The organism is Pasteurella dagmatis (assembly GCF_900186835.1).
Taxonomy (GTDB): Bacteria; Pseudomonadota; Gammaproteobacteria; order Enterobacterales; family Pasteurellaceae; genus Pasteurella; species Pasteurella dagmatis.
Map to the genome: position 1 here is coordinate 1,267,714 of NZ_LT906448.1, position 57,671 is coordinate 1,325,384.

Below are 57,671 nucleotides of genomic sequence, written 5' to 3' on the forward strand. Positions count from 1 at the left end.
TAAAACACACTCGTATTGGTCGCTATATTTATGCATTGGGAGGCAATGAATCTGCAACTCAATTATCCGGTATTAATGTTAATAAAATTAAAATCTTCGTTTTTGCAGTCAGTGGTTTCTTATCTGCATTAGCGGGATTAATTGTGACCTCTCGTCTTTCTTCTGCGCAACCAACAGCAGGTGTTTCTTATGAATTGGATGCAATTGCAGCCGTTGTGGTTGGCGGAACTAGTTTAATGGGGGGAAAAGGTCGTGTGATGGGTACATTAATTGGTGCATTAATTATTGGCTTCTTAAATAATGCACTAAATTTATTAGATATCTCATCCTATTATCAAATGATAGCAAAAGCATTAGTTATTTTGGTTGCTGTTTTAGCCGATAACTACCTTGGAACAAAAAAAGTTTAACCACTACTCTGTAAGGAGAATCTGAAATGAAAAAATTGCAAAAATTAACCACCTTAGCCTCAGCCTTAATGTTGAGTTTAAGTGTCAGTGTGGCAGCAATAGCAAAAGATACTATTGCATTAGCAGTATCAACCTTAGATAACCCATTCTTCGTGACCCTAAAAGATGGTGCTCAAAAAAAAGCTGATGAGTTAGGTTATAAATTAGTGGTACTCGACTCACAAAATGACCCTGCAAAAGAATTGGCTAACGTTGAGGATTTAACTGTACGTGGAGTGAAAGTATTATTAATCAATCCAACAGACTCTGAAGCTGTTGGTAATGCTGTCAAAATGGCTAATCGTAACAAAATTCCCGTAATTACATTAGACCGAGGTGCCGCAAGTGGAGATGTTATTGCACATATTGCGTCAGACAACGTGGCTGGTGGTAAAATGGCTGGTGACTTCATCGCTGAAAAATTAGGTGCTGGTGCAAAAGTAATTCAATTAGAAGGCATTGCAGGTACATCAGCAGCACGTGAACGTGGTGAAGGCTTCAAACAAGCAATCGAAGCACATAAATTTGATGTATTAGCAAGTCAACCTGCTGATTTTGACCGTACTAAAGGCTTAAACGTAATGGAAAACTTACTTGCAAGTAAAGGTGACGTTCAAGCGGTATTCGCACAAAATGATGAAATGGCATTAGGTGCATTACGTGCAATTAAAGCTGCAAATAAAAATGTATTAGTGGTAGGCTTTGACGGTACTGAAGATGGCGTGAAAGCAGTTCAAACAGGGAAAATGGCTGCAACCATTGCTCAGCAACCAGAACTTATCGGTGCATTAGGTGTTGAAGCTGCTGATAAATTATTAAAAGGCGGTATTGTTCCAACGAAAATACCAGTAGATCTCAAGGTAATTAGCAAATAATATTGATATCTTAGGGCAGGCAATTCGTCTGCCCTCTTACAACTAAAGAAGAGAAGTGAGAGAAATATGAAAAAACTTACCGTTCTTGGCAGTGTGAATGCCGATCATGTGATTTCTGTACCGCACTTTGTGCAACCGGGTGAAACACTAATGGGGAGCAATTACCATATTGCTTATGGCGGTAAAGGAGCCAATCAAGCTGTGGCCGCTGCAAGATTAGGTGCAAATATCGATTTTATTGCTTGTATTGGCGGTGATGACATTGGTCAAGCAATGAAAAAAGAATTTGAAAAAGACGGTATGAATACCGATGCTGTTGTGGCAATCCCAGACCAAATGACTGGCATTGCAATGATTCAAGTCGCTGCTAGTGGAGAAAATAGCATAGTGATTTCAGCTGGAGCTAACGCCTATTTAAAAGAAGATATTGTTGAAAAATTCGCTGATAAAATCACGCAAGCAGATGCATTATTAATGCAATTAGAAACGCCATTAAGTGCGGTCATTGCAGCTGCTAAATTAGCTAAATTAGCAAGCACGAAAGTGGTATTAAATCCAGCACCAGCACAAACACTTCCAGATGAATTGTTAACACAATTAGACATGATTACCCCAAATGAAACTGAAACTGAAATTCTCACTGGAGTAAAAGTAGTTGATGAACAAAGTGCAGCACAAGCTGCTGATGTTTTCCACAGCAAAGGTATCGAGACGGTATTGATAACGCTTGGCTCAAAAGGCGTTTACGTGAGTCAACAAAGCAAATACAGCGAAGTCATACCGGGTTTTCGCGTACAAGCTAAAGACACCACTGCGGCAGGAGATACGTTTAATGGTGCATTAATGACCGCACTTTTAGAAAATCAATCACTATTAGAGGCAATTCGCTTTGCACACGCAGCAGCAGCGATTAGCGTGACTCGTGAAGGTGCACAGCCTTCAATTCCAAGTCGGGAAGAAACGCTGACATTTTTACAAGAGCAATAATAGAAAGATGCCTACTTAACCATAGAAACTTTATCCCAACAGAAAGAGTGTAAATGAGACGTTCAAAATGCCAACAATGAAAGACATTGCAAGGATTGCACAAGTATCCACTTCCACCGTTTCACACGTAATCAATAATTCTCGTTTTGTGAGCGATGAAATTCGTGAAAAAGTTATGGCTGTAGTAAAAGAACTCAATTACACCCCTTCTGCACTTGCCCGTAGCCTGAAAGTGAAAGAAACCAAAACGATTGGTTTGTTAGTAACCGCCACAGATAACCCATTTTTTGCCGAAGTAGTGAGTGGCGTGGAGCGCTATTGCCATCAACATCATTACAACTTAATCCTCTCTACTACTGAAGGAAGTAAGGACCGTTTGTTAAACAATCTCAATACGTTAGTACAAAAGCAAGTAGACGGTTTGTTATTGATGTGTGCAGATGCACGTTTTCATATTGGTAAAGATCTTAATCTCAATTTACCTTTTGTAATTATGGACTGGTGGCCAACGGAAGAGAGTGCAGATAAAATTTATGAAAATTCAGAATATGGAGGCTATCTCGCAACCAAAGCCCTCATTGATAAAGGTCATAGAGTGATAGCAATCATTACTGGCAACTTAAAAAAATCCTTGGCACAGAATCGTTTGAAGGGATATCAAAAAGCACTTAAAGAAGCCCAAATTAAACCTAATCCAAATTGGGTTATCGAAAGTCATTTCGACTTTGAAGGCGGAATGCGAGGAATGGAAAAAGTGCTTGAGCTCAATCCTCGCCCGACGGCTGTATTTGCGTGTAGCGATAGTATTGCTTTTGGTGCATATCAAACCATTTGGCGACAAGGGCTAGCGATTCCACAAGATATTTCAATTATTGGCTACGATAATATTCAGCTTGCACAATATATGTCCCCCCCCCTTAGTACGATAAGCCAGCCCACGGCAGAATTAGGCAAACTTGCCGTCGAAACTCTGTTACAGCGCATTAAAAACCCAAAAGAAAATTACCGCACTTTGTTGCTCAAACCAGAGCTTATTCTCAGGGAATCAATTCAATCACGCTAGCACGCAATCTTATAAATTAGAAGTTAGAAAAAAGATGTTTAGATTTTTTAATGGATTATTTATTTCTGTTGACTTATTCACCTTATTTATCATTGCTGTGATCGCCATTGTTTTAGGATTTCACTTATTTCCGATTACCTCTTATATAATTGCAGGCGCTTTTCTTGCCGCCATATTGGCAATTTCATTCGAAGAATATATACAACCTAAACTCGCTCTTGCGACCAAACTGAATATTATCCAAGCTTTTAAAGCAGGCTTAAAAAAAGGTTTAGAACACAGCAAAAAATAGAGCCTATTGGTTAGCTTTTTCGATTTATACTTTCATTACAATAAAAAACGTGGGGAATCCCACGTTTTCTTTCATACATCAACTTCAACAGGCTTAATAATCTCGCTTGGATAGCAACCTAATACTTTCAAGTAATTGCTATATTGTTTTAATTCGTCCAAGGCTTGTTGCGTTTCTGGATTATGAATATTGGCTTCGATCTCCAAATAAAACATCTCTTCCCAAGACCTTCCATAAATTGGACGCGACTCTAATTTTGTCATATTAATTTGATGTTTCTTGAATACTAAAAGCGCATCAACTAACGCCCCTGCCTTTTGCGCAGTACTCATTAACAACAATGTTTTGGTATGAATTTGTGGTGACACTTTCAATGGATTTTTCGCCACTACAATAAAGCGCGTAATGTTGTTCGATTGATTTGCGATATTAGATTTTAATACGCTCAATCCATATAAATGCCCACCATCTTCATTACCTAATGCTGCAATATTTGGTTTATTTAAGCTAGACACTAATTGCATTGCATGTGAGCTACTTTCACAATATTCAATATGCACTCGCTCTAAACTCTTGATAAATTGACTACATTGTTGAATCACTTGTGGATGACTATAAAGCGTATCAATTTTGCTTAAATCAGTCTGACCATTCACTAGCACACAATGCTTAATTGGATAAGCTAATTCACCGACCAAAGACAAATCAGTATGCTGTAATAAATCATACACTTCATTAATTGCACCGGAGGTAGTATTCTCCAAAGGCAACACACCATAATCTGCCTCACCTTTGTTGACTCTATCAAAGATCTCATCAAAAGAGCTACAACTCAATTCAACTAAATTTTCTTGATAACGTGTCGCATAATTACGCGCAGCCAAATTAGAATACGAACCACGTTTGCCTAGAAAAGCAATGTGAATATTTTGTTCGCGTTTCTCATTCAGTTTTTTCTGCAAATAAACCTGCTGAGTCACTACGGAGTCCTCAATAATACGTTGAAAAATCTCCATAATATATTGAGGTTCAAGTTGATAATTTTGGCTTTCTGAAAATTGAACAAGTTCTTGCAATAGCTGTTGTTCACGCACTAAATCACGTAGAGGCTTCTGTGTTACCTCTTTGCTACGAGCTACATCAAATGCTAATCGATGGCGCTCAGACAGCAATTTTAATAAAGCACGATCAATACGCGTAATTTGCTGACGGATTTCACTTAAATCAAGAGACATATTTTTTCCCGCTAAAATAAAAATCTGGTGAAAGCTGACCGCACTTTTTACAGTGCGGCATATAAAATTTCTTTCACTGCTTGGCGATCTAAATTTTTGTGTTCACCTAAGTTATAACCTTGATGTTGTTCTAATTTATCTAAAATAACAGAAAATTGGCTATCATCAATAGAATAATCACGGAAACGTGTTTTTACGCCCATTTGTTCGAAAAATTCTCTAGTACGTTGAATGGCATAGTCCACAGCCTCATCTGCGTTTTCACCATTAAATTGCCAAACTCGCTGTGCAAATTGAATAATTTTTGCTCGTTTATGTATTTTTTGGTGCATCATTAATGAAGGTACAACAATCGCAAGAGTTTGGGCATGATCTAAACCATACAATGCTGTTAATTCATGACCAATTGCATGTGAAGCCCAATCCTGAGGTACTCCTACGGATAGAATATTATTAAGCGCCATTGTCGCAGACCACATAATGTTAGCTCGAACATCATAATCTGCTGGATTTTGTAGTGCTTTTGGACCTTCTTCAATCAACGTTTGGAATACTCCTTCAGCAAAACGATCCTGAATCTTTGCATTCACTGGGTAAGTCATATATTGCTCAAAAGTATGCACAAATGCGTCTACAACACCATTTGCTGTTTGTCTTTCTGGTAAAGAATAAGTAGTTGTTGGATCTAACACCGCAAATACAGGACGAACGAGCTCCGAAGCAAAAGATAGTTTATCTCCAGTCTCTTTACGGCTAATCACTGCATAGCCATTCATTTCTGAACCTGTCGCTGGCAATGTCATCACTGTGGCAACAGGAATAGTTTCCGTAATAGGAGCATGTTTTGCCAAAATATCCCAAGGTGCTCCGTTAAAAAGCGCAGCGCTTGCAATGAATTTACTGCCATCTAAAACAGAGCCCCCACCTACAGCTAAAATAAAATCAATATTTTCTTTTTTTACTAACTCAACGGCGTTCATCAAGGTTTCATAAGTTGGATTAGGCTCGATACCTGAAAATTCGATCCATTCGAAATCAGCTAAAGCAGCCTCTACTTGTGAAAAAACACCATTCTTTTTCACACTTCCGCCACCCGTAGTTACTAAAATACGGGCATTTTTAGGAATATGCTGGCTGATTTTTTTGATTTGTCCTTGACCGAAAATAGCTAAGGTAGGTAATTGGAAAGTAAAATTAAACATTGTTATTGCTCCTTAAATTGGGCCATTGTGAATAAAGTTCAGTCTATATCCAAAGCAGTGAGTGCATAAATCTACTAGGTTGATAGCATGAAGATTATTAGATGCATAAATATAACGTTAGAAAAGATTGATAACTTTTTAAATATCCTACTTCATTATACCATGATGCCATTTGTCCTCTATCATTGATCTAATTTCCCTAAAAGATTTTCCAATAAAAAAGGCGAATCTTGTTCGCCTTTATTTAATAAATTAATTTTATTTTAATCCAGATGCTGCTCTTAATTCTTCAGCCCTATCCACTTTTTCCCAAGGAAATTGTTCGCGACCGAAGTGACCATAAGCAGATGTTTCACGGTAAATTGGTTGAATCAGGTTAAGCATTTTAATTAAACCGTATGGACGTAAATCAAAGAATTCACGCACTAACGACACTAACAATTCATTTGCCACTTTACCTGTACCAAAGGTTTCCACCATAATTGATGTTGGAGCTGCAACACCAATTGCATAAGAAAGTTGAATTTCACAGCGTTCTGCAAGTCCTGCAGCAACAATATTTTTGGCTACATAACGAGCAGCATAAGCTGCCGAGCGATCAACTTTTGATGGATCTTTACCTGAGAAGGCACCACCACCATGACGTGCAGCTCCACCGTAAGTATCAACAATAATTTTACGACCGGTTAAACCACAATCCCCCATAGGTCCACCAATTACAAAACGACCAGTTGGGTTAATAAAATATTTCGTGTCTTTTGATAACCATTCAGCCGGTAATACTGGCTTAATAATTTCTTCCATTACCGCTTCATGTAAATCTTTTTGGCTGATACTATCACAATGCTGAGTTGAAAGCACAACCGCATCTACACCAACAATTTTGTTATCTTCATATTTTAATGTCACTTGGCTTTTCGCATCTGGTCGCAACCAAGGTAGAGTATCATCCTTACGCACTTTCGCTTGACGTTCCATCAAACGGTGTGCATACGTAATTGCCGCAGGCATTAATACATCAGTCTCATTAGTTGCGTAACCAAACATAATGCCTTGATCTCCCGCACCTTGATCTAATGGGTTCTCACGATCTACGCCTTGGTTAATATCAGAAGATTGTTTACCAATTGCATTTAATACTGCACAAGAGTGACCATCGAAGCCCATATCTGAATGTTTATAACCAATATCACAAATGACTTGACGTGTTAAATTTTCAATATCAACCCAGGCTGATGTAGTAATTTCACCACCTACTAATGCCATACCTGTTTTTACATAAGTTTCACAGGCAACTCGTGCTTTAGGATCTTGTTTTAAAATTTCATCTAGTACCGCATCTGAAATTTGATCGGCAATTTTATCTGGATGCCCTTCTGACACCGATTCTGATGTGAACAAATAACTAGACATAATATCCTTCTTTTTAATTAATTTAGATGTTTCTGCGTCTGGACGGCTATAATACGCCTTTAAATGAAAAATTCAATCTTTAAATCAGAAAAATTTCCCCTTTCTTAAACAAAAAAGGGGGAAATTTGGTAGGGAAAACGAGAAATGTGCAAATTTAGAAAATTTCGCTTTCGACAAAGAAATAAGCAATTTCTCGCTTTGCGCTTTCCAGACTATCAGAACCATGTACAGAATTTTGGCGTTGATTAATCGCAAATTCTTTACGCAATGTGCCCTCTTCCGCTTGTTCTGGATTCGTTGCGCCAATCAAAGTGCGGTAATCTTTAACTGCATTTTCTTTTTCCAATACCAAAACAACAATAGGTGCTGTCAGCATATAAGCGACTAAATCGTGGAAAAATTCTCGACCTTGATGCTCTACATAAAACCCTTCGGCTTGAGCTTGGTTTAAATGCAACATTTTCGCCGCTGCAATGCGGAATCCTGCCTGTTCAAAACGAGCTAAAATAGCACCAATTAAATTACGTTTAACCGCATCTGGTTTGATAATTGCTAACGTTTTTTCCATTACGATATGAAATCCTTAAGAGTTCGATTGAGTTAATAAAAGATTCGCTAAAGTTTGTACACCAATGCCTGTTGCACCTACTGCCCATAAGTCACTTGCTGTTTTACGATAGGTCGCCGAACAGTCAATGTGTAACCAATTTTGTTGATAATTTTTCACGAAATAAGATAAAAATGCTGTTGCAGTACTTGCCCCAGCCCCCACTGGTACAGTGCCTGTATTCGCAATATCTGCAAAGGCAGTACTAATTTGTGAACGGTGTAATTCAGCAAATGGTAAACGCCAGAAAGGTTCTTGCTCAATTTCTGCGGCTTTAAATAAGGCATCGACTAATTTATCATCCATTGAAAGCACACAATGGTAGTCATTACCCACAGCCACTTTTGCTGCTCCCGTTAAGGTTGCACAATCAATAATAAATTGTGGATGTTGTTTATCCGCTTCAAGTAGACCATCGGCAAGCACCAAGCGTCCTTCGGCATCAGTATTTAAAATTTCAGCTGTTACACCATTACTATAAGTGATAATATCGCCAAGTTTGAAAGCATTGCTACTCACTAGGTTTTCGGCACAACATAAATATAGTTTCACACGTTTTTTTAAACCACGCGCAATGGCTAAACCTAATGTGCCTGTCAATAAGGCTGCACCGCCCATATCAGTGCGCATTGTACTCATACCATCACTTGGTTTGATACTATAACCACCACTATCAAAAGTAATGCCTTTTCCGACCAAACAGGCTAAAACAGGCTCATCTGGGTTGCCCGTTGGGTTAAAATCCAGTTGTAACATCGCTGGCGGGTTTGCAGAACCACGACCAACATTCCAAATACCTTGATAATTTTTTTCTTTTAATTCATCACCTGAAATAATGGAAAAACTTACCGCACTTTTATCGCCATACTCTTCTGCTTGTTCTTCAATAAATTCTGCTGCTCGCTTAGCTAGCTCAACAGGAGTAATTACTTCCGCAGGTAAATTAATAATGTCACGCACAAAATCACCACATTGAATACGAGCCAAAAGCTCTGCTTGTGGTTCATCATCTAGCACTGGAAATTCCAAGGCATAATCTTGTTTTGCACTATAAAAACCTTGATAAAATGCCCAACAATTTTCTAAATCCCAATTATCACCAATCAGTTCTACATCTTTGATATTTTGAGCACGTAATTTACGTGCTACTTTTTGCACCGCCAAACAATCTGAAAGCGATTTAATATGGATAACAGCTTGATCATTTTGAAAACTTAATATCGCATTTTGCCCCCAAACCTCGCTTGCGGCTTGAGTTGATAAGATAACTTGCATTGACATAAGAAATCCCTTTTAAAATAAGTGGTAAGAAAAAGTGTTCTCAATATATCAGCTTTTCACTCATTTGTATCTGATTGTGAGTTTATCTTTTACTTTGGGTGGTAAAATATTGTACATACCACTTCACTGTATTTCGTAAGCCTTGTGTAAAATCTGTTTTGGCTTGCCACCCCAATTCAGTATGAATTTTATTTAGATTCAAGGCATATCGTCTATCGTGACCGGGGCGATCTTGCACAAAGCAAATCAACTGATTGAAATCCTGAATATTGGTCAATTGTGGTTCAAATATTTGTAAGTCTCCTACTTGACGTAATTCGTTTAAAAAGCCACAAATCTGGCTCACCACGTCGAAATTAGTAAGTTCATTGTTTCCACCAATATTATAATGCTCCCCCTCTTTGCCATTGACTAACACCTGATATAAAGCTTCAACATGATCATTGACAAATAACCAATCTCGTCGTTGTTGACCATCACCATAGATCGGCAAACTTAGCCCTTGCAAAGCACGACATATCATTAATGGAACTAATTTTTCGGGATATTGATAAGGTCCATAATTATTCGCACTGTGTGTCACTAATATTGGCAATCCATAAGTGCGATGCCAGGCTTGTACTAAATGATCGCTAGACGCCTTGGAAGCTGAATAGGGGCTACTTGGCTGATACTGGTTATTTTCAGTAAATGCTTGCTCATCAAGAGCTAAATCACCATACACTTCGTCAGTAGAAATATGTAAAAAACGGAATTCTGTTTTTTTCTTGATAGGTAAATATTGCCAATATTGGCGAGTAGCTTCTAACAGCTGATAAGTGCCTACAATATTAGTTTGAATAAAATCTGCCGCACCTAGAATGGAGCGATCTACATGACTTTCTGCTGCTAAATGCATAATTGCATCAGGTTGATATTGCTCAATGAGCTTTGCTATCGTCAAATAATCACAAATATCTACTTGTTCAAAAATATAACGGGGATTTTCTACCACGCTTTGTAAGCCTTCAAGATTGGCTGCATAGGTTAGTTTGTCCACATTTAATACAGAATGTGGTGTTTCCGCCAAAAGATAGCGGATTAACGCAGAGCCAATAAAACCTGCTCCACCAGTAATCAAAATTTTTTTCATTGTTTTTCTCTTATCGCAATATCCTTACTTAATACGCTAGCAAAATACGACCTATCTTACCCTCTTCTTGAAACATACATAATAAAAACTTTCCTGTTCAAAACAAAAACTGTATAATCCGCAAAGATTTTTTAACGAGATTCCGCCAACAAACAAAGTGCGGTAATAATTTAAGTTTATTTAGAGGAAGCAATGGCAAAAGAAGATTGCATTGAAATGCAAGGCACTATTTTAGAAACCTTGCCAAACACGATGTTTCGTGTTGAATTAGAAAACGGCCACGTCGTTACCGCTCATATTTCAGGTAAAATGCGCAAAAATTATATCCGTATTTTAACTGGCGACAAAGTGACTATCGAAATGACACCTTATGACTTAAATAAAGGTCGCATTATTTTCCGTAGTCGTTAATTTGTTCCAAGAAAAAGCACTGAATTTTCAGTGCTTTTTCTTTTATGTCGTTTTATTTTTACGACTGTGTTTTGAATAAACGGCGTCTGACTAACAGACCAATACCGCGTAGCACCACGAGCAATAAAGCAAGTGCGTATAATGGCATATTACCTAATACCGAATAAGGTGTTTTACCTGTTGTCGGTGCAATTTGGTGCGTTAAAGACGTTTCAATAAACTGTGGTGCTTGTGCCACTAACGCTCCTTTTTCATCAATAAATGCCGTCACGCCAGTATTTGTCGCACGAATAACAGGTTTACCTAACTCAAGTGCACGCATTCTTGCCATTTGTAAATGCTGCCAAGGGCCAATCGAATCCCCAAACCACGCATCATTTGAAATTGTCACAATGAAATTACTCTCTTTATGTAAATTTTGGCGGAGTTGCTCACCTAAAATAATTTCATAGCAAATTGCCGCACTAAATTTCTGCCCTTTTACTGCTAATGGTGATTGTAATTCTTCACCCGATTGAAACGCTGACATTGGCAAATTAAATACCGTTCCCAACGGACGTAACACAGCCTCTAACGGCACATATTCACCAAAAGGCACTAGATGATGTTTGTTGTAACGATTTTTACTATTCAAACTATAAGGCTTTTCTTGACTACCTAAAGCAATAATAGAGTTAAACAGTTTGCCTAAATTTGCATCGTGATAAATTGTCCCGATCATCAATTCAGTACCATTTTGACTCGCCACTTGCTGCAAACTGTGGAAAAACGGCTGAATGTCATTTTCCAATACTGGCAATGCCGATTCTGGCAATATGATCACATCACTTTTGCCTAAATGTTGCATAATCAATTTCTGATAAATATCTAAAGTGCGGTAAAGATATTCAGGATCCCATTTTAGATTCTGTTCAATATTGCCTTGTAGTAAGCTCACCGTAAGGCGTTTATCTTCTTCTTTTTGCACATAATTCACTTGCGATGCGTAGACACTTAACCCCGCGACAATCGCTAACACCATTGTTTGAGAAACAACTAAATGCCATTTTTTCTCTGATTGGAAAAACACAGAAATAACGCTAAAAATGACCGCACTTGCCCACATCACAAAGAATGTGACACCCTCAACACCAAAAATCGGTGCAAGCCCCGCAAAAGGACTATCAATTTGACTATAACCAAACTGTAACCACGGGAAACCGGTGAAAAGCCAGCCTCTTAAAAATTCTGTAAACGTCCAAATAACAGGAAAGATTGCCAAGCCAGTGACTTTAAAACGCTGAACCAGATAGGCAAATAATACGGGGTAAAGTGAAAGATAAGCCGACAATAACACGACAAGCAAATAGCTCACCGCAAGAGACGCGCCTCCAAACTGGTGAATACTGACGTGTAACCAATTGACACCAAAAGTAAAAAAGCCCATTCCCCATAGAAATGCGCCCCAAAGTGCGGTCTTTTTCTGTGGATTTTTCACTATGAAAAGCAAACCAATCAATGAAAGATACGCACAAGCCCAATAATCGAAAGGGGAAAATGCAAATACGCCAATCACACCTGAAATCAGCGCAATAAGATAAGTTAATAGAGAATTTTTCATAGTCTTCCCAGAATAATTAAGCACGAGTGAAAACTCGTGCTATTTGAATATTTATAACAAAGTTATTCTTCTTTATATTCTTCTGCTTTTTCAATTTCTGCTAACTGTTCATCCGTCACAGTAACGCGTAATTGAATAATACGACGGCTGTCAGCAGAAGTGACTTTGAAATTAATATTATCAACGGTGATCTCTTCACCCCGTTTCGGTAAATAACCAAAGGCTTGCATCACAACGCCACCAATAGTATCTACTTCTTCATCTTCAAAATCAGTATTAAATTGTTGGTTGAAATCATCAATATCCGTTAATGCACGCACAGCATAAGTGTGGCGAGAAAGTTGGCGAATATTCACTACTTCTTCTTCGTCAAACTCATCTTCGATATCACCTACAATTTGCTCTAAAATATCTTCAATTGTGACTAAACCTGATACCGCACCAAATTCATCGACCACAATCGCCATATGGAAACGCTCTGAACGGAAATCTTTAAGCATACGATCAACACGTTTACTTTCTGGTACAATCACTGCCGGTCTTAACAAAGGCAGTAAATCAAACTCTTCTGCATTAGAGCGTAAAAAACGTAATAGATCTTTGGCGTGTAAAATGCCTGCGATGTTATCTCTTTCATCAGTAATCACTGGAAAACGAGAGTGTGCAGATTCAATAATAGTATCAAGGCAGGAATCCAAATTTTGCTCGGTTTGAATAAACACGATTTGTGAACGAGGAATCATAATATCGCGAACACGCAGTTCTGCAATTTCCATTACCCCTTCGATCATTTCTCGAGTATTTTGATCAATAAGGTCATTTTGTTCAGAATCTCGAATTACTTCAACGAGTTCTTCACGATTTTTTAGCTCTCCTTGGAAAAAACGTCCAAAAAGCGATTGAAAAAAACTTTTTTTATTAGAGTGTTCAGAATGAGATAAATTTGATTGTTCTTCGTTTGCCATAAATTTTTGAATAAGTATCTGTCAATATTGACTGTTGAAAATTAACATATTTTGGATGAGATAGCAAAAAAAGCCCCTAGACAGAGGGGCAAAGGAACTAACATTCGCATTTATCGTTATTATAAGAATTGAAATCTTGTCCAATGATGATATTTTTCATTGGCTTTAGTCATACCTCCATACTTCCACCATTCTGGATGATTTGGTGTATCTGGTAAGGCTTGGCTTTCTAACGCCACACCTGAATAATCCTGATACGTACCACTATTTCTGGCAGGGTTTCCCCCTAAAAAATTCCCAGTATAAAGTTGCAAAGCCGGTTGAGAAGTCCACACTTGCATAGTTAGAGAATTATCCGATGCACGTAAAACTGCACTCGGCTCTTGATTATTCGTTTTATTCAATAAAAACGCATGATCATAACCTTTTACAATGACTTGATCATCTTGTAAAAAATCCTGTGCTATTGGCTTCAAATGCCGGAAATCAAAACTCGTCTCTTGTAAAGCTGTTAGAGGGGAATTTGGAATCCCTTCCATATCCACCGGTAAATAATAATTTGCATTTAAGCTTAAAAAATGTGAACGAATATCAACTCCATGTATAGCGTCCACTAAATTAAAATAGGCGTGATTAGTTAAATTTAATGGCGTATCCTTATCACTGATTGCGTCAAATACAATTTCAACGCAATTCTCTTCCGTAAGATAATAAGTGACTGTAACCTCAAGATTTCCTTGAAAACCCTGATCACCATCTGGTGAAAATAATTTAAAACTTACCGCACTTTCACCACATTTTTTTATCAGCCAACGTTGTTTATCAAAACCAATTACACCACCGTGTAAATGATGCAGATTTTGATTTGTAGTTAAACTAAACTCTTTTCCTTTCAAACTAAATTGACCGTTTGCAATACGGTTTGCATAACGCCCTACCGTTGCACCAAAATAAGCATTTTGTACTTGATAATGTTCAATCTCACAGCCAATCAATACTTCTCGCAATTCATTTTGTACAGGCACCTTGCAAGACATCCAAGTTGCTCCCCAATCCATTACTTGGATAGACATTCCCTTACGATTAGAGAGCGTAACAACTTGATAAGGTAAACCATCCGGCGCTATTCCCTGTGCCGTTTGTACTAGCATACACTCACTCCCTGTGATGCTGTACAAACATAGAAGTCTTCTTTTAATCCCGTCTGTTTTTCATAATTGTCTGCAATAATTTGGCGTACCGCATCCACTTTATCAATTGGGGCAACAGCAACAATACAGCCGCCAAAACCACCACCTGTCATTCGAGCACCACCCTCTCGGCCAATCGCTACCTGAGCTAACTCAACTAAATAATCAATTTGTGGCACAGTAATCTCAAAATCATCACGCATTGAATCATGGGATTGCGCCATTAACTCACCTAACAATGCTAAGTTACCACTTTTTAATGCTTCTACCGCATCCAATACACGCTGATTTTCAGTCACCACATGACGTGCACGTTTTGCGACATCCACATCAAGTGCGGTCAGTTCTGCCTCTTTTTCTTTAAACTGCGCAAGAGAAACATCACGTAATGCTTTTACACCAAAAAATTTCGCTGCAGTTTCACACTGCTGACGACGAGTATTATATTCTCCTGCCACTAAATCGTGTTTTACATGTGAATTGACAATCATCACAGCCACATCCTGTGGAATTGGCGTAGGAGTTGTTTCCAATGTACGACAATCAATCATCAAAAGATGATCTTGTTGTCCCAAAGCAGAAATTAACTGATCCATGTTACCGCATTGACAACCAACAAATTGGTTCTCTGCTTTTTGGCCAATTAACGCAATATCCGTATTCGTTAATGACAAGTTGCCGAGTTGCTGACAGAATTTTCCAACTCCTACTTCCAATGAAGCTGAAGAACTCAACCCCGCAGATAAAGGTACATTGCCTGAAATCACTACATCTGCACCATTGCAAAACTCAGGACAACGCTCTTTAATAAATTTCACAATTCCACGTACATAGCCAGCCCATTTTTTTTCTGGATTCGGCGTAATAGGTTGATTAACATCAAATTCATCCCACTCTTTTAAGTCGCTGGCATAAACCTTGAAAATTCCGTCATCACGTTTTCTACCACAAACCGCCGTTCCATAATTAATGGCACAAGGCATAACAAAACCATCATTGTAATCAGTATGCTCACCGATGATATTTACTCGTCCCGGTGCATAAACGCATAATACTGCTTGTTCTTTAAAATGCTCTTCAAACAATGATTTTGCTACGACTAATGGTGTCATAAGTACGCTCCTTTACTTTTTATTATTTAAAACTTCAAATGATAAAAGGTGTAATACCTAATGGTGTTGTTATTTTTCTTTATAATGTATTTCGCTTAATGCTTGTAAACGTTGTGCGGCTTGTTCGGCCGTTAAATCACGTTGTGACTCACCTAACATTTCATAACCCACCATAAATTTTCTCACTGTTGCAGAACGCAACAATGGCGGATAAAAGTGCGCGTGTAACTGCCAATGCTCATTCTCTTCACCGTTAAACGGTGCTGCGTGAAAACCCATTGAATAAGGGAATGAGGTTTCAAACAAGTTATCGTATTTTGTTGTTAATTTTTTCAATGCTAACGCAAGATCTTTTGCTTGTTCTTCCGTTAAATCAGTTAAACGTTTTACATGTGCTTTTGGTAACAACAATGTTTCAAACGGCCAAATTGCCCAATAAGGTACAACGGCTAACCAATGTTCAGTTTCCACCACAATGCGCTCTTTTAATTCCATTTCACGTTTCGCATAATCCATTAGCATTACAGAACCGTATTTTGCTAAATAAGCACGTTGTGTTTGGTCTGCGCGAGCAACTTCATTTGGTAAAAAACTATTCGCCCAAATTTGACCATGGGGGTGAGGATTTGAACATCCCATTGCAGCCCCTTTATTTTCAAAAATCTGCACCCATTGGTATTTTTGACCAAGCTCACGTAATTGCTCTTGCCAAACTTTTACTACTTCAGTAATTTCATCAACACTTAATAAAGGAAGCGTTTTACTATGGTCAGGTGAGAAGCAAATGACTCGACTTTCGCCTTGTGCCTTTGAAATCTGAAACAAAGGATCATCTGATTTTTCTGGATTTGGTGTGTCTTCTAACAATGCAGAAAAATCGTTTTTAAAGACATAAGGCTTATGATAATTTGGGTTTTCTTCACCAGTAATACGTTTATTACCAGGACAAAGATAGCAACTCGGATCATAGTTTGGTTTTTCATCCTCGCTTACTTTCTCCTGCTGTCCTTGCCAAGGGCGTTTTGCCCGATGAGGAGAAACTAATACCCATTGATCCGTCAATGGATTGTAACGACGATGAGGATGCTCCGTTGGCTCAAATTGCTGATGAGTCATCTACTACTCCTTTTTTGAAACCGCTTACATTTATATTGTGGCATAAGATAACAAATTCTGCAAAATAAACTGTTAAGCGGATCACAAAATTTAGAATTTATTAGTGGCTTTGATTATTTTTTGTGACTTAGTAAACAAATTTACCAGTAACCGTTTTCAAATTATCCCTATTTTTTATATGATATTGGCAATATTATTTGATTATTTAGAAGGTAGAAAGATATGGTTACGATTCACGATGTTGCGAAAGAAGCAGGTGTTTCTGTCGCGACTGTTTCACGAGTATTAAATAATCACCCTTCTGCAAGTGCAAAAGCCCGTTTAGCTGTCGAAAGTGCGGTACAAAAACTAGGTTATCAACCAAATGCCAACGCACAGGCATTAGCAATGAAGAATACTGATACTATTGGAGTCGTAGTTACTGATGTAACAGATCCTTTCTTCGCAATTTTAGTTAAAGCAGTCGATAAAGTTGCTGAAGAATATAAAAAAACGATTTTGATTGGAATTGGTTACCACAATGCTGAAAAAGAAATGGAGGCAATTGACACTTTATTACGTAAGCGTTGTAGTTGCCTTGTTGTACATTCTAAAGCATTAACTGATGAGACATTAAAAAATTATTTTGCCAAAGTGCCTGGAATGGTTCTCATCAATCGCATTGTAGAAGGTTATGAAAACCGTTGTGTGAATTTAGATAATCAAAAAGGCACTTACCTAGCAACAGAAATGCTCATCCGCCTTGGCCACAAAAATATCGGTTACATTGGCTCAAATCACTACATTAGTGATGAAATGGAACGAAAAATGGGCTATCTAAAAGCCCTCGAAAACAACAATATTACATTTAATGAGCACGCTGTAACTCACAGCTCACCTGATTTTGAAGGGGGAGAAGAGGCAATGATCAACTTACTTAGTTACAACTCAGATCTCACTGCAGTTGTTGCTTATAACGACTCAATGGCAGCTGGTGCAATTTCCGTATTAAATGAAAACAACATTAATGTTCCAAAACAATTTTCAATCATTGGTTTTGATGATATGCCAATCGCACGCTATCTCATACCCAAACTTACAACTGTAAGGTATCCTATTGATTTAATGGCTAATTATGCTGCAAAACTGGCGCTAAGTTTAGCGCACCAAGAAATTAGCGCACCAACAAATATCCAATTTAACCCAACGCTCGTACGGCGTTTCTCAACAGAGCAACCCGATAAAATGTGATCTCAATAACATTTTCACCATTAACTTGTAATCGTTTTCACAAATGTGAGTAAGATCACAGTCTTCAACCCATTTTTACAGTATTATGCGAACCAGTTATCTAGGCAAAGTGGGTTAAAAGCAAAAAGATAATGCCATCTAATGAATATAACACAGGAGAGTTATTATGAAAAAAACCGTTTTTAGTGCAGTTGCTTTAGCAATAAGTTTAGGTATTGCCTCTTCAGCAGCTCAAGCGGCAGATCGTATTGGTGTAACCATTTACAAATATGACGATAACTTTATGTCGCTAATGCGCAAAGAAATTAATAAAGAAGCGGAGCAATTCAAAAATATTGAGTTATTAATGAATGACTCACAAAATGCACAAGCGGTGCAAAATGACCAAGTTGATGGTTTAATTTCTAAAGGTGTGAAAGTGTTAGCAATCAACTTAGTTGACCCAGCAGCAGCTCCAACAATTATCGGTAAAGCAAAACCAGATGACATTCCTGTTATTTTTTTCAATAAAGACCCTGGCGCAAAAGCAATTGGTAGCTATGAACACGCTTACTATGTGGGTACAGATCCAAAAGAGTCTGGATTAATCCAAGGCTCATTAATTGCTAAACACTGGAAAGCAAACACAGCATACGATTTAAACAAAGACGGTAAAATCCAATATGTATTATTAAAAGGTGAACCAGGTCATCCAGATGCAGAAGCACGTACTAAATTTGTTATCGAAGAATTAAATAACCAAGGTATCCAAACTGAACAATTATTCATCGATACTGGTATGTGGGATGCCGCATTAGCGAAAGACAAAATGGATGCGTGGTTATCAAGCTCTAAAGCAGGTCAAATCGAAGTAATCATTGCAAACAACGACGGTATGGCTATGGGTGCATTAGAAGCAACTAAAGCCCACGGTAAAAAATTACCAATCTTCGGTGTTGATGCATTACCAGAAGTATTGCAATTAATCAAAAAAGGCGAAATCGCAGGTACGGTATTAAATGACGGTGTGAATCAAGGTAAAGCCGTTGTTCAATTAAGTAACAACCTTGCAAAAGGTAAACCAGCAACTGAAGGTACAAAATGGGAATTAAAAGACCGTGTAGTACGTATCCCTTACGTGGGCGTTGATGCTGACAATTTAGCTGATTTCTTAAAATAACAAATAAGTTGTAACTTTCGGGGAGGTTCATCCTCCCCTCTTTTTTATGTGAGGTTGGATATGACCACTCAAACTCCAAATCAAGACAGTGAAATACTGCTCACAATGACCAATGTCTGTAAATCCTTTCCTGGTGTAAAAGCATTAGATAACGCTAACCTTACTGTTCGTTCTCATTCTGTTCACGCATTGATGGGTGAAAATGGCGCTGGAAAATCAACATTATTAAAATGCTTATTTGGAATTTATAGCAAAGACGAAGGTGATATTCTTTTCTTAGGCAAGCCTGTTGATTTTAAAACATCAAAAGAGGCTTTAGAAAACGGAATTTCAATGGTACACCAAGAGCTAAACTTGGTAAAACAAACCACTGTAATGGATAACCTTTGGTTAGGTCGCTATCCATTAAAAGCAGGCTTTGTTGATCACGGAAAAATGTATCGTGACACCAAAGCAATTTTTGAAGAGTTAGATATTGATATCGAGCCAAAAGAAAAAGTGTCCAGACTTTCTGTGTCACAAATGCAAATGATCGAAATTGCAAAAGCCTTCTCTTATAATGCCAAAATCGTGATTATGGATGAGCCAACTTCTTCTCTCTCAGAAAAAGAAGTTGAACATCTTTTCAAAATCATTGCAAAGCTCAAAGAGCGAGGCTGTGGCATCATTTATATTTCACATAAAATGGACGAGATTTTCAAAATTTGTGATGAAATTACGATTTTACGTGATGGAAAATGGATCAACACCGTTGAAGTGAAAAACACAACAATGGATGAAATTGTGTCAATGATGGTAGGTCGTGAACTTACACAACGTTTCCCTCCAAAAACAAACACACCAAAAGAAACTATCTTAACCGTAGAAAATTTAACCGCACTTAATCAACCATCAATTCAAGATATCAGTTTTGAATTACGCAAAGGTGAAGTATTAGGTATTGCAGGACTTGTTGGCGCAAAACGCACAGATATTGTAGAAACTATTTTCGGTGTACGTGAACGCAAATCAGGTTTGATTAAGCTACACGGTAAAGAAATGAAAAACCGTAATGCATTTGAAGCAATTAATAACGGTTTTGCCCTTGTTACCGAAGAACGCCGTTCTACTGGTATTTATGCAAACTTAAGCATTGAGTTTAACTCTTTGATTTCAAATATGAAATCTTACATCTGTAAGTTAGGGTTATTAAGCAATGCAAAAATGAAAAGCGATACTCAATGGGTAATCGATTCGATGAATGTGAAAACTCCATCACATAAAACGAATATTGGTTCATTGTCTGGCGGCAACCAACAAAAAGTCATTATCGGTCGTTGGTTATTAACGCAACCAGAAATCTTAATGTTAGACGAACCAACACGTGGTATCGACATTGGTGCGAAATACGAAATTTACCAGCTCATTATGGAATTGGCGAAAAAAGATAAAGGCATCATTATGATTTCTTCTGAAATGCCAGAATTGTTAGGGGTAACTGACCGTATTCTGGTGATGAGTAACGGTAAAGTCGCTGGCATTGTGAATACCGCAGAAACCTCACAAGAAGAAATTCTACAACTCGCTGCAAAATATTTATAAAACACAGAATTAAGGAAATAAATTATGGCTGCGTTACAACAAAACAAATCCCTTGATTTCTTTAAACAAAATGCAATCTACTTTGTATTATTAATTTTACTCGGGATCATCATTGTTCAAGATCCAACCTTCTTGAACCTAAGAAACTTCAGCAACATCTTAACTCAATCATCTGTACGCTTAATTATCGCATTAGGTGTGGCAGGCTTACTTGTTACACAAGGTACTGACTTATCAGCCGGTCGCCAAGTAGGTCTTGCTGCGGTGGTTTCAGCAACCTTGCTTCAAGCAATGGATAACTTTAACCGTGTATTCCCTGACTTACCTGAATTATCTATTCCATTAGTAATCTTAGTTGTTTGCGCTATTGGTGCAGTAATTGGTTTAGTCAACGGCTTAGTGATCGCTTACTTAAACGTAACTCCATTCATCGCTACAATGGGAACAATGATCATTGTTTACGGTATCAACTCGCTTTATTACGATGCGGTAGGTGGTTCACCAATTGCAGGCTTTAATGAAACTTTCTCGACTTTTGCACAAGGTTTCTTTAAATTTGGTTCATTCAAACTCTCTTACATCACTATTTATGCAGCTGTTGCAACCTTTTTAGTATGGGTACTTTGGAATAAAACACGTTTCGGTAAGAATATCTTTGCTATCGGTGGTAATCCTGAAGCTGCGCGCGTATCAGGTGTAAATGTAGCTCGTAACTTAGTGGTTATTTATATGATCGCAGGGATGTTTTACGGCTTCGGCGGTATGCTAGAAGCTGGTCGTATCGGATCAGCGACAAATAACTTAGGCTTTATGTACGAGTTAGATGCTATCGCAGCTTGTGTAGTAGGTGGTGTATCATTCGCTGGTGGTGTAGGTACAGTTATCGGTGTAGTGACGGGAGTACTCATCTTCACCGTTATCAACTACGGATTAACTTACATTGGTGTAAACCCATATTGGCAATACATTATTAAAGGTAGTATTATCATCTTAGCAGTGGCAATCGATTCCCTCAAATATGCGAAGAAAAAATAAAAAAGCATATAGTACTAGCAAATCAAAAGGCGATTCTATGAATCGCCTTCTTTTCCTCTCTGCTCTTGGTTTCTAACAAACAAAAGTGCGGTAAAATTTTCAAAAATTCTACATACTTTTGATGTCATTTATCAATTAGAAAAGATATCCACATAATCATACATCAGACGAAAAATACTGATAATAATCGCTATTAAAACTCCATTTGATATTCTATAATGAAATTGTAGTACACAAATTATACAGTGTTATTCATGTAAAATAAGGAGACTATAATGAAAAAAATCACTCAACTCAGTTTAGCTGCACTTTTGGCGTTTAATCTTGCTGCTTGCGATAATGCAAACAAAACAAGTTCAAATACTGAAACCGCAAAAAAAGCAGAAATCCAACTCAGTCCACAAGAACAGTTCCGCTACGATTATGAAAAATTCGATAAATGGTATAGTGAATCAGAAAAAGAAATGAATGAACAGTTTAAGTCAATTGAAGAAAAAATGGCAAAATTACAAAGTAATAATGGCAGTATGACTTCAGAAGATATTGATAAATTATTTATACCTTTTACTGAAAAAAGTAATAAAGCCTTGCAAGAATTAGATACGCTTAATTTTAAGGATCCTGAACTCATTAACTATGCAACATTGGTTAAACAAGCTTACCAAGGTGGTATCGAGACCTTACCATTGATGTTGAAAATGGCACTTGAACCAGGTAAAGCTATTCAAGACATTTCAAAAATAGAAGCTAAATTCAATGCGTTCGAAAAAGTCCAACAAGATATGGAAAAAGAAAAAGTACGCTTAAAACAAAAATATGAACAAAAATAATTAGATATTTTACCCCGAAATAAAATAGCCATCATTATAGTTGGCTATTTTTTAGTTTTTAATTAGCTTTCAAAAATACCTCGGATTTACATAAATTGATCAATATACAAAAATATTGATAATAAAAAACTACCCCATCAATGCCGTGAGTGTATAATGGAGACAATAACGAATTTTCTATTATTTCAAGTATCTATTTTAAGGAAAACGTATGAAAAAACTATCATCAATTGGCTTGATCATATTATTTAGCTGCGCACTTACCGCTTGTGACAATAAAAGTACTGCTGTAACAAAAACTGCAAATAATACTGCGCAAACAAAATCAGAAGTTGTACTTGATGAAACGGCACAATTTAAAAAAGATTATGAAGCCATTATCAAATGGAATAATATAGAAACACAAAAGATTCAAGAACAAATAGCGATTATTCAAAAAAGAATAGTGGAACAACAAGATCCAACTAAGAAATTAACTACTGAAGAAGCTACTACATTAGTCACCAACCTCAAAAATACTATTGCCCAATCTATCAATGAACTTGATGCTCTCAATATTAAAGACCCTGACTTACAAGAACTTACCAACAAAATGAAACAAGGTAACAATCTTGCTCAAGAAAGCTTTGAAATTTCAATTACCGCATCAAGTAAACCAGCTGAAGAAACACCAAAATATCGAGCTGAATTCGAAGCAAAAATGAAAGAGCTACAAGCGCTAAATACTGAAGTGGGAGAGCTCAATAGAAAAGTGGGTGAAAAATACAGAAGTTTACATTCTAAATAACAAGACGCTAAATAGCTAAATAACTTATTTGGCTATTTTTTATTTAAACAATTTAAAGTAAAACTTTTAAGAAAATAACTGCACTTTTATATAAAAACGGTTCTTTAGATAAATCCAAAATGGATAAATATTTTATTTTTAAACTGGTTATATTTATTTAAAGGAAACTTATGAAAAAACTCTCATCAATTGGCTTAGCTATTATGCTTGGCTGCTCACTTGTCGCTTGTGACAATGAAAATACCGCTGATACTACTGAGACAAAAACAGAAACACTTATCTATGCCACAAATGCACAATTTAAAAAGGATTATGAGGCTATTCAAAAATGGGACAAATTCTCAAAAGATAGATTTCAAAAACACATCGATATAATGACAAAAAAACTTATTGCACATAAGCCACCAGCAAAAAAAATTACAGAAGAGGAAATAGATGAATTAATTGATAATATGCAACAAACTGTCGAAGAAACTTCCGATGCATTAGACAATCTCGATATTAAATCCCCTGACTTCGAGGCGTTTTTAGAAAATAAAAAAGAATTTTATAGTCGTACAGAAGAGATGCTTACGACTGCATATGAGTCAATGACAAAGTCTCCAGAAGAAGTGCTTGAATATAAAGCTAAAGTAGAGAAAATCATTCAAGAATTAATCGAAATCCGGAAGGAAGATGAGAAGATGGATAAAGAAATCAAAGAAAAATATAAATTTTCAACACCCAAATAAAGGTAAAAATCCATAAACAAGTCAAACAGTTTTTAGTTATTTTCTTATTAAAATCAATAACCAAAACTTATAAAAAAATAACCACACTTTTATATCATACAGGATTCATTAAAATCCCAAATGGATGAATATTTTATTTTTAAACTGGCTATATTTATTTAAGGAAAACTTATGAAAAAACTCACATCAATTGCCTTAGCTATTATGATTGGCTGCTCGCTTGTCGCTTGTGACAATGAAAAGACCACAGGTACAACAACAGAAAATATTCAATATACTGCAGATGTACAATTTAAAAAAGACTATGAAGCTTTAGAAAAATGGGACAAAGCCTCAAAAGTGAAAATTGAAAAGCACTTCGACGTAATAACACAAGAATATTTCAAACATAAACCATCTGGAACAAGAACGACAGAAGAGGAAGCAATAGAATTCACTAATAAAATGAAAAAAACTGTCGAAGAAATTTTTGATGAATTAGAGGAACTCAATATAAAATCCCCTGAGCTAGAAGACTTCATCGAACACCAAAAGGACTTTTATCGGTTAGCAGAAAAAACACTGGAACTCACATATATACTGCTAACAAAATCACCAGAAGAAAAGCTTGAATATCAATCTGAATCAGATGAAATTACGAAGGAGTCCCAAAAGTTCGAGGATGAAGAGAGTAAACTGCGTAAAAAAATCGAAGAAAAATATAAAAGTTTAATGCAAAAAGAAAAGAGTAATTAAAACCCATAAAAATCAAAACGTTCGAAAAAATGACCGCACTTAATTGTGCACTCTTCATCAGAGAAGGCATATATCACAAAAAAGGCACAAATTAAAAAATCTGTGCCTTTATTAGTAATCCTATTCACTTAAAATCTAGAATTAAAATTTAAAATTCATCCCCACATTAATACCACGTCCATTCTGTGGAATATAAGATAAAAATGAAGCATGATTATAGACTTTCACATTTAGCAAGTTGTTGGCATTCAAGAATAATGTATATTCATTGTTGCCAATTCGTCCATCATAGCTCACTCCGGCATTCCACATCGTATGACCCGGTGTTGGCTTTTCTAAACGTGCAACTTTATTTTGTTTGAAAACACGATAGAGCTGTGTATTAAAACTCACACCATTATCAAAATGACCATTTAGTTTTATCCCCAAACGCATTGCCGGCATACGAGGGGCATTGCCATCAGGTTGTTTTTCCCAGCCCGTTGGTTTTAAGCCAATAGGATTATAATTTTGATCATATGCTTGCTCATAACCAATTGGGAGCACTGGTAGATTTTTTAATTTACCTCGCACATAATCACCAAAAATTGATACATCATATGTTGATGAGATTTGATAACTAGCTTCTGCTTCTAATCCATAAATATTTGCTTCTGCTTGATTATAGCGATATAAATGTAATGGATAATCACTACTTAACGAGCGTGAACAACGTCCATTTGCTCGCCAAGTACAAGTTGACTTATCGTTTAAAATGGCAGCATAAATATAATTGGAAAACTGTTGGTAATAACCACTTAACTTAATCCCTAATTTTTCCCCAGAATAATCCCAACCTAATTCAATATTATTTGAACGCTCTTTTTTCAGATTTTTATTTCCAGCTTCAAAAGAATTTGTCGCTAAATGTTTTCCGTGAGCATATAGCTCTTGTGCGTTTGGTAAACGCTCTTGATGTGAAAAAATGATATTCAGCTGATGTCTATCATTAACTTGATAATTTGCTGAAAACGCATAAGAATAACCTTTTGACTTATGCGGTTGAGTAAGCTCTTGAGGCACTTGCTCTCTTGCAGGCACATTAAAGTGATATTTCATCGCAATACGCTGACGTTCCATTCTACCACCGATATCAAATTGCCATTTACCGAATTCAACACGCTCCATCAAAAATAGGCTTTGCTGATCTGTGGTATGATCAGAAAGAAGATTTTGCTTACGATATTCAAGTGTATGATTATCTAAAGCATAGCTATCTTGATATGTATGGCTCACCCCAATTAACCCACTAACATTAGCAATCGGCTGATGAATAAACTCAAGACGTGCGGAATAACCTTTATTTTTAAAAGAGTTATCCGAAATTGCCCCTGATTTTTCATCATGACGATAATCTACTTGTGCAACAGAAAAACGGACTTTATCTAAGCCTTTCACAGGATTTTTCCATTCACCACGTATATCCCAACGTTGAGAATTTAACACAATATGCGGATCAGCATGCTGATGATCGTGGCTATTTGGTTCATTTGCATGGTGTGCATGACCGTGATTACATAAGTGCCCATGGCTATGCCATGATTTTTTTATACAATCAATACCCGGGTTATTATAATCAATATCCGTTTCTTCCATTAAAAATGGATAATGTTTTAAATAAGGCTTACGCCAATGTGCATCTGACAATAACACATGCATATAGTATTCATCGTATAGATGAGAATGTGCAGGTAAGCCATATTTATCTTTACGTTGGCTATATGAAGCACCTAAATAACCTTTATCTCCCACCCAAGAAAGCCCAATACTACCACTTCGATTATCAACAAAACTATTAGCTAATTTATGCTGAGTACTCCCCTGATACTGATAAGAAGGCGTACGATAATCACCCGCTTTTTTGTACAAACCTTCAAGGTGTAACGCAAAATGTTTTGATAATCCCACATCAAATGCTGCATTCACCAAACGTTCATTGTCCACGCTGCCCGTTCTTAGGCCAACTTCCCCTTCAACACCAACAATTTCGGTAGTAGGAATTTTATTATCTACCACGTTGACAGCACCCGCAGCATTACCGGAACTATACAGTAACGTATTGACACCACGTAAAATTTCAATTTTTTTAGCTAATAGACTGTCCACAGTGACCGCATGATCAGGAGACATAGATGACATATCCAACGTTTCAGTACCACTATTAAGCAGTTTAATACGTTTACCTTCTTGTCCGCGAATTACAGGAGCTGATGCACCACCTCCAAATTGGCTAGCGTGAATACCAAGTTCATTTGACAACGCATCACCAATATTACTCCCACGTTGTTTAAGGCTATACTCCGAGATAGTTTTTTCACTTGTTATGAGACGACCTGTCAGTGGCGCGCCTTGTCTACTATCATTAAGTGCATCCACATGTATCGCATCAAGTTCAATATGGTTTCCTGTATTGGTTAAATTATTTTGTGCTACGGCTATTTGGCTATAAAGTCCCGAAATAACACACAATGATAAATACGAAATTTTTTTCATAAAATATGACATATAAATTTAAAAAGTTAATAAACGCATGCCTTGCTAAACATACGCATCCAAGCTCCGTCTTCACACACTTTTCTGATCACCATCAATAACATCTGAAATGCATCCTTAGAAAGATAGCATAAGCGCCACATTCCCACTTGGTTGGAGAACCAAATATACTTCATGCCGATTCATTCAGATTTGAACAGTATGTCCCGGTTAGCGCTAAATTATTGTCTATATATAGATCAATAACAAGCTTTTTTTATAGCGTAAATTATCATGCAATTCCTAACTCTTCCTTAACGATAGAAAAGCGGATAGATTTTTTGACAGTAGAGCTCACATATAGCCTTAATATAGGACTATTTCTGGGCATTTACTCTAACTGAATGAGAAATGAAAAAACAATCATGACAGAGGGAATGCTAGAATAAGAGCTATCATTTTGAGCCAACTTTTTAAAATATAAAAAATAAGATTACCCTTTATTACTCTCTTCCTATTTAAAAAGGCACAATATCCAAATCTAACCTTCTTGCTAATTGTAAAATGCGCTTTTTATCTTTTTGTTTACAGACAAATAAACTGTATAAATCTTGTTCCGTTTCAATATTTAACAACGTATAGTCACTCTTTTTCTCTAAACGCTCGACAATTTCATAAGGTTCAAGCGCTTTTTTCGGTAATTTGAATTTTTTACCAATTACGTCTGATAAGTATTCGCTTAACTCTTCATTATCAATACGCCAATCCGTATCAAACGAATCTAACATGGGTTGCAATAAAAAACGATAACTCAAAAATGCCAATTCAGGTTTATCACCTTCCTCTGCATAGCCTTGTTCGACTAAATCCAGTAGGCATTTTTCAGGCGCCTCTTGAATTTGTTGATAACGTTTTATAAATTCCTCTTTATCATGAATATTTAATAAAGTAGTGAAGTCATGTAATGCTTCTGTAATGTCAATTGGTTCTGGTGCATCAATATCTAATTTTTCGCACATAAAATCGACAGCTTCTTCAAGTAATTGCAGATAAGCATGATAAGTGTCCTGACTTGGATCTAGCAACTGGCTATTACGCATTTCTTTGAACAGATTGCCCGTTGTTGGTGAGGTATAAAGCAACTCCATATCATCCTTACCTTCATGATCTTGGCAAGGTATGCAAATAAAAGTGACATATTCTGTATTATAGTATTTCTTCAATGCTGGATTTAGCGGAGAAAAGAAATTGAATTTAATCGCAAAAAATCGCCAATTGCCTCCCTCAATCATCTCCGCAGGACTAGGTGGTGTGATATTCGCCTTGTTCATCAGTTCTTCAAGGGGCGTATAAAAATCCTCATAGCCTGCTTGAGTTAAAAAATGACTAGCCAAATTTTTCGTCGCTTCTGGAATATCTTCAGGGTAATAATAATATTGTGCCTTTAACGCCATACCAAATGGTGATTTAGCGAAATAAAAACGATATTGGCAATGTTGTAAAACATAGTCTTCAATCTTTTTTAGCTTTTCGATGAGTGTCATTTTGCTCTCCATTAAAAAGTGCGGTCAAATTTATCAAAATTCCTACCGCACTTTACTGACTTAAAAATATATATCAACATAATCAGTCACAGGATCACAAGGGTTCTCCATTTGTTGTAAACGCCAATACTTGCGTTTTCCCGTTGCTCGGAATTCATACGTCCCCTGTCGTATACATGCTTTACCGTTATTAATATGATCAACACGTGTGACAATTTCCCCTGTAAAAAGAAACGCTTTTTCATCAATCACCTTAATTTTGCCAAATAAAGAGACAAAATTCCCATTTAACTCTTGCATCCCTCTAATACTTAACCCATCGGCATCTCTTAAGATATCCACTGAGCCAAACGTTTCCCAACTCACCCACTGTAAAGAAAGTTTGTGTTCCCCAACCAATTTATTTTCAATTTTAGTTATTTGCTCTGGCGTGAACAACTGAGGTTGAGCATTGACACTTAACCAACAAAGACTTCCCAAAAGGGCAACGTATAAGAACTTGAGGTATTGACGTTTTTTCATAAATACAATCCTAATAAAAGCAAAAACAGCTTGTTTATTATACGATAGTATTGATTAAAAAACGGTTATTTTTGAAATACGTTGTTGATCGCGGTTGTTCATGTTGTGGTTTGTGATGAATATTTTATACTTTGGAGAAAAGGAAAGGCACTAGTAGGAATGCGAGTGCCATTGGAGAGGGTAAAACTTACGCTTAAAATGGAGTCTTACCTCAAGATAAATATTTTGATTAATTCCTTAAAATAGAGTGGAATTCATACTCTTGCTCTTAAGAAAACCATTATATCTATGTATTTTGGAATAACACGTCATATAATAAATTGAGAACAACAGTCCCTGATTTATAATACTTTATAATTGTGTCTATAGATGTATTACATGAATTGCCATGGGCAATATCATTCCTTAATTGAACTAAGGAATTTAGATCAGATTTAATATTCATTGATGTATTTAAATCTTTATGACGTCTAAGGCTATCTTTAAAACAATTTTCCCACTTAGGATCAAATCTAGATAAATATTTTTCTATTATATTTGTTTTAGGATTACAAGAACTATCCATAATATCTTTCGTTATAAACTCTTTAATCCTATTATGTGAATCAATGCAATCATCTTTTAGTTTATCACTAAGAATCTTTTTGAATAAAAATTCAATTCGTCCAGAACTTCTTACTACAGAATAATGAGTTAAATATTTAGAAATAGGAGATAATTTATGCTTACCATTACCAATAGTCTTCTTTATTTCTTCTAACTCATCAACAACTTCATCTATCTGCTTTTGCAAATCAGAATTCATATACTAATCCAAATAAAATTTCTGATGCTCTTTCTATACGACCTTTTATATTTTCTATATTTGTAGTCCTTACAGAAGTAAAACTAATAAATTTTTGGTCATTTAATAATTCTTTATATTTTGACAAATAATCAGTATGATTATTTTTCTGGAACCCAGACTGGCTAGCAAAATCTGCTGCTGCGCTAATAGCATCAAACATTGGAGGCGTGATCCTTCCTGTAAAAGAGTCCTTGTTTTGGTCAAACCGTTTAAACATATTATCTCCCAATATATCATTTAATATTGTTAGCATATTTTCAAATCTAGCTTTAAAAGATTCTTTTTTTTCGCACCCCATTTTCTGATACATGCTCATATAATTATTTAAGTATTTAACTAGGTTTATACTTCTTTGATTTTTTTCAGGAAAGTTTTTTAAGTCACTCATAGCGAAATATCGTAATATTAACTCAAGATCAAACATTCTTGCATCATAACTCTTTGAGCCAAATGCAACTCTCCATAATTCACGTTCATTTAAATCAAATAAAAGTGTATTAAAATCACCTTGATATACACAATTTCTAATTTCTTGAGGTTTTAAAGCAGAACCACTAGTATTTATTCTCTCAAATATTTGATACATCCCTGTGTCATTTTGAGGATGCTTTTGTTCAAAAATAATTGCGTGAATAGTTGTTGTTCGAATTTTTCTCTGTTCTTCTTGAGTAAGCTCTAAGAAAGTTTTCCCTCTCCATCTATCATTAATAATTTCCGAGTTAACTAAGTTAAAGGTTTTCTCCGAGTCTTGAAATTTATTTCCTTTTATAAAATCAAAAATGGTCATTATTCTTTGATAACCATCAATAATCAACATTGATTCATTTTCTTGTTTAGCTAAGAAAATACTAGGTACAGGTAAACCTAATAAAATAGAGTCGATAAATCTACTGGCTTCCTTTTTGTTCCAAACATATTTTCTTTGCAGTTCAGGTTTTAATAAATCTCCTTCTTCATACATAGTTACTAATTCTCTAAAAGATAAATCAGCCCCCCAAGATGTAATATTAAACAAATCATCATTAGAATATGACTCTGTTTCCTCTTTAAACTCAGTTATTTTTTGTTCCATAATTCTTTCCAAATATTCACTATACAGTTTAACAGATTAATTTTATAAAAATCATCTTATTATCAAACTCTAATATATACATACATTTTAATAAATTAATACTTATAATAATCCATTTAGATTAGAACATATTCTTAATTTTAAGTATTATCTATTTTAAATATAGTAAAACGAATCTATCTCAATATCAATCTCGCATTCCTAAACAATCTCATCCACGCCCCATCTTCACTCCAATCTTCTGGGTACCATGAGTTAGAAACCGTGCGGAATACTCGCTCTGGGTGTGGCATCATGATGGCGACACGTCCGTCTTGGTTAGACAATGCGGTGATACCTTCCACTGAACCGTTTGGGTTGGCTGGGTAGATTTCCGTTGGGTTAAGGTTGTTGTCGATGTATTGTGCCACGATTAAGTTTTGATCTTTTAACATCTGTAACTGTTGATCGTGTTTGAACTCGACACGTCCTTCACCGTGTGAAACCGCGATTGGCATATGTGAACCCGCCATGCCTTGGAACCAAAGTGAATTTGTCTCATTAATACGCACTAATGCCGCACGGGCTTCAAAACGTTCTGATTTATTACGCACGAAACGTGGCCAAGCGTCTGTACCTGGGATAATGTCAGCAAGGTTAGAAACCATTTGGCAACCGTTACACACCCCTAAAGTGAGGGTATTTGGGTTGGCAAAGAATTCACTAAATTGATCACGCAACATTGGGTTAAATAGGATGGATTTCGCCCAACCGCCACCTGCACCAAGTACATCACCATAAGAGAAGCCACCACATGCCACTAAGGCATTGAAGTCTTTTAAGTGGTAGCGCGCGTTATGTAAATCGCTCATGTGTACATCAATCGCCTCAAATCCAGCACGGTCAAAGGCAGCAGCCATTTCGTAATGGCTGTTAACCCCTTGTTCACGCAAGATTGCAATGCGTGGTTTCTTGCCTGTGGCAATATAAGGTGCGGCGATATCTTCGTTAATGTCGTAGGTTAAATGGGCGGAGAAGCCTTTGTTTTCTGGATCTTTCTTCGCTTCAAACTCTTGGTCTGCACATTCTGGGTTATCACGTAAACGTTGCATTTGGTGGGTTAATTCTGCCCAGATGCCACGTAGCTCAGAACGTTTTTGGCTAAAGAGTAATTTAGTACCACGAGAAATTTCTATGCGGCCGTCCGTCGTCACTTCCCCTAATTCTTTAGTTAAGTGGATTAAACCATGTTGTGATAACACCTCACGTACATAACTTAAATCGCTCTCACGCACTTGAATCACCGCACCTAATTCTTCGTTAAATAACACCGCAAGATCGTTATCGCCTAATGCGCTGATATGGATCGATAAACCACAGTTACCCGCAAACGCCATTTCCGCGAGGGTCGTGATTAAACCACCATCTGAACGGTCGTGGTACGCCAATAATTTTTGCTCTGCCACTAAGGCTTGCATTGCATTGAAGAAGTTTTTCAAGTTTTCAACGTTCACTACATCAGCAGGTTTATCACCAAGTTGTTTATACACTTGGGCAAGTGCGGTCGCACCTAAACGATTTTGACCTTCACCTAAATCAATTAATAATAAACGGCTGTGTCCTTTATCGGTGCGTAATTGTGGTGTGACCGTTTTGCGCACATCTTCTACACGCGCAAAGGCACTGATGACGAGAGATAATGGCGCAGTCACGGTTTTTTGTTCACCGTTTTCGTGCCAAGTAGTTTTCATTGACATGGAATCTTTGCCCACTGGAATAGTTAAACCAAGTTGTGGACAAAGTTCTTCACCCACCGCTTTCACTGCTTGGTATAAGCCAGCATCTTCACCTGTGTGGCCTGCTGCTGACATCCAGTTTGCAGATAATTTAATGCGTTTTAAATCGCCAATGTTAGTTGCTGCAATATTGGTGATGGATTCTGCTACCGCTAAACGTGCTGAAGCAGCGAAGTCCAATAACGCTACGGGCGCACGTTCACCCATTGACATGGCTTCACCGTGATAACTATCTAAACTTGCTGTCGTTACTGCACAGTCTGCCACAGGGATTTGCCATGGACCCACCATTTGATCACGAGCCACCATACCAGTTACAGAGCGGTCACCGATAGTAATTAAGAAAGTTTTTTCTGCCACCACAGGTAGGCGTAACACACGATGGAACGCTTCTTTTAAGTCAATTTGTGATTGATCTATAGCCGTACCTTCTACGGTTTTTGATTGCACATCACGGGTCATTTTCGGCGTTTTACCCAATAACACATTCATTGGTAAATCGATTGGGTCATTACCGAAATGCTCATCGTGTAAGGTTAAATGTTCCTGTTCTGTCGCTTCACCAATCACCGCAAATGGCGCACGTTCACGCTCACAAAGTGCGGTAAATAATTCGAGTTTTTCAGGGGCAACTGCTAGTACATAGCGTTCTTGTGATTCGTTACACCAAATTTCTAACGGGCTCATACCACGCTCATCGCTTAAAATCTTGCGTAATTCAAATTTACCACCACGCCCACCATCGTGTACTAATTCTGGCATCGCATTTGATAAACCACCTGCGCCGACGTCATGGATAAATAAAATAGGGTTGTCATCACCTAACTGCCAGCAACGATCAATCACTTCTTGACAGCGACGCTCCATTTCTGGGTTATCACGTTGTACAGAGGCAAAATCTAAATCTTCTTTTGATTTGCCAGAAGCCATAGAAGAAGCTGCCCCACCGCCTAAACCGATATTCATCGCAGGCCCACCTAAGACAATTAATTTTGCCCCTACAGGGATTTCGCCTTTTTGCACGTGTTCAGCACGGATATTACCAATACCGCCTGCTAACATAATGGGTTTGTGATAGCCACGTACTTCTTCACCCGCAAAACTATTCACTTTTTCTTCATAAGTACGGAAATAACCTAATAATGCTGGGCGCCCAAATTCGTTGTTAAATGCCGCACCACCTAAAGGTCCTTCGATCATAATATCGAGCGCAGAGGCAATACGATTTGGTTTAGAAACGGGATTTTCCCAAGGTTGCTCAAAACCGGGGATCACTAGGTTAGACACAGAAAAGCCTACTAAACCAGCTTTTGGTTTTGCACCACGACCCGTTGCCCCCTCATCACGGATCTCACCACCAGAACCTGTGGCGGCTCCTGGGAACGGTGAAATCGCAGTTGGGTGGTTGTGGGTTTCCACTTTCATTAAGATATGTGCATCTTCATTGTGATAGCGATATTGCCCATCTTGATCTGGGAAGAAACGTCCGACTTTTGAGCCCTCCATCACCGCAGCATTATCTTTATAAGCAGAGAGAACGTGATCTGGCGTTTTCTCAAACGTATTTTTAATCATTTTAAACAAGGATTTTTCTTGTTTTTTGCCATCGATGATCCAATCTGCATTAAAAATTTTATGACGGCAATGTTCAGAGTTTGCCTGTGCAAACATATAAAGTTCAATATCATTTGGGTTACGCCCAAGTGCAGTGAAATTTTCCACTAAATAATCAATTTCATCTTCTGCTAAAGCCAAACCTAATTCTACGTTCGCATTTTCTAACGCTTGGCGACCGCCAGTAAGAATATCGACTGTCGTAAATGCTTTTGGTTCTTGTTGGTCAAATAACACTTTCGCATCTTCTGCATTGCGAATAATACCTTCTAACATTCTATCGTGAATATGTGAAACCAATTTTTGTTGTTCTTCACTCGATAAAGTGCGGTCAAACTCAAAATAAAATGCAAGACCACGCTCTAAACGGTTCACCTTATTTAAACCACAGTTGTGAGCAATATCAGTTGCTTTTGATGACCAAGAAGAAATTGTACCAACACGTGGAATTACAATAAAACATTCGCCAACTGGCTCGTGTTCTGCAAGGGTTGGACCGTAATGTAAAAGCTGATCTAATTTTTCTGTTTCTTCATCACTTAATGCTTGCGATAAATCGGCAAAATGTAAATATTCTGCGTAGCAAGAGTTCACTGGCAAATCTGCCTTCTGGAAACGTACTGCAAGCTGGTTTAAACGAAATTCAGAAAGGGCTGGAGAACCACGAAAAATTTGTAACATAGGAATTAGCCTTGTTTAGTTAAATAATAAATTGAAAAAACGTGGCTATTATAAAGGGAAATGTAGAAAAACGAAAACGTTTGCGTAGATATTTACACATTAATTCTAACGAGTAAAAGTGCGGTTGTTTTTTGCAGAATTCTTATACTTTAGAAGGGATAAAGATTGAGAAAATGAAAAGGACGAACAATTGTTCGCCCCTCCATTAATAAGTAAATTAAAAAATCCGACGAGATTAACCCATACCGTATTTTTTTAATTTTTTACGTAATGTGCCACGATTAATGCCAAGCATTGTTGCTGCACGAGTTTGGTTACCACGAGTATATTGCATAACCATATCTAACATTGGGTGTTCAACTTCCGCTAACACTAATTCATATAACTCGTTCACATCTTGACCGTCTAATTGTGACAAGTAATTGCGTAGTGCTTGTTTTACAGAATCACGAAGTGGTTTGTTTGTTACTTGAGATTGTGAATTTAACACTGATACTGTAAGTGCATCAGCTGGATTACGTTGTTGTTCTAACATTGTTGTCTTTATCCATCAGAATCAAATTAAAAAAATCTTCTAATGCAATTAACTGCTCTTCTGGAGAAGTAATGGCATTAAAAGCCTGTCTAAAAACGGAATTAGGTTGAATTCCCTGTAAATACCAAGTTACATGTTTGCGTGCAATTCGATACCCTTTTTCTACACCATAAAACTGATGCAAATCTCGAATATGCTGTAAAATCACAGCGCATTTTTCATCTAGACTCGGTGCTAAAGTGATCGATTTTTTTTCGATTAGGCTATTCACTTGATTAAATATCCAAGGACTACCTAACGCCCCACGCCCGATCATCACAGCGTCTGCATTTGTATAATCGAGGACAAACTTTGCTTTTTCAGCAGAGGTAATATCCCCGTTAGCGATAACAGGAATAGAAATATGTTGTTTTACCGCTCTAATGCTGTCGTACTCAGCATCGCCTTCAAACATACAGGTTTTAGTGCGACCGTGAATCGTCAGTGCTTGAATGCCTGCTTGCTCGGCAATTTGGGCTATCTCTAAGCAATTGCGATTCTCTTTATCCCAGCCAGTTCGGATTTTGAGTGTCACAGGGACATCTACAGCGTTGACTACTGCTTCAAGAATTTGTTTCACTAAATCGGGATATTGCAATAGCGCAGAACCAGCCATTTTCCGATTTACTTTTTTTGCAGGGCAGCCCATATTAATATCAATAATCTGAGCGCCGTACTCGACATTTACTTGAGCTGCAGCCGCCATTTCAATAGGATCAGAACCCGCTATTTGAACCGCGTTAATTCCCGCATCTTGATGGTGAGCCAAACGTAACTTCGATTTTTCAGTGTGCCAAACACGTGGATTAGTGGACATCATTTCAGAAAAAGTCAAAGCTGCCCCATAATGAGAACAAATTTTCCGAAATGGTTGGTCAGTGATGCCTGCCATAGGTGCCAAAAGCACGCGATTTTTTATCTGATAAGAACCAATCCGCACTTCACTACTCCTTCACAAACATCGAATCCTTATATCCATCAATCAAGCACCCTGAATCGACAAGGGTCGCTATAATACGCACTTTTGCCTCATTTGAAAAGCATATTTTTTATACAAAAAGCAATTTTTTTTGATTTTTTGATTTTAGTTAAAAAAGAAACGTTTACATTGTATAAAAATTAAATAAAACTTGACAATTTATTGTTCTATTTGCTTTTCAAGCAAAAAAAGATATTAAGGAAATTATTTCAATTTTCCGGTAATACGACACCACTCTTCCCGCTCTTTTACTGGCTCAAGCGCAAAACTTTCCGCATAAGCATCACAAACTGACTGTGCTTGTGTTGCTAAAATGCCCGATAAACCTAAAACACCCATTGGTTGTACCAGTTGGCTAATCACTGGATAAAGCTCTTTTAATGGACCTGCTAAAATATTCGCCACAACAACATCCGCTTTTAGATCTACTGGTTTATCTGCAGATAAGAAAAGTTGTAATTTATCCGCTACGCCATTTTGCTCCGCATTATTACGGCTTGCTAAGATCGCTTGTGGATCAATATCAATTCCGACCGCACTTTTTGCGCCCAGTTTTAATGCTGCAATGGCTAAAATACCTGAACCGCAACCGAAATCGATGACTGTCTTATCTTTAAGATCAAGGCTATCTAACCATTCTAAACATAATGCAGTTGTTGGATGAGTACCTGTACCAAACGCTAGCCCCGGATCTAACATCACATTGACCGCACTTTCGTCTGGCACCTCACGCCAGCTTGGGCAGATCCATAAACGTTTACCAAATTGCATTGGATGGAAGTTATCCATCCATTCACGTTCCCAGTCTTTATCTTCAATCTGTTCAATCTTATAGGCTGAATTTTCATTAAGATAATTTTCTTCTTTGAGTAAATCTACGATTTGTTGCATATCTGTTTCTGCATCAAATAATGCAACCACATCTGTATTTCCCCACAAACGAGTTTCGCCCGGTAACGGCTCAAAAATTGGTGTATCTTGGCTGTCCATAAATGTCACAGATACTGCGCCGATTTCCTCTAAATAATCGCTCATTTGCTCTGCTTGTGCATTAGTACTATTAATACGAATTTGAATCCAAGCCATAAATATTCCTCAATGTATTTATACAGTAAAACTTATAAAACGAATGAGGGCAGCCCTGAGGTCTGCCCATCCTTGAACATTAATTATCTTACTTATTTAGCGAGTTTATATTCACCAATTTTGTTTGCAAGTAAGAACGCAATTAAACCAAACAATAGTGATGGTACGATTGCGTGGAAGTCCAATAATTTAATTGACGCTGCGGTTAATGTTATGTAAGAACCCAAACCAACAATCATCGAACAAATTGCACCATATGCATTTGCTTTTTTCCAATATAAACCAAATAAGATGACCCACAAGAATGTAGTCTCTAGACCACCTAATGCGAATAAATTTAACCAAATCAACATATCTGGTGGATTTAATGTAGCCACGGTCACTAAAATAGTGAGGAATAATGTTGTAAAGACAGAAAGACGTTTAACTCTTTTTTCGTTTTTAATTTCTTCGGGTCTGACACGCAGATATAAGTCTTTAATCAAAGTAGAAGACATTTGAATTAATGTTGAGTCAATAGATGACATAATTGCAGCCATTGGCGCTGCTAAGAAAATCCCTGCCACAACTGGTGGTAATACTTGAATCATCAAGGTTGGAATAATCTTATCTGTGACAGAAAGCTCTGGTATGACTGCACGACCTAATGCACCTGCTAAGTGCATACCCAACATTAATACCGCAATCACCACTGTCCCGATAATAATACCGCTGTGTAGCGCCTTACTGTTTTTATATGACATTGCACGCACAACAGTGGATGGTAAACCCAATAAACCGAAACACACCAACACCCAGAAGGATGCCATGAATGTGAAATCTAACGGTCTTGCTTCAATGCCATAAGGGGTAATTAAATTAGGATCAATGCTTTCTAACGTATCAATAATTTGACTTACACCACCGCCAGCATAAATTACACCGAATAAGAGCAAGAAAGTCCCTATCAACATAATCAATCCTTGAATAGTATCCGTTAACACTACTGCTCTAAATCCACCTATAAAAGTATAAATCCCAACTGTTACGGCGAAAATCAAAACGGCAAGACGATAATCAATATTTAATGTAGTTTCTAACAAACGCCCAACCCCAATGAATTGTACCGCCATCATAATGAAGAAAGAAAACAACAATGATAAGCCAGCTAATAGGACAATTGTTGGGCTTTTATAACGAGCAAATAAAATATCATTCACTGTTAAACTTTTGTTTTCCCTTGCCCACATTGCGAATTTTTTACCGAGTACGCCTAAAGTAAACAACACCACTGGTACTTGGATCATCGCTAATAATACCCAACCCAATCCAAATTTATATGCAGCACCTGGGCCACCAATAAATGAGCTTGCGCCAACATAAGTTGCCGCAGTTGTCATTGCTAATACAAAACCAGATAAGGAACGATTCCCTACATAATATTCACTTAAAAAACTACCTTTTTGACGTTTTACATAAGCATAATACGCTACTATAAATACAAAACATAAATACAGGCATAAAGGAATGATAATGCTATAGTTCATCTTTTTTATGCACCTCTAAATCAATATCAACAAACACAACTTTGATACAAGCATAAATGATAAAAGTGAAGAGAATAGGTAAATAAAGGCAAGAAAATTCAAACCAGAGAGGAAAACCTAAAAATCCTTTCGTATTTGGTAATCCATAGGCGAAAATACACCACCCAACCATATATAAAATGGTTAACCCAAACGCCCATAGCGCTTCCTTCGTTGCTTGCTTATAACGCGAATTAAGATTCATTTTATAACGTCCTTAAAAAACGAATAAGAAAAGTGGATAACTCCACTTTTCTTATTGTTAGCTTAATCGTGAATTAATCACGCATACCAAGTTTCTTCTCAAGGTAGTGAATATTTGTACCACCTTTTTGGAAATTCTCGTCCGTTAAAATTAACTCGTGTAATGGGATATTCGTTTTAATACCACTAATGATGGTTTCAGAAAGGGCATTTTGCATACGACGAATTGCCACATCTCGAGTATCACCATAAGTGATCAATTTAGCAATCATCGAATCATAATGCGGAGGCACAGTATAACCACCATACACGTGAGAATCCCAACGTACCCCTAAACCACCCGGAGAATGTAGATGCTCTACTTTACCTGGTGAAGGTAAGAATGTTTTTGGATCTTCCGCATTAATACGGCATTCCATCGCGTGACCACGTACTTTGATATCGTCTTGTTTCACTGAAATTGGAAGACCTGCTGCAATACGTAACTGCTCTTTCACTAGATCAACACCTGTAATCATTTCAGTTACTGGGTGCTCAACTTGAATACGGGTATTCATCTCAATGAAATAAAACTCACCATTTTCATATAAGAATTCGAATGTACCCGCACCACGATAGCCAATTTCAAGACAAGCTTTCGCACAACGAGCACCAATATCACGACGTACTTCTTCTGAAATCCCCGGAGCCGGGGCTTCTTCTACTACTTTTTGGTGGCGACGCTGCATTGAGCAATCACGCTCTGCTAAATAAATCGCATTGCCGTGAGTATCTGCAAGCACTTGAATTTCAATATGGCGTGGATTTTCTAAATATTTTTCCATATATACCATATCATTGTTAAATGCTGCTTTTGCTTCTGCTTTTGTCATTGCAATAGATTCTTCTAATGCTCTTTCTTCACGTACTACACGCATACCACGGCCACCGCCACCGCCTGAAGCTTTGATGATAACAGGATAACCAATGCGCTTTGCGATTTCTTTATTTTTCGCCATATCAGTGCCAACAGGACCATCAGAACCAGGTACACAAGGCACGCCTGATTTTTTCATTGCATTGATTGCAGAAACTTTATCACCCATTAAGCGAATGACTTCCGCAGTTGGACCAATAAAAGTAAAACCTGAACGTTCTACTTGCTCAGCAAAATCTGCATTTTCAGAAAGGAATCCATAACCAGGGTGAATGGCATCTGCGCCAGTTACTTCTGCGGCTGCAATAATAGCAGGGATATTTAAATAACTTTTTGTTGAAGGTGCAGGACCAATACAAATTGTTTCATCAGCAAGTAACACGTGTTTTAATTCACGGTCTGCAGTAGAGTGCACTGCAACAGTTTTAATGCCTAATTCTTTACACGCACGCAAGATACGTAATGCGATTTCACCGCGGTTGGCAATAACAACTTTTTCTAACATAAAAAAATTCCACTTTTTAGTTAAATAGCTATATCGCTATTTAAAAAGAGATTAATAGAGAAATAAGCGATGTGGCATCGCTTATTGTGGATTTATTACATTATTCAATGATGATAAGTTTTTGATCAAACTCAACAGCTTCACCGTCATTGATAAGGATTGCTTTCACAACACCTGCTTTATCCGCTTCAATACGGTTCATCATTTTCATTGCTTCAACGATACAAAGTGCATCACCAACTTTTACAGTTTGTCCTACTTCAATGAATGGTTTAGCTTCTGGACTTGGGCTACGGTAGAAAGTTCCTACCATTGGTGAACGAATTGCATGACCAGACATTTCCTCTGCGCTTACAGCTGGCGCTGATGCCACTGTTGGTGCAGCTACCGGAGTTGCTGCAACTGGTGCTGGCGCTGCTTGAACAGGCACGCTATATTGCACAGCTGCAGGAGCAACAGAACCGCGATTAATACGAACTGACTCTTCCCCTTCAGAGATTTCCAATTCCATAATGCCCGACTCTTCTACTAATTCGATCAGTTTTTTAATTTTACGAATGTCCATAATCTATGTCCTAAACTTTTTACTTTTTGACCGCACTTTTCCACCCATAATAGTGTTTTAAAGTACAAATTTGTTAATACTACATATCGTGCGAAAGATTACCTGAAAATCATCAATTTTGCGATAAAATTCTGCAATTTTCTAAAACTTAAGCCTCTTTTGACAGAAAATTTACCGCAAACTCTAATGCAAACTCATAGCCTTTTGCACCTAAACCACAAATGACGCCTTCTGCCACATCGCTAAAATAAGAATGATGACGAAACGGTTCACGTTTATGTACATTGGATAAATGTACTTCAACAAAAGGAATCGCAACAGCTAATAAAGCATCTCTCAACGCAACACTGGTATGTGTAAACGCCGCAGGATTGATAATAATGAAATCAATTTGTTGAAAACTCTGGTGAATTTTCTCAATTAATTTTTCTTCACTGTTTGACTGAAAACAATCCAACAACACATTGTGCTGTTTTGCTAATGCTTGTACATTTTGCTCAATTGTACTCAAAGACAAACTGCCATAATGTTTTGGCTCTCTTGCCCCTAACATATTTAGATTAGGGCCATTTAACAGCAAAATTCGTGTTGTTTGCGACATAATTCATTCCTAATTCAAGGTCGTGGATTATAACTATTTTTTAAGAAATAACAGCATTTCTGTGGTCTTATCAGTCAACTTGGATTTGTTCAACAAACTCTGAATCAAAATCTGCCACTGGTAACCTTGAACCGGGCCAACGTCTCACTACTTGATAATCCATTAAATCTAAAGTATCTAAACCAGGTACTGTATTTGGTGTATACTGCTGAGCAATACGTGCCAATTGAGTTAAACCAAAGCTACTTTCAATCGAAGAACTGATCACGGCTTTTAATCCACAATTATTAGCTTGCTCAATTAACTGCACACAACGCTGCAATGAACCGACTAAAGTCGGTTTAATCACGATAGCCGCTAAGTTTGGTTGTTTTTCTACACAAAAATCAGATTCACGCACTGTTTCGTCCCACGCAATTGCAATACCAGTTTCTTCTGCGAATTGCAAACTTTCTGCTGGTGTCTTACAAGGTTCTTCTAAAAACTGAATACGTGCTCGATGCTCTGGTTTTACATATTTCGCAAACATTTGTGCTTTCGTGAGTGTCCAACTGCGGTTAGCATCAAGACGCAAATGCAAGTCAGGAATCGCCTCAAGCAACATATCCGCAATCAATCCATCACGATTTGCTTCATACATTCCCACTTTAATTTTTGCAACCTTTTCGCCTTGCATTTGGTTTAATGGTTCATAAAGCTCGTCCGGGTCACCATAACAAAGTGGTGCAATTTGATAATTTCCTTCTTCAATTAATAATCCTTTCATTTCTGCTAGCGCACAACTTAAACCAAACGCCACAGAGGGATACAAATGTTCTAAAGGTAATTTACCACTCGCATTCGTCCATTCTTTTAACCAATCAATAGTTTGCTCAAGCGCCTGTTCTAAGGTTTCCTTGCTAAACTCAGGTAACGGTGCGATCTCACCCCAACCTTGAGCATCATCACAAGAGACTTGAACTAAAATACCTTCACGTTTTTTTAAAAAGCGATTACGCAAAATCAGCTGGCTATCAACCGGAATTGAATATTTATATAACTGAAATTTTCTGATCATTGTTATTTTTCACAAGTTTGGGTCACTTCGTTATAGCGACCACCATAATCTAAACAGTTATCTTTCGGATCAAGGGTTAAAAAGACCATTCCTGCAACAAATAACACCACTAAAGACAACACCATTGCCAAGCCACCGAATAGGACTTTTTTCCAAGAAAACATCGACTTGATTCCTCTATATTGCAAAAGTGCGGTCAAATTTTTCAAAATTTTAACCGCACTTGAGGGTTATGGATTACGTTTAAACTTACTGAAGTCCGGAGCACGTTTCTCATTAAACGCATTGCGACCTTCTTGGCCCTCTTCTGTCATATAGAACAACATTGTTGCATTGCCCGCTAATTCTTGTAAGCCTGATTGACCATCACAGTCTGCATTCAATGCTGCTTTTAAGCAACGTAATGCGATCGGGCTGTTGCGTAGCATTTCACGACACCAACGTACTGTTTCTTTTTCTAAATCAGCGTAAGGTACAACGGTATTCACTAATCCCATTTCTAATGCTTCTTTTGCATTGTATTGACGGCATAAGAACCAAATTTCACGTGCTTTTTTCTGCCCAACAATGCGAGCCATATAACTTGCCCCCCAACCACCATCAAATGACCCTACTTTCGGACCAGTTTGACCGAAAATAGCATTTTCAGCAGCAATCGTTAAATCACAAATCATATGTAATACGTGTCCACCACCGATTGCATAACCTGCCACCATCGCTACAACTGGTTTTGGACAAGTACGAATATCACGTTGGAAATCCAATACATTTAAATGGTGAACACCGCTATCATCTTTATAACCACCGTAGTCACCACGTACTTTTTGATCGCCTCCCGAACAGAATGCCTTTTCACCTTGTCCAGTCAATACGATCACACCGATTTTTTCATCAAAACGTGCATCAGAAAACGCTTGGATCATTTCTTTGACAGTTTGTGGTCGAAATGCATTGCGTACTTCTGGACGGTTAATGGTGATTTTTGCAATCCCATCTTCAGATTTATGATAAAGAATGTCAGTGTAACCTGCGCTACAATCTTGCCATTCAATCGGCGCATAAAGAACATCATCTTTTGGATTTTGCATCGTAACTTCCTTCAATTTTGATTTCATTTACCTAAAAGTGCGGTCATTATAGCGGAAGTTTCAACCATCCGTTATAAATTCTTTAGACAAACCTTATTTAGGTTAGACTTTAATTTACACTCTTAAATAAATCTTGGTGTTTTTTCGTTAATATTTGAATATCTGACTGCAAATCCAATGACTGGCAAGCTCGCTCAAAGGCTTGTTTCGCCATATTCAATGCTGCCACTGCAACTTCTCTATCTGGTGAGTTACGCCAAATACTTGCTAGCACCTTTTGCATCACCAGATTCACTTCTAAAACCCCTGCACCATCACGTGAAAGGGGAGCAAAAGCATCACGAATCCACTCATCGCAATCTAAAGGAATAATTGATAGGCGATCATATTCCGTCTTATCTTCAGGTATATCCTCTTCTTTTTTGACTAATAACCCCATCATCATTGCCATAATATTAATTGCTGTGCCTGGATCATTGACTGCGGCAGAAAGTGCCCGTTGTCCTGCTTCACTTAATACAATAAAGCCCCAACTTGGATCTTGATCAAAAGTACGCCCTTTGGCAAACACAAAACAATTACGTAAATCCTTGAGATCAATTTCATTTTGAGTTTCTATTTTACAAAGCACAGTATCAGGCGAAATTAACTCACCTGGACGCACACAAATATGAATATAAGCCTCTGCCCCCTCCGCTTTACGTTGTAAGGCTTGCATATCAATATGGGTTAAATAACCACTTGAATTTGCCTCTAATAGTTGTAATTGAGTACCAAATTGATGTGTAGAAACGGCTCCCATCATTGGTGAAATACGGTATTGTCTTAAAGATTTTTCCGTCACTTGCTCGATTTTTTCTAACGTATTACCCAAACGACCTAGTTGAGACAAGGTATATACCCATCGAATTAAGGTCACGATCAAATACAACAGCACCGCAATAGTACTGATAAATAAAATAAAGCGTCCGTTTTGCTCATAAAACGCCATACCTAGTGCAGTTCTTGCGATGATCGCATAAATAAATGCACAAATAAAACTAGTGATAGCGGTGCGTGTTGTGCTATCCCCCATGACTAAATCCGTTGCTCGTGGTGTTGCACCACTTGATGCTGAAGCAAATGCTGAAACCATAATGGATAAAGAAAATGTAGTGACCGCTAACATACTAGAAGCAATTACATTTAATAAACTTTCTAGAGTTTCTTGTTCAATATGTGGTAATGAACCCGCCTCAATTATTCGCGCGCCCAAACGCAGTGAAAACACAAAAATAGCCGTAATTACTGCCCATCCTGTTGCGGTCACCCACAATTTATTACTTGGTTTTTTTAATGCTAATAGCCATTGATACATCATTTACTCTTTCCTTTAAATAAAAAATAACGCATTGATAAGTGTACATTAAAACAGCAAATCTAACATAATATCAACAAGAAAATATAAAAAAGCTTATAAAACCCACCGCACTTTTCTCCTTTTGTTCATTGCATTGTTGAATGCACAGAATACTCTTTATCCATTACACACTTTCCCCTATAATAGGGCGTATTTTGCTATTTATTTTTAATCTAATTTTATAAAGAAAAAATTATGACAACATTCAATGTAAAAACTTTCCAAGGTATGATCCTTGCCTTACAAGATTATTGGGCAAAACAAGGTGCAACAATTGTTCAACCATTTGATATGGAAGTGGGCGCTGGAACTTCACACCCAATGACCGCACTTCGAGCCTTAGGCCCTGAGCCAATGGCATTTGCTTATGTTCAGCCTTCACGCCGCCCAACAGACGGTCGCTATGGCGAAAACCCAAACCGCCTACAACATTACTACCAATTCCAAGTGGTGATTAAACCTTCGCCAGATAACATTCAAGAACTCTATTTAGACAGTTTAAAAATGCTCGGTTTCGACCCAACACAAAACGACATTCGTTTCGTGGAAGATAACTGGGAAAACCCAACCTTAGGTGCGTGGGGGTTAGGCTGGGAAGTCTGGTTAAATGGTATGGAAGTAACCCAATTTACCTATTTCCAACAAGTCGGTGGCTTAGAATGTAAACCTGTGACAGGCGAAATTACCTACGGTTTAGAACGTTTGGCGATGTACATTCAAGGCGTAGACAGCGTGTACGATCTCGTTTGGTCTGATGGTCCACTCGGCAAAACTACCTATGGCGATGTATTCCACCAAAACGAAGTGGAACAATCTACCTACAACTTTGAATACGCAAATACTGATTTCTTATTCTACTGCTTCGATCAATACGAAAAAGAAGCAAGCGAATTATTAGCGTTAGAAAAACCGTTACCATTACCCGCTTACGAACGCATTTTAAAAGCGGCTCACAGCTTCAACTTATTAGATGCGCGCAAGGCAATCTCAGTAACCGAACGCCAACGCTACATTTTACGCATTCGAGCCTTAACCAAAGGTGTTGCTGAAGCTTACTACGCAAGCCGCGAAGCGTTAGGTTTCCCGGGTTGTAAATAAAGTGCGGTCTATTTTTAGGAATTTTCAAGATGAGCAAACCGGTTTTATTCTTCGCTAACCTCTGCCCAGATACAACGGCATTTGTGGCAGAGCTAAACCGCTTAAATATGGAATATGAAGCAGTTGAAATTATGTCATCAATGGCAAATTTCAAACGTTTCTTAAGATTGCGTGATAGCCATTCCGCATTTGAACAAGCAAAAGCGAATGGTTATATCGGCATTCCAGCTTTGTTGTTAGCAGATGAAACTGTGATTTTAGATATCGACCAGCTACAACACATTTTCGGCTAAAAATTAGGAGCAAAAAATGAAACTCTGGCATTCCAACACCAGCCCTTATGTACGCAAAGTGATGGCGGTGATTAAACATCATCAACTTGAAGATCAAATTGAATTGCAAACAATTCAGTCGTCTTTTGATCCAAACTCACCTCATAACCAAGATAACCCGCTTGGTCGTGTCCCTGCGTTACAAATAGATAACGGTGAGTGGCTATATAACAGCCATGTGATTTGTGAATATCTCGATCATCTCGGTGCACAAAATCAGCCAGAGCGTCATTTACTGCCTCGAGATAGCAAACGTTGGAAAGTATTACAACTGCACGCGTTAACAGACGGCATTATGGAAAACACCTTACCAATTATTTCTGAACGTTTGCTCCGTCCCGAAAATGAATGGTGGACAGCTCGTCATCAACAATTAACTGAGCGTAATATTCGTAGCTTCAAAGAATTGGAACGTTACCTTGCACAATTTGGTGATGAATTAAATCTCGGCACAATTTCTGCAGTCTGCTTAATTGATTGGTACGCCTTACGTGGTGAAAAACTCGGCGTGAATCTTCGCGAAATCACACCGCACTTAGTTGAGTGGGCAGTGAAGATGAATGAGAAGTATATTGAGTTAAAGAATACGCAACCGAAATAGTGGATGAGTTGATATTGCCATAAAACTCAAAGCCCCATTAGAAGAAAATGGGCATTTTAAGTTACTACTGTCAGCAAGTATATAATTCTATTGCTAACTAAGAAATATTAAAACACAAATTGCATTTGGCAGTAAAATGAGAAAAAGTAGATTTACTAGATAAGTCGTATGGGAGATTATTCTATGCAAAACGGTACTATTACCAAAATCGAAAATAAATATGGAAAATTAAAAAGCGATGATAATAATGAATATACTTTTCTCAAATCTAATCTATCCGATCCCAACGTTTGGGAAAAACTTTCAATAGGAATGAATGTAACATTTGATTTAGAAAAAAGTAAAAATCAGAAAAATTATGCTAATAATGTAAGCATAGCATCAGAAGAAAATAATCATTTTATCAGTACGACTAATAAAGATAATTATTTATTACCAGAAACAAAAATTAATGATAGTGAGCTTATTATCGGTATTGTTAGTTCGGTAGGCACTCCTTCACATCGTATAATAACACCATTAAAAGATCGCTTAGCAGGATTTGGTTATTCCGTAGAAGAAATTAGAGTCTCTCAGTTTTTACCTAAGCCTAATCAAGATATTAGGGAGGACGAAAGAATATTTCACTTTATGGAGAAAGGTGATTTATTTAGAGAAAAAAGTAATAATAACTCCATCCTTGCTATTGCAAGCGCCGTAAAAATAAAGGAACTAAGACATCATAAAAATACAAAGAAAAACGCTTACATTATAAATTCCCTCAAACACCCAGATGAAGTTGAGCTGCTAAGAAAAATATACGGAGATGGTTTTTATTTATTTGGTATCCATTCGGATAAACCTAGTAGAAAAGAATACTTAGAAAAAGATAAGCACTGTGAGCCCAATAAAGCTGATGAGTTAATTAAAATTGATGAAAATGAAGATAAAAAACATGGTCAAAAAACAAGGGATACTTATCATTTATCTGATTTTTTCTTAAATTTAAGTGATAACGAAAAACAGGTTAAAAATACTATTCAGAGATTCTTGGAATTAATTTTTTCTGATCCTTATAAAACACCAACATTTGATGAATATGCTATGTTTATGGCCTTCAATAGTTCTGTAAGATCTGCAGATCTCTCCCGTCAAGTAGGAGCTGTAATTAGTAGAAGTAATCAAATTCTTTCTACTGGAGCTAATGATGTCCCTAGATTTGGAGGAGGACTTTATTGGGCTGAAAAAGATAAAAATGGTGAAGTAAAAGATCAAGAATTAGGCCGTGATTATAAAAGAAGTATAGATCAGAATAAGCAAAGCCAAAGAAATATCATTGAAAATATATTAAAAAATGTTAAAGAGAAAGCTCTTCTTGAGGCAGATAAACTAGAAATACTTAAATCAATTTTAAAGGAGAGTGAAATTTCAGATTTAACTGAATTTGGTAGAGTTGTGCATGCTGAGATGGAGGCAATTCTATCTTGTTCAAGAGAAGGTATTTCAACAAAAGAAGCTATATTGTATTGTACGACATTTCCTTGCCACAATTGTGCCAAACATATTATTGCTAGTGGTATTAATAGAGTTGTATACGTAGAACCATATCCAAAAAGTAAAGCACTTGAATTTCATAATGACTCAATAGAATTACAAACTAACCTAGATGATAAAAAATCAACAAATAAAGTGATTTTTGAACCTTTTATCGGTGTTGGCCCTAGACGATTTTTAGATCTTTTCTCTATGAGCTTAGGAACAGGGACTAAACTCCGCCGTAAAGATAAAGATGGAACTATCATTGAAAGAGACGATAATAACAAAAATATAAGAACTCCTCTCTTGAATAAATCTTATATTGAGCTCGAAAATGATGCAAAGAAGATTTGGGAATCTTTTAATCCAGAGAATTAAATTTTTTTATTAATCTTAATCTAAAATACGAATAACCAAGTGATTATTCTTCAATATAGGACCTATAACCTGATGAGTACAAAATAAATGTATTCTTCAAGAAACAAATACTATCAAATACTAGAAATTTAAAATTAATTGTGTTTTACACAATATTAATAAAGAGAAACCAAATGACAACACAAAACTTCCTCGCCGAGATCGGCACTGAAGAGCTGCCACCGAAGGCGCTCAAGAAATTAGCAACTGCATTTGCAGAGAACGTGGAATTAGAGTTAAACCAAGCGGGTTTAACCTTTGACAAAGTAGAATGGTTTGCGGCACCACGTCGTTTAGCAGTGAAAGTGTTAGGTTTAGCCACTAGCCAACCAAGCAAGCAAATTGAAAAACGTGGTCCTGCGGTGTCTGCGGCATTTGATTCTGAAGGCAAGCCAACTAAGGCGGCAGAAGGATGGGCGCGTGGTTGTGGGATCAATGTTGAGCAAGCAGAACGCATTGCGACTGATAAAGGCGAATGGTTAGTTCATCGTGCAACTATCGAAGGTCAACCAACCAAAAATCTACTTAAAGATATCGTTGCAAATGCATTAGCAAAATTACCTATTCCAAAACCAATGCGTTGGGCGGACAAAACTGTGCAATTTATTCGCCCAGTTCACACTGTAACGATGTTACTTGGTGATGAATTAATCGAAGGCGAAATTTTAGGTGTCACAAGTGGTACAACAATTCGTGGTCACCGTTTCCTTGGTGAGCATGAATTCCAAATTTCACACGCAGATCAATACCCTGCGCTATTAAAAGAAAAAGGCTCAGTAGTGGCTGATTTCAATGAGCGTAAAGCGTTAATTTTGGCAAAAGCACAAGAAAAAGCGACCGCACTTGGTGGTGTGGCTGATATTGAAGAAGACTTACTTGATGAAGTGACTTCACTTGTGGAATATCCAAATGTCTTGGCAGCGAAGTTTGAAGAACGTTTCCTTGCCGTGCCTGCGGAAGCCTTAGTTTACACCATGAAAGGCGACCAAAAATATTTCCCAATTTATGACAAAGAGGGCAAATTATTACCGCACTTTATTTTTGTATCGAACATCAACCCTGAAGATCCAAGTAAAATCATCGAAGGGAATGAAAAAGTGGTTCGCCCACGTTTAACCGATGCGGAGTTCTTCTTCAAAACCGACTTAAAACAACGTTTAGAAGATCAATTACCACGCTTAGAAACCGTATTATTCCAACAACAACTTGGTACATTACGTGATAAAACCGCTCGCATTGAACAACTTGCAGGTGAAATTGCGAAACAAATTGGTGCAGATGAAACCAAAGCGAAACGAGCAGGTTTGCTCTCCAAATGCGACTTGATGACCAATATGGTGTTTGAATTTACCGACACCCAAGGCGTAATGGGAATGCACTATGCCCGTCATGATGGTGAAGATGAAGAAGTGGCTGTAGCATTAAATGAACAATATATGCCACGTTTTGCAGGCGATGAATTGCCAAAATCCTTAGTGGCAAGTGCAGTAGCATTAGCAGATAAATTTGACACATTGACAGGTATTTTCGGGATCGGTCAACAACCAAAAGGTAGCGCAGACCCATTTGCTTTACGTCGTGCGGCATTAGGTGTGTTACGTATTATTGTTGAGAAAAACCTACCACTCGATCTTGAAGAAATTGTGAAAAAATCAGCCGCACTTTTCGGCGACAGACTCACAAATGCCAACGTTGTAGAAGAAGTTGTGGACTTTATGCTTGGTCGTTTCCGTGCATGGTATCAAGATGAAGGTATTGCGGTGGATGTAATTCAATCAGTCTTAGCACGTCGTCCAACCAAACCATCAGATTTTGATGCCCGTGTACGTGCGGTATCACACTTCCGTACGTTAGAGGCAGCAGAAGCTTTAGCAGCAGCTAATAAGCGTGTAAGTAATATTTTAGCGAAAGTTGAAGGGGAATTACCTGCAACTATTGATACTGTATTATGCGTTGAAAATACGGAAAAAGTGTTGGCAGAACAAGTTATTGCACTACAAGCGGAACTTACCCCATTATTTGCCAAAGGTGAATACCAAGTGGCATTGGATCGTTTAGCTGCATTACGTGAGCCAGTGGATACATTCTTCGATAACGTAATGGTGAACGTAGAAGATCAAAAATTACGTCAAAACCGTTTAGCTATCCTGAATAATTTACGTAATTTATTCTTACAAGTCGCTGATATTTCATTATTGCAATAATTTAAAAATAATATACTAATTGAGACCTGCTACTAAAACGATATTAGTAGCAGTTTCTTCCCTATGATTTTATTTTCATAAAAAAATCCATTTCCTCACGACTTCAAGCACAAACTCAGTTCAAGGAAATGGATTAAATATTGAATAGCTTTTAATTATATCAATATATGAAAATTAAAAAGAGTAAGATATCCCGCCACCAAATGCCACATTTGATCCTGCTGTACCTAATGAAACCTTAACAGCAGTTCCATTTTGATAATAACTAGATAAACCGACTGCAATGGCATTCTTACTATCAAAATGCCCTACACCAGCACCAATAGTCGTTTTTCCTGCAACTGCTGGCACAGGAATATTTGCCATTGCAGCAATGCTAGCAATACCACGACTGCTTAGATTCCTATTTTCTTGTATAGTATTCTGTAGCTGATGATATTTATGCTGCAATTTTGCTACATCATTACGAACTTCTTTTAATTGTTGCTCGCTTTGCACCATATATTGAGCAGCTAAAGGGGACACTTGTATTTCTTTCTGCAGAGAATTAACAATGTTCTCGTTTTGAATATCGGTTGCTGTATTTCTTTCAACCTTCTCTTTTTCTGCAGATTTAGGCTCAACAGCTGCCCTTTCTTTTTCTTTATTATTTTCTGTTGATTCAGCTTTTACAACTTCCGTACTTTCTTGAGTTTGTTTAATATTAGCTAACAACTCTTTCGTTTTCTCTATCTCTTTTCTTAATTCTTCTACCTCTGTATTTTTAGTTTTTAAAGCCTCACTATCTTGTTCTAATTTTTTATTTTTTATTGCAATCTCTTTAGCTATCTTTTCAAGAAAAATAACTTTATCAGAAAGTTCTTTATTATTTTCTATCAGTTTATTTTTTTCTTTTTGATAAATTTTACTTCTTTCTACTGTCGCATCAGCAACATAATCTAAAGTATTATTTACTGTGGTATAAATTTGACCTGGCGTATTTGAGATTAAATTAACGACAGCATTTGGCAAACTTTTTTCAGCTGAAGATTTAATAGCGGAGATATTTTCCTGAATTCCTTTAAAATGTGAACCAAGATCACTTGATAATTTAACTAATTTTCCTAAATCTCCATTGAATAAACTTGCAGTTCCACTTAAAAGTGTGCCTAATAATCCATTAGAAGGATTTACTACCTCACCACGTACTAACTTACCAATGATGTCCTTGTGCTTATAAACAACAATAGGCAATTGTGCACTATGATAGACCAGGTTGCTAACATTTTGGGCAAGATTCTCTGGTGCGGGAGCAGGTTGAGATGTTGAAGTTGAAGTTGAAGCTGATGCAGAATAAGAGGCTACACTTAAGGCAATACAAATTGACAATTTTGTCATAGACGTTAATTTATTCATTTTCGATCCTTCTATTTGAATAAAAAAATTATAGAAATATAATGCGGGCAGGATTATATAATGATAAATTTATTTTTCACAAAAAAAATAATAAATTTCATTTCTATCCGAACTTTTTTTAATCTAAATGAACAAAATAAAATCAGAATAATTAATTATATTTAGAGTAATAAATTAGAAATTAAACACAATAAAAACAAAATAAATTTAGTATAAAAATCTAAAAGCCGCTAACCTGCGGCTCAATAAAAATTAGATTAGATAAAATATTAAGGTTTTAATAAATAACTTTCAGTACGTTTTCTAATAGTATCAAGGTCTTCATCGACTAATAATTTTCCGTCAACAAAAACAGGGCGTAATTGATTTATTTTATCTGATAGTTGACTTTGATTAATTGTTTCCCAATGCCCATCTTGTTTAATTAATGCTAATAATCCTTTCTTCGATCGTTTTGCTTGGCTAGTAATTGGATCTTTACAAATAGCGCGCCATTCACCATCAATTTTGACCGCACTTGCTTTCATTGCCCAACCCATCGTATCACGATTGACTTGTTGTAATAGACCGCCCCCCATACCAAAAGCAACATTTTCTACGCTAAAGCCGAGAGCAATAATTGCATCAAGAATTTTGCCTAACGAATTTAAATTAATACCGTCACCTTGAATAACTCGTACACAGTCAGGCAATACTTTATAGCCCTTGTTATTTACAGTAGTACCAAATTTTTCTGCTAAAATCTCCAAAGTGCGACAAACCACTTTGACAGGATCTCCGCTATCTGGGCGAACGACCAAAGTACCTCCTTTTAATTCCACAAGCTCTTTTAGTTCCACACCCCAAATATTTTCCAAAGCATTCCAAAGATCATAGCTATCTGACACAACAGCATAAGTTTTATTGGTACCTGCAAATTGCTCAACCATATTACGATAGGCATCGACTTCTCGTTCTTTGCCCCAAGAAGTCATTGTGCTATGTTCTGCTGCAGGAATCGAAAAAGCGGGCATTGTAGTAGCGTTATACCACCGCTTTGCAGCGATAAGTGCTGATACACTGTCAGTTCCCATAAAATTTACCAAATGAGCTAAACCACCTAACGCAACAGTTTCTAAACTTGAAGCACCACGTGCACCAAAATCGTGTAATTTGAAACCCATACCATCTAAACTATCAGCCGTTTTTTCTAATGCTGCTTTAATTTTTTGCTTACAGTAATATGATACACTTGCCACAGTAGAGGGATACCAAATTGCTCGTAATAATGCGGTTTCTAAATAGCCGACTAACCAAAAAAACTCAGGATCAGTATTTACAATTTGACATACTACGTTTCCAACAGGTAAAACAGTCCCTTCTGGGACAGCTTCAATTTTAATGGGTAATAAGCCTTGATGCTTATCTAATAAGCGTTGCCAACCTTGGCGATTAAATGGAAGACCGTGCGCAGTGAAGACAGTTTCTGCCTCATCAATATCATTATTCGTGATCGGAGTAAGTAAGTATTCTTTGATAAATGCCTGTAAACCAAAGAATAAAACATCGAGGTCTCCTCCACGTGCTTCAATATAATAAGAAATGTACTCTGTATTAGGTGGATATTGCAACCAGTGTGATGCTTTATAACTATCTACATTTAGTAATAAATTAGAAAAATTTGATGTATACATTACATTTACTCTTAATAAACCATAAAAATAAATGATATGATATATATACTTCACAAAAAAGCAATGAGAAACTTATTGTAGTTCAGAGTGTATTAACAAGAACAATCAAAGTGAGGTTTATTTTCTATAAGTTTCAAAACATTAAAAAAACAGACCGCACTTTTGATGAAATGAGTTATAAAATCTTAATAGAGAAATGATAGGCAGTGTCAACAACCCCATATATCGTGCTGTTTTATCAAATTGTTACATATCGATATCAATAAAGCTAATTTAGCTTTTTCTCTTTCCAATGACAGCTTGATAGTTTAGTGCCACAATTTTTCACAAAAAATAACCGCTCTTGAGAAACTCTTGAGCGGTTAAAATATGAATAGAAACAATGATTAAGCGTGATAACGACCGACACCTAACTCATCTTCTTTACGGGTACGATTAATCACTGCTTGTGGCGATTGAACAACTCGTAAGCCCATTTGATCTTCAGTTCGCACCACATCACCACGTAATGAGTTAGTAAATACATCAGTAATTTTAATATCAACAAACTTGCCGATCATATCAGGTGTACCCACAAAATTCACAATACGATTAGTTTCTGTACGACCAGTTAATTCCATTAAATCTTTCTTCGATGGCCCTTCAACTAACACACGTTGTTCTGTACCTAACATTGCACGGCTAAATTGCGCAGCTTGATTATTAATGCGTTGTTGTAACACATATAAACGTTGTTTTTTCTCATCTTCGCTGACATCATCTGGCATATCTGCCGCAGGCGTGCCAGGGCGTGCAGAATAGATAAAGCTGAAGCTCATATCGAAATTCACTTGCGCAATTAAATTCATTGTTTGCTCAAAGTCTTCTGCAGTTTCACCAGGGAAACCTACGATGAAATCTGAGCTGATTTGAATCTCTGGACGCACAGCTCTTAATTTACGGATAATCGACTTATATTCTAATGCGGTGTGATTACGTTTCATCATTGATAACACTCGGTCGGAACCACTTTGCACTGGTAAATGTAAGAAACTCACTAGCTCAGGTGTGTCACGGTAAACATCAATAATATCATCAGTAAATTCAATTGGATGGCTTGTAGTAAAACGCAAGCGATCAATGCCATCAATTGCCGCAACTAAACGTAGCAATTCAGCGAAAGTACAAATGCCGTCATCGTGCGTTGCACCACGATATGCATTTACGTTTTGCCCTAATAAATTCACTTCACGCACGCCTTGTTCCGCTAGCTGTGCAATCTCAAATAACACATCATCAACTGGGCGGCTCACTTCTTCACCACGAGTATAAGGCACAACACAGAAAGAACAATATTTATTACAGCCTTCCATAATGGAAACGAAAGCAGTCGGGCCTTCTGCTCGAGGTTCAGGTAAACGGTCGAATTTCTCAATTTCAGGGAAACTCACATCAACAACTGAGCTTTTACCACCACGAATTTGGTTGATCATCTCAGGCAAACGGTGCAATGTTTGCGGTCCAAAAATAATATCAACATAAGGTGCTCGTGTGCGAATATGCTCCCCTTCTTGTGAGGCTACACAGCCACCAACACCAATAACAAGCCCAGGCTTATGTTTCTTTAATTCTTTCCAACGTCCTAATTGATGGAAAACTTTTTCTTGTGCTTTTTCACGAATTGAGCAGGTGTTTAACAACAATACATCTGCTTCTTCTGGAATATCTGTAAGTTCTAAGCCGTGAGTACTATTTAATAAATCCGCCATTTTTGATGAATCGTATTCATTCATCTGACAGCCCCACGTTTTAATATGTAATTTCTGCGTCATGTCGTTTAAAAAATTCAGTTAACCTATAAAAATTTGACTGGCTATTTTACAGGCTTGTCCTGATGCTGGCTAGCTAAAAAAGAGATTTCTTTTGAATTTTCCTCTTTGGCGGTAGAATAAACCTCAAAAAAGAAAAGGAATACCTTATGGAAGTCATACAAAAAGAAATTATTGTTGTCGGTGGCGGAATGGTTGGTGCAGCTTGTGCCTTAGGCTTAGGGCAACAAGGTCGAAATGTCCAACTGATTGAACATGCACCTTTGCCAGAATTTGTCCCAGATTCCCCTTATGACCTTCGTATTTCAGCGATCAGTGCTGCCTCTGTAAATTTATTAACTCAACTCAATGCTTGGCAACATATCAAAAATAGGCGAGTTTGCCCGTATCGTGCATTAGAAACTTGGGAAATTGATGGTTTCTCAACTTATTTTCACAGTAAAGAACTCAACTTGCCAGAGCTTGGATTTATGGTAGAAAATAACCTGATCCAATTAGGGCTTTG

Annotated in this window: 52 protein-coding genes (2 of these 52 only partly in view); 20 read left to right on the forward strand and 32 right to left on the reverse strand. The window is 37.3% G+C overall.

Going from position 1 to position 57,671, the window contains the following annotated elements:
• From rbsC to CKV78_RS05845, 5 genes are all read left to right on the forward strand, one after another.
• Positions 1-410 carry the final stretch of a ribose ABC transporter permease gene (gene rbsC, locus CKV78_RS05825; RefSeq protein ID WP_005762874.1) on the forward strand. It extends 559 nt beyond the left edge of the window, so the window shows 410 of its 969 coding nt (coding positions 560-969); its start codon lies off the left edge, out of view; its stop codon occupies positions 408-410.
• Positions 411-445: 35 nt separating this feature from the next.
• Positions 446-1,324 (forward strand): ribose ABC transporter substrate-binding protein RbsB, encoded by an 879-nt coding sequence (gene rbsB / locus CKV78_RS05830; protein WP_032855306.1) that lies wholly within the window; start codon positions 446-448, stop codon positions 1,322-1,324.
• 66 nt (positions 1,325-1,390) lie between these two features.
• Positions 1,391-2,311 (forward strand): ribokinase, encoded by a 921-nt coding sequence (gene rbsK / locus CKV78_RS05835; protein WP_005762878.1) that lies wholly within the window; start codon positions 1,391-1,393, stop codon positions 2,309-2,311.
• Positions 2,312-2,378: 67 nt separating this feature from the next.
• The gene (locus tag CKV78_RS05840) at positions 2,379-3,374 is read left to right on the forward strand and encodes a substrate-binding domain-containing protein (RefSeq protein ID WP_005762879.1); all 996 of its coding nucleotides are present in this window, start codon (positions 2,379-2,381) and stop codon (positions 3,372-3,374) included.
• A gap of 34 nt (positions 3,375-3,408) precedes the next feature.
• Positions 3,409-3,666 carry a hypothetical protein gene (locus CKV78_RS05845; RefSeq protein ID WP_005762881.1) on the forward strand — a complete coding sequence of 86 codons (258 nt, stop codon included), beginning with the start codon at positions 3,409-3,411 and terminating at the stop codon, positions 3,664-3,666.
• A 71-nt stretch (positions 3,667-3,737) separates the two neighbouring features.
• Here the strand turns inward: CKV78_RS05845 and pheA are convergent, their stop codons facing one another.
• The 6 genes from pheA to rfbB form a co-directional block, all read right to left on the reverse strand.
• Complete coding sequence (gene pheA / locus CKV78_RS05850) at positions 3,738-4,901, reverse strand: prephenate dehydratase (RefSeq protein WP_005762882.1); 1,164 nt, start codon at positions 4,899-4,901, stop codon at positions 3,738-3,740.
• 47 nt (positions 4,902-4,948) lie between these two features.
• Positions 4,949-6,103 carry an iron-containing alcohol dehydrogenase gene (locus tag CKV78_RS05855; RefSeq protein ID WP_005762884.1) on the reverse strand — a complete coding sequence of 385 codons (1,155 nt, stop codon included), beginning with the start codon at positions 6,101-6,103 and terminating at the stop codon, positions 4,949-4,951.
• 258 nt (positions 6,104-6,361) lie between these two features.
• A complete protein-coding gene (metK, locus tag CKV78_RS05860) occupies positions 6,362-7,516 on the reverse strand; it encodes a methionine adenosyltransferase (protein ID WP_032855232.1) in 1,155 nt (384 codons plus the stop codon).
• A gap of 154 nt (positions 7,517-7,670) precedes the next feature.
• Positions 7,671-8,084, reverse strand: coding sequence for a nucleoside-diphosphate kinase (gene ndk, locus CKV78_RS05865; protein WP_005762888.1), 414 nt, complete (start codon positions 8,082-8,084; stop codon positions 7,671-7,673).
• A gap of 15 nt (positions 8,085-8,099) precedes the next feature.
• Positions 8,100-9,398 (reverse strand): aminopeptidase PepB, encoded by a 1,299-nt coding sequence (gene pepB / locus CKV78_RS05870; protein ID WP_005762890.1) that lies wholly within the window; start codon positions 9,396-9,398, stop codon positions 8,100-8,102.
• Positions 9,399-9,486: 88 nt separating this feature from the next.
• Positions 9,487-10,536: a dTDP-glucose 4,6-dehydratase gene (gene rfbB / locus CKV78_RS05875; RefSeq protein WP_005762892.1), complete on the reverse strand. Its 1,050-nt coding sequence runs from the start codon at positions 10,534-10,536 to the stop codon at positions 9,487-9,489.
• A 192-nt stretch (positions 10,537-10,728) separates the two neighbouring features.
• Here rfbB and infA point away from each other — a divergent pair, with 192 nt between their 5' ends.
• Entirely contained in the window at positions 10,729-10,947 is a 219-nt protein-coding gene (gene infA / locus CKV78_RS05880; protein WP_005717339.1) for a translation initiation factor IF-1, read from the forward strand.
• 58 nt (positions 10,948-11,005) lie between these two features.
• Here infA and lnt read toward each other — a convergent pair whose 3' ends face one another.
• The 5 genes from lnt to galT form a co-directional block, all read right to left on the reverse strand.
• Positions 11,006-12,547 (reverse strand): apolipoprotein N-acyltransferase, encoded by a 1,542-nt coding sequence (lnt, locus tag CKV78_RS05885; protein ID WP_005762894.1) that lies wholly within the window; start codon positions 12,545-12,547, stop codon positions 11,006-11,008.
• Between the two features lie 62 nt (positions 12,548-12,609).
• Positions 12,610-13,512, reverse strand: a complete 903-nt coding sequence (gene corC / locus CKV78_RS05890; RefSeq protein WP_005762896.1) for a CNNM family magnesium/cobalt transport protein CorC — start codon at positions 13,510-13,512, stop codon at positions 12,610-12,612.
• 119 nt (positions 13,513-13,631) lie between these two features.
• Entirely contained in the window at positions 13,632-14,663 is a 1,032-nt protein-coding gene (gene galM, locus CKV78_RS05895) for a galactose-1-epimerase (protein WP_005762897.1), read from the reverse strand.
• Positions 14,657-15,814: a galactokinase gene (galK, locus tag CKV78_RS05900; RefSeq protein ID WP_005762899.1), complete on the reverse strand. Its 1,158-nt coding sequence runs from the start codon at positions 15,812-15,814 to the stop codon at positions 14,657-14,659. The genes galM and galK overlap by 7 nt, the downstream gene beginning before the upstream one ends.
• A gap of 69 nt (positions 15,815-15,883) precedes the next feature.
• A complete protein-coding gene (gene galT / locus CKV78_RS05905; protein ID WP_005762901.1) occupies positions 15,884-16,930 on the reverse strand; it encodes a galactose-1-phosphate uridylyltransferase in 1,047 nt (348 codons plus the stop codon).
• Positions 16,931-17,152: 222 nt separating this feature from the next.
• Here galT and CKV78_RS05910 point away from each other — a divergent pair, with 222 nt between their 5' ends.
• From CKV78_RS05910 to CKV78_RS05945, 8 genes are all read left to right on the forward strand, one after another.
• Positions 17,153-18,160 (forward strand): substrate-binding domain-containing protein, encoded by a 1,008-nt coding sequence (locus CKV78_RS05910; protein ID WP_005762902.1) that lies wholly within the window; start codon positions 17,153-17,155, stop codon positions 18,158-18,160.
• A 166-nt stretch (positions 18,161-18,326) separates the two neighbouring features.
• Entirely contained in the window at positions 18,327-19,319 is a 993-nt protein-coding gene (gene mglB, locus CKV78_RS05915; RefSeq protein ID WP_005762903.1) for a galactose/glucose ABC transporter substrate-binding protein MglB, read from the forward strand.
• Positions 19,320-19,379: 60 nt separating this feature from the next.
• Positions 19,380-20,900 carry a galactose/methyl galactoside ABC transporter ATP-binding protein MglA gene (mglA, locus tag CKV78_RS05920; protein ID WP_005762904.1) on the forward strand — a complete coding sequence of 507 codons (1,521 nt, stop codon included), beginning with the start codon at positions 19,380-19,382 and terminating at the stop codon, positions 20,898-20,900.
• Positions 20,901-20,924: 24 nt separating this feature from the next.
• Positions 20,925-21,935: a galactose/methyl galactoside ABC transporter permease MglC gene (mglC, locus tag CKV78_RS05925; RefSeq protein WP_005762905.1), complete on the forward strand. Its 1,011-nt coding sequence runs from the start codon at positions 20,925-20,927 to the stop codon at positions 21,933-21,935.
• A gap of 275 nt (positions 21,936-22,210) precedes the next feature.
• A complete protein-coding gene (locus tag CKV78_RS05930; RefSeq protein WP_005762906.1) occupies positions 22,211-22,765 on the forward strand; it encodes a hypothetical protein in 555 nt (184 codons plus the stop codon).
• Between the two features lie 211 nt (positions 22,766-22,976).
• Positions 22,977-23,552 (forward strand): hypothetical protein, encoded by a 576-nt coding sequence (locus CKV78_RS05935; RefSeq protein WP_005762907.1) that lies wholly within the window; start codon positions 22,977-22,979, stop codon positions 23,550-23,552.
• 170 nt (positions 23,553-23,722) lie between these two features.
• Entirely contained in the window at positions 23,723-24,283 is a 561-nt protein-coding gene (locus CKV78_RS05940; RefSeq protein ID WP_005762908.1) for a hypothetical protein, read from the forward strand.
• Between the two features lie 171 nt (positions 24,284-24,454).
• Entirely contained in the window at positions 24,455-25,018 is a 564-nt protein-coding gene (locus CKV78_RS05945) for a hypothetical protein (protein WP_005762909.1), read from the forward strand.
• Positions 25,019-25,159: 141 nt separating this feature from the next.
• On the opposite strand, the gene CKV78_RS05950 is transcribed toward CKV78_RS05945, so the two are convergent.
• The 18 genes from CKV78_RS05950 to CKV78_RS06030 all read right to left on the reverse strand — a co-directional run bounded on the left by CKV78_RS05950 (position 25,160) and on the right by CKV78_RS06030 (position 46,084).
• Positions 25,160-27,550 (reverse strand): TonB-dependent receptor, encoded by a 2,391-nt coding sequence (locus CKV78_RS05950; protein WP_005762910.1) that lies wholly within the window; start codon positions 27,548-27,550, stop codon positions 25,160-25,162.
• A gap of 497 nt (positions 27,551-28,047) precedes the next feature.
• Positions 28,048-29,073: a DUF6630 family protein gene (locus CKV78_RS05955; protein WP_032855236.1), complete on the reverse strand. Its 1,026-nt coding sequence runs from the start codon at positions 29,071-29,073 to the stop codon at positions 28,048-28,050.
• A 60-nt stretch (positions 29,074-29,133) separates the two neighbouring features.
• Positions 29,134-29,595, reverse strand: coding sequence for a hypothetical protein (locus CKV78_RS05960; protein ID WP_005762912.1), 462 nt, complete (start codon positions 29,593-29,595; stop codon positions 29,134-29,136).
• 286 nt (positions 29,596-29,881) lie between these two features.
• The gene (locus CKV78_RS05965) at positions 29,882-30,400 is read right to left on the reverse strand and encodes a HEPN domain-containing protein (protein ID WP_005762913.1); all 519 of its coding nucleotides are present in this window, start codon (positions 30,398-30,400) and stop codon (positions 29,882-29,884) included.
• Positions 30,390-31,514 carry a DUF262 domain-containing protein gene (locus CKV78_RS05970; RefSeq protein WP_005762914.1) on the reverse strand — a complete coding sequence of 375 codons (1,125 nt, stop codon included), beginning with the start codon at positions 31,512-31,514 and terminating at the stop codon, positions 30,390-30,392. The genes CKV78_RS05965 and CKV78_RS05970 overlap by 11 nt, the downstream gene beginning before the upstream one ends.
• A 176-nt stretch (positions 31,515-31,690) precedes the next feature.
• Entirely contained in the window at positions 31,691-35,584 is a 3,894-nt protein-coding gene (gene purL, locus CKV78_RS05975; RefSeq protein WP_005762915.1) for a phosphoribosylformylglycinamidine synthase, read from the reverse strand.
• Between the two features lie 235 nt (positions 35,585-35,819).
• Positions 35,820-36,119 carry a DNA-binding transcriptional regulator Fis gene (gene fis, locus CKV78_RS05980; protein ID WP_005723276.1) on the reverse strand — a complete coding sequence of 100 codons (300 nt, stop codon included), beginning with the start codon at positions 36,117-36,119 and terminating at the stop codon, positions 35,820-35,822.
• Positions 36,100-37,098 carry a tRNA dihydrouridine synthase DusB gene (dusB, locus tag CKV78_RS05985; protein ID WP_032855238.1) on the reverse strand — a complete coding sequence of 333 codons (999 nt, stop codon included), beginning with the start codon at positions 37,096-37,098 and terminating at the stop codon, positions 36,100-36,102. Before dusB ends, fis begins: the two co-directional genes overlap by 20 nt.
• A gap of 243 nt (positions 37,099-37,341) precedes the next feature.
• On the reverse strand, positions 37,342-38,223 hold the full coding sequence (gene prmA, locus CKV78_RS05990; RefSeq protein ID WP_005762917.1) for a 50S ribosomal protein L11 methyltransferase: 882 nt from the start codon (positions 38,221-38,223) through the stop codon (positions 37,342-37,344).
• A gap of 92 nt (positions 38,224-38,315) precedes the next feature.
• Positions 38,316-39,749: a sodium/pantothenate symporter gene (gene panF, locus CKV78_RS05995; RefSeq protein WP_005762918.1), complete on the reverse strand. Its 1,434-nt coding sequence runs from the start codon at positions 39,747-39,749 to the stop codon at positions 38,316-38,318.
• Positions 39,739-39,993, reverse strand: a complete 255-nt coding sequence (locus tag CKV78_RS06000; RefSeq protein WP_005762919.1) for a YhdT family protein — start codon at positions 39,991-39,993, stop codon at positions 39,739-39,741. Before CKV78_RS06000 ends, panF begins: the two co-directional genes overlap by 11 nt.
• 73 nt (positions 39,994-40,066) lie before the next feature.
• Positions 40,067-41,413 (reverse strand): acetyl-CoA carboxylase biotin carboxylase subunit, encoded by a 1,347-nt coding sequence (accC, locus tag CKV78_RS06005; protein ID WP_005762920.1) that lies wholly within the window; start codon positions 41,411-41,413, stop codon positions 40,067-40,069.
• A 100-nt stretch (positions 41,414-41,513) separates the two neighbouring features.
• Positions 41,514-41,978, reverse strand: a complete 465-nt coding sequence (accB, locus tag CKV78_RS06010; RefSeq protein WP_005762921.1) for an acetyl-CoA carboxylase biotin carboxyl carrier protein — start codon at positions 41,976-41,978, stop codon at positions 41,514-41,516.
• 148 nt (positions 41,979-42,126) lie between these two features.
• Positions 42,127-42,579: a type II 3-dehydroquinate dehydratase gene (aroQ, locus tag CKV78_RS06015; protein ID WP_005762922.1), complete on the reverse strand. Its 453-nt coding sequence runs from the start codon at positions 42,577-42,579 to the stop codon at positions 42,127-42,129.
• A gap of 70 nt (positions 42,580-42,649) precedes the next feature.
• Positions 42,650-43,636, reverse strand: coding sequence for an o-succinylbenzoate synthase (gene menC / locus CKV78_RS06020; protein WP_005762923.1), 987 nt, complete (start codon positions 43,634-43,636; stop codon positions 42,650-42,652).
• A 2-nt stretch (positions 43,637-43,638) separates the two neighbouring features.
• Positions 43,639-43,800 carry a hypothetical protein gene (locus tag CKV78_RS10550; protein WP_005762924.1) on the reverse strand — a complete coding sequence of 54 codons (162 nt, stop codon included), beginning with the start codon at positions 43,798-43,800 and terminating at the stop codon, positions 43,639-43,641.
• Between the two features lie 66 nt (positions 43,801-43,866).
• Positions 43,867-44,724, reverse strand: coding sequence for a 1,4-dihydroxy-2-naphthoyl-CoA synthase (gene menB / locus CKV78_RS06025; RefSeq protein ID WP_032855240.1), 858 nt, complete (start codon positions 44,722-44,724; stop codon positions 43,867-43,869).
• A gap of 109 nt (positions 44,725-44,833) precedes the next feature.
• Positions 44,834-46,084 carry a DUF2254 domain-containing protein gene (locus tag CKV78_RS06030; protein ID WP_005762926.1) on the reverse strand — a complete coding sequence of 417 codons (1,251 nt, stop codon included), beginning with the start codon at positions 46,082-46,084 and terminating at the stop codon, positions 44,834-44,836.
• A gap of 234 nt (positions 46,085-46,318) precedes the next feature.
• On the opposite strand from CKV78_RS06030, the gene glyQ reads away from it, so the two are divergent.
• From glyQ to glyS, 5 genes are all read left to right on the forward strand, one after another.
• Entirely contained in the window at positions 46,319-47,221 is a 903-nt protein-coding gene (gene glyQ / locus CKV78_RS06035) for a glycine--tRNA ligase subunit alpha (protein WP_005762927.1), read from the forward strand.
• 29 nt (positions 47,222-47,250) lie between these two features.
• Positions 47,251-47,514, forward strand: a complete 264-nt coding sequence (locus CKV78_RS06040; protein WP_005762928.1) for a hypothetical protein — start codon at positions 47,251-47,253, stop codon at positions 47,512-47,514.
• A 16-nt stretch (positions 47,515-47,530) separates the two neighbouring features.
• Positions 47,531-48,154: a glutathione S-transferase N-terminal domain-containing protein gene (locus CKV78_RS06045; RefSeq protein ID WP_005762930.1), complete on the forward strand. Its 624-nt coding sequence runs from the start codon at positions 47,531-47,533 to the stop codon at positions 48,152-48,154.
• A 183-nt stretch (positions 48,155-48,337) separates the two neighbouring features.
• Positions 48,338-50,047, forward strand: a complete 1,710-nt coding sequence (locus CKV78_RS06050; protein ID WP_197696244.1) for an anti-phage dCTP deaminase — start codon at positions 48,338-48,340, stop codon at positions 50,045-50,047.
• 173 nt (positions 50,048-50,220) lie between these two features.
• Positions 50,221-52,290, forward strand: a complete 2,070-nt coding sequence (gene glyS, locus CKV78_RS06055) for a glycine--tRNA ligase subunit beta (RefSeq protein WP_005762934.1) — start codon at positions 50,221-50,223, stop codon at positions 52,288-52,290.
• A 174-nt stretch (positions 52,291-52,464) separates the two neighbouring features.
• On the opposite strand, the gene CKV78_RS06060 is transcribed toward glyS, so the two are convergent.
• From CKV78_RS06060 to miaB, 3 genes are all read right to left on the reverse strand, one after another.
• A complete protein-coding gene (locus CKV78_RS06060) occupies positions 52,465-53,685 on the reverse strand; it encodes a YadA C-terminal domain-containing protein (protein WP_005762935.1) in 1,221 nt (406 codons plus the stop codon).
• 269 nt (positions 53,686-53,954) lie between these two features.
• Complete coding sequence (locus CKV78_RS06065) at positions 53,955-55,358, reverse strand: nicotinate phosphoribosyltransferase (protein ID WP_005762937.1); 1,404 nt, start codon at positions 55,356-55,358, stop codon at positions 53,955-53,957.
• Positions 55,359-55,744: 386 nt separating this feature from the next.
• Positions 55,745-57,169 carry a tRNA (N6-isopentenyl adenosine(37)-C2)-methylthiotransferase MiaB gene (gene miaB / locus CKV78_RS06070; RefSeq protein ID WP_005762939.1) on the reverse strand — a complete coding sequence of 475 codons (1,425 nt, stop codon included), beginning with the start codon at positions 57,167-57,169 and terminating at the stop codon, positions 55,745-55,747.
• Positions 57,170-57,315: 146 nt separating this feature from the next.
• On the opposite strand from miaB, the gene CKV78_RS06075 reads away from it, so the two are divergent.
• A protein-coding gene (locus CKV78_RS06075) for an FAD-dependent monooxygenase (RefSeq protein WP_005762941.1) crosses the window boundary here: on the forward strand, positions 57,316-57,671 show its beginning. The gene runs 817 nt beyond the window's last position; the window shows 356 of its 1,173 coding nt (coding positions 1-356); its start codon is at positions 57,316-57,318; the stop codon falls past the right edge of the window.

Coding starts and splice junctions, on each gene's coding strand:
- rbsK (WP_005762878.1), top strand. CDS start 1,391: ATGAAAAAACTTACCGTTCTTGGCAGTGTGAATGCCGATCATGTGATT.
- CKV78_RS05840 (WP_005762879.1), top strand. CDS start 2,379: ATGCCAACAATGAAAGACATTGCAAGGATTGCACAAGTATCCACTTCC.
- CKV78_RS05845 (WP_005762881.1), top strand. CDS start 3,409: ATGTTTAGATTTTTTAATGGATTATTTATTTCTGTTGACTTATTCACC.
- pheA (WP_005762882.1), bottom strand. CDS start 4,901: ATGTCTCTTGATTTAAGTGAAATCCGTCAGCAAATTACGCGTATTGAT.
- CKV78_RS05855 (WP_005762884.1), bottom strand. CDS start 6,103: ATGTTTAATTTTACTTTCCAATTACCTACCTTAGCTATTTTCGGTCAA.
- metK (WP_032855232.1), bottom strand. CDS start 7,516: ATGTCTAGTTATTTGTTCACATCAGAATCGGTGTCAGAAGGGCATCCA.
- ndk (WP_005762888.1), bottom strand. CDS start 8,084: ATGGAAAAAACGTTAGCAATTATCAAACCAGATGCGGTTAAACGTAAT.
- pepB (WP_005762890.1), bottom strand. CDS start 9,398: ATGCAAGTTATCTTATCAACTCAAGCCGCAAGCGAGGTTTGGGGGCAA.
- rfbB (WP_005762892.1), bottom strand. CDS start 10,536: ATGAAAAAAATTTTGATTACTGGTGGAGCAGGTTTTATTGGCTCTGCG.
- infA (WP_005717339.1), top strand. CDS start 10,729: ATGGCAAAAGAAGATTGCATTGAAATGCAAGGCACTATTTTAGAAACC.
- lnt (WP_005762894.1), bottom strand. CDS start 12,547: ATGAAAAATTCTCTATTAACTTATCTTATTGCGCTGATTTCAGGTGTG.
- corC (WP_005762896.1), bottom strand. CDS start 13,512: ATGGCAAACGAAGAACAATCAAATTTATCTCATTCTGAACACTCTAAT.
- galM (WP_005762897.1), bottom strand. CDS start 14,663: ATGCTAGTACAAACGGCACAGGGAATAGCGCCGGATGGTTTACCTTAT.
- galK (WP_005762899.1), bottom strand. CDS start 15,814: ATGACACCATTAGTCGTAGCAAAATCATTGTTTGAAGAGCATTTTAAA.
- galT (WP_005762901.1), bottom strand. CDS start 16,930: ATGACTCATCAGCAATTTGAGCCAACGGAGCATCCTCATCGTCGTTAC.
- CKV78_RS05910 (WP_005762902.1), top strand. CDS start 17,153: ATGGTTACGATTCACGATGTTGCGAAAGAAGCAGGTGTTTCTGTCGCG.
- mglB (WP_005762903.1), top strand. CDS start 18,327: ATGAAAAAAACCGTTTTTAGTGCAGTTGCTTTAGCAATAAGTTTAGGT.
- mglA (WP_005762904.1), top strand. CDS start 19,380: ATGACCACTCAAACTCCAAATCAAGACAGTGAAATACTGCTCACAATG.
- mglC (WP_005762905.1), top strand. CDS start 20,925: ATGGCTGCGTTACAACAAAACAAATCCCTTGATTTCTTTAAACAAAAT.
- CKV78_RS05930 (WP_005762906.1), top strand. CDS start 22,211: ATGAAAAAAATCACTCAACTCAGTTTAGCTGCACTTTTGGCGTTTAAT.
- CKV78_RS05935 (WP_005762907.1), top strand. CDS start 22,977: ATGAAAAAACTATCATCAATTGGCTTGATCATATTATTTAGCTGCGCA.
- CKV78_RS05940 (WP_005762908.1), top strand. CDS start 23,723: ATGAAAAAACTCTCATCAATTGGCTTAGCTATTATGCTTGGCTGCTCA.
- CKV78_RS05945 (WP_005762909.1), top strand. CDS start 24,455: ATGAAAAAACTCACATCAATTGCCTTAGCTATTATGATTGGCTGCTCG.
- CKV78_RS05950 (WP_005762910.1), bottom strand. CDS start 27,550: ATGAAAAAAATTTCGTATTTATCATTGTGTGTTATTTCGGGACTTTAT.
- CKV78_RS05955 (WP_032855236.1), bottom strand. CDS start 29,073: ATGACACTCATCGAAAAGCTAAAAAAGATTGAAGACTATGTTTTACAA.
- CKV78_RS05960 (WP_005762912.1), bottom strand. CDS start 29,595: ATGAAAAAACGTCAATACCTCAAGTTCTTATACGTTGCCCTTTTGGGA.
- CKV78_RS05965 (WP_005762913.1), bottom strand. CDS start 30,400: ATGAATTCTGATTTGCAAAAGCAGATAGATGAAGTTGTTGATGAGTTA.
- CKV78_RS05970 (WP_005762914.1), bottom strand. CDS start 31,514: ATGGAACAAAAAATAACTGAGTTTAAAGAGGAAACAGAGTCATATTCT.
- purL (WP_005762915.1), bottom strand. CDS start 35,584: ATGTTACAAATTTTTCGTGGTTCTCCAGCCCTTTCTGAATTTCGTTTA.
- fis (WP_005723276.1), bottom strand. CDS start 36,119: ATGTTAGAACAACAACGTAATCCAGCTGATGCACTTACAGTATCAGTG.
- prmA (WP_005762917.1), bottom strand. CDS start 38,223: ATGGCTTGGATTCAAATTCGTATTAATAGTACTAATGCACAAGCAGAG.
- panF (WP_005762918.1), bottom strand. CDS start 39,749: ATGAACTATAGCATTATCATTCCTTTATGCCTGTATTTATGTTTTGTA.
- CKV78_RS06000 (WP_005762919.1), bottom strand. CDS start 39,993: ATGAATCTTAATTCGCGTTATAAGCAAGCAACGAAGGAAGCGCTATGG.
- accC (WP_005762920.1), bottom strand. CDS start 41,413: ATGTTAGAAAAAGTTGTTATTGCCAACCGCGGTGAAATCGCATTACGT.
- accB (WP_005762921.1), bottom strand. CDS start 41,978: ATGGACATTCGTAAAATTAAAAAACTGATCGAATTAGTAGAAGAGTCG.
- aroQ (WP_005762922.1), bottom strand. CDS start 42,579: ATGTCGCAAACAACACGAATTTTGCTGTTAAATGGCCCTAATCTAAAT.
- menC (WP_005762923.1), bottom strand. CDS start 43,636: ATGATCAGAAAATTTCAGTTATATAAATATTCAATTCCGGTTGATAGC.
- CKV78_RS10550 (WP_005762924.1), bottom strand. CDS start 43,800: ATGTTTTCTTGGAAAAAAGTCCTATTCGGTGGCTTGGCAATGGTGTTG.
- menB (WP_032855240.1), bottom strand. CDS start 44,724: ATGCAAAATCCAAAAGATGATGTTCTTTATGCGCCGATTGAATGGCAA.
- CKV78_RS06030 (WP_005762926.1), bottom strand. CDS start 46,084: ATGATGTATCAATGGCTATTAGCATTAAAAAAACCAAGTAATAAATTG.
- glyQ (WP_005762927.1), top strand. CDS start 46,319: ATGACAACATTCAATGTAAAAACTTTCCAAGGTATGATCCTTGCCTTA.
- CKV78_RS06040 (WP_005762928.1), top strand. CDS start 47,251: ATGAGCAAACCGGTTTTATTCTTCGCTAACCTCTGCCCAGATACAACG.
- CKV78_RS06045 (WP_005762930.1), top strand. CDS start 47,531: ATGAAACTCTGGCATTCCAACACCAGCCCTTATGTACGCAAAGTGATG.
- CKV78_RS06050 (WP_197696244.1), top strand. CDS start 48,338: ATGCAAAACGGTACTATTACCAAAATCGAAAATAAATATGGAAAATTA.
- glyS (WP_005762934.1), top strand. CDS start 50,221: ATGACAACACAAAACTTCCTCGCCGAGATCGGCACTGAAGAGCTGCCA.
- CKV78_RS06060 (WP_005762935.1), bottom strand. CDS start 53,685: ATGAATAAATTAACGTCTATGACAAAATTGTCAATTTGTATTGCCTTA.
- CKV78_RS06065 (WP_005762937.1), bottom strand. CDS start 55,358: ATGTATACATCAAATTTTTCTAATTTATTACTAAATGTAGATAGTTAT.
- miaB (WP_005762939.1), bottom strand. CDS start 57,169: ATGACGCAGAAATTACATATTAAAACGTGGGGCTGTCAGATGAATGAA.